Raw genomic sequence first — 57,671 nt, forward strand, 5'->3', positions numbered from 1 at the left:
CAGAGTTGAAACTTAACTTATACATGAGTCCTACACTGGTTCCCTTAAGGGTTTATGAGGATGAATAAGTTAAAAGTCCATCATGGAACCCTATAATAGTAAAATATAAAAATGATATTTCATAATAAATAAAAGACCATAATAACACATAGGCCATTAATACTAAAGTTAAATCCTTTAGCATTAATGGCTTTATTATTAGAAGATTGATATTCAGTTGTTTTAGCATGGCCGTCATTATCCAATGAAAAATAAACAATCTGCATAGCTATTATATAGAATTTATAAATATATAAGGTTATATCTATAATAAGATAATGCGATATATTTATAACAAGATAAGAAGATATAGTATTTATACAGGTTTGAGAGCTCTTTATGAAAATTTAAGGCTATTAAAATACTGTGTTTTTTATAGGAATATTAATTATTAAGACTATTGATAGTGCTTTTATAACTAAGTAAGTCTTGTGCCATTCCAGAGTCCTCCGTTGGAAGGACTTTCACCATAGCCCCAAGTTCCTTTAAAGGAATTGCCATCCTTTGAGAATTTCATTATAAGGGTACCTTTAGTTTCATAAGTTCCATCCTTATTTATATCTTGATACCAATTTCCAGTCATAGTATCGGTGTAAATAACAGCAACTATTCTTCCATTATTAAAATCAAATTCGCCGCTCACATTAAAACCAGTCTGTCTCAAAGTCATTAGATTAAAGTTTGTGTTCCAAGTACCAGTAGTGTCGATGGTTTCTATTTGATTTGCAAATTCACTAAGAGTGCCTACTTTCTTACCAGTCCAAACTCCTTCATTGGTAAAACTCTCGTTAAGACCTCGACTTCCTGTAAAAGTATTATTAGGACTAAAGGTGAGTCTAAAATTTCCATTTGTATCAAAAGAACCTAACTTGAATCTACTTTCATACCAATCACCAATTAAAATATTTCCTTCTAGAACTCCTTCGAGAATACCATTATTCTTATCGTATCGACCGACAACAGTAGAACTCTTTTGTTCAAGATAAAGCCTAGCATAATTAGTGTCCCAAGTTCCAGTTACATTCACTTTTTCCTCTAAAAGCTTTCTACCATACCAAATTCCCCCACCACTGATATCCTTACCAAAGCCCCAAGTTCCGTCAAAACTATTACCGTCATTAAAAAAATTAAACCGAAATAGTCCTGAATTATCTACTTCTGTCCAACTTCCTTCCATTATATTTCCGTTTAAAGTTCCAATTACCTTTCCATTATTAAACTCATAGGTACCTGTTACTACGTTGCCGTCTTGAGATAAAACCATTTTGACTGGTGCACCTTTCCAGCCAGTTGTCCATGTTCCACTTACATCAATCCGTGGTAAGGGAAAATTACAAGTATTTTCAAAATTAACCCATACCTCCTGATTATCTGGTAGAGAGCAACTCTTACATGAAAATAATCTATTTTTATTGTCCGCTGACAAAGGGTAAAACCTCCAAAACTCATTGCACTAATATGATATGCTAGTAAATCCATTAAAGAAACTAATTTGTAGGTGATATTTTCAGAAATAATAATTTATATGTAATTTTATAAAACTATTGCTAATATAATTTTTAAAAAAGTTTAAATATTAAACTAAGGGGTAATATTTAAATAAGGCAATTAAAATGTTAGTATGAAAGGACAGTTGTTAGGTGTTATGAATAAAAGGCATATTGCAATTAGTTTTATTATAGGATTTTTTGCGGTATTTTATGGGTATAAAGCTAGCGCATCTCAAGATAATCTTTATTATAAAAGTAAGATTAAAACTCCCCAGGCTGCAAAACTATTAAAAAAAACAAACATTCAAAGTTCTTATATAGTAATATTAGACTCGGGCATTGACTATAAATATGAAAAGCAAAATAAGGGAAAATATATCTATGGAACGAGGTGTGTGACAGCTTGGGGAGAATACCACAAAGATCCTTGGACTAGTTATGGGGTAGGAATTAATCACGGTTCAGAGGTTCAGTTTGTTTGTGATGAAATAATCTCTGATTTAAGAGTTAATAATGAAAAGCAGTATAGTTTAAATCAGCCAATAATGACAATACAGTATAAAATTTCTGAGCCAGATGGAACATCGAATGTGGAAAGACTAATATATGCTATTAATGATGTAATTGACCAATATGTAATAAAGGAAAAGTTAAATATAGCAGCCATAAATTTTAGTAGTATTATATCCTTTAAAGGTGAAGGTAATGAGAAAATTGAAAAGCTTAAAAAAGAATTAGAAGAGGCAATTGAAAGAGCTTCTTCCTATGGAATAACCTTTGTTACAGCGGCAGGAAATGATAACATGGAAATATATAATTACAGTGCTAATTTTGACAATGTCATAGCTGTAGGATCAACAGATGCCAATAACAATAGAGCACTTTGGGGTGAAAGTGGGGGATCCTGCTTCGGAAAGCAATTAGATATAGTTGCTCCAGGAGATAAGCTTTTGGTGTTTAATAAAGATAAGAAGCCAGTAGTAGATAGCGGAACTTCCTATTCAGCTCCTATGGTTTCTGCAGCAATAGGGTTGATGAAGGGAATTAATCCTGAATTGAAGCCTAGTGATATTGAAGAAATACTTAAAAATACTTCAGCTGACTTAGGCAAAAAAGGGAGAGACGATTATTTTGGCTATGGGCTATTGAACATAGAAAAAGTAGTTGAAACATTAATAAAAAGAGAAGGAAGTTTTTAAATAAATTACTTTTAAAGATGTTTTAGAAGGTTAAGGCTGATTTTTTAAGGGGATGTTGACAAGCATTGCAGTACTCACCCTAGGTAAGTAGCCATGCTGCAAGAAAGTACCTATGCTTAGTGCAAATCCACTTCTAATGTTGTTAAATAAAATCAACTTGTTCATTACTTAATACATTAGAGATAAGATGCACAGGAAAAACATACTCCTGTGCATTTACCATATCATATATAATTTAATTTAAATATGATTAAGATAATTTGGTTAACGTGTTAATAGACGGTGGAAGAGTTAAAAACTAAATCTTTTACTTAAGAGTGTTAACTGCAGCTTCTATTCTAGTTAAAGCTTTTTCTAAAACCTCTCTAGGACAAGCTACATTCATTCTTTGAAAGCCTTCACCACCGTAGCCAAATTCAATTCCATTGTTTAAACCAACTCCAGCTTTATGAATCATAAAGTTCTTAAGTTCTTCAGCATTAAAGTCCAAATCCCTACAATCCAGCCATGCAAGATAGGTTCCTTCAGGGGGAATCAATTTAATCTTAGGAATACGAGTTTTAAGAAAGTGGTCTAAAAACTTCATATTGCCTTCAAGGTAAATGATCAACTGTACAAGCCAATCTTCACCATGAGTATAGGCAGCTTCAAGGGCAGTTACCCCAAAGGTATTACACATAGATATTCCAAGGTTATTAAGCACTGCATTATACTTATTTAAAAGTTCCTCATTTGGAATTATTAAAGTAGCAGTAGCAAGACCGGCTATATTAAAGGTTTTACTAGGAGCTATACAAGTAACTGTTCTTAGTGCTAATTCCTCTGAAATTGACGCAATAGAAATGTGCTTGTAAGAAGGATAAATTAAGTCTGAATGTATTTCATCAGAAATAATAGTAACGTTATATTTTATGCATAAATCCCCTAAAAGCTTAAGTTCTTCTAGAGACCATACTCTACCTACTGGGTTATGAGGATTACATAAAATCATAAGTTTAACTCCAGCTTTAAATTTACTTTCAAGATCTTTAAAATCCATGTAATACTTCTCATGAACTAACTTTAGCGGACTATTTACCAATATCCTTTCATGATTTTCAATAGCAGAAAAGAAAGGAAAATAAACTGGGGATTGAACTAAAATTTTATCACCAGGATTTGAGTATGCAAGAACACACATATTTATTCCAGGAACGATACCAGGGCTATGAGCAATCCAAGACTTTTTTATCTCCCAGCCATGTCTTTTTTTCATCCAGTTAATTATTGAATTATAATAGGATTCAGGGTTTCCAGTGTATCCATAAATACCATGCTTTGCCCTTTCTTCAATGGCTTTTATTATAGGTTCAGCACACTTAAAATCCATGTCTGCCACCCAAAGGGGAAGGACATCTTCCTTATTAAATATAGTGTTAACATAATCCCATTTTAAAGAATTAGTACCCATTCGGTTTATAAGAGAATCGAAATTATACTCCATTGTAGACTCCTTTCTAAATATAAATTATTAAACTACTAATGTAACAATTTAGTGCATAAGTTATAAAACTCTCAAAGTTAACTCGTAATTAAGAAAAACTAGATTCTTCTTAATTAGAAACTAGCTTATTGATTTATCACTAAATCTTTTAGAAATTTAAGTTAGACTCATACACAAGCTGGGCTTTAACTTTAACTACATATATAATTATTATACCAAAATCTTACTTATGGTTCCTAATAAAAAGTAATTCAAAAAGATTGATTTACCTGGAATAAATTCCAAATGTTTCCTATGAAACATTTTTATATTTGATTTTTACTTACAAAGTAGATACACTTTAACTTTCCAATTTTATTAATCTTAGAGTAACAAAAGTTAAGAGTAACAAAAGTGTACAAGCTGCATAATATATTATTAGGCACCATTGCCCTTACTTAAGTAAAAGTTAAATACTTTGAGAAATATTATATAGATAGGTAGATTGAGGAGTAACTTATTCATTTACCTATACTATGGCATATCTAACTTTTGAAATGAAAATATATATTTTTATTTTTAAAGTCTATATTTCTTAAAGATACTTTTACTTAAAATTTAATAGGAGTGATTTAGATGACAGATACAGAAAATTTAAGAGCTATTTTAAACTCTCCAGAAGGAAGAGAATTAGTAAGAAGATTAAACAATAATGGAAACTACAACGCAGCAGCTCTAAATAATTACAATTATAGTTGTGGGTATCCAGGTGGGAATTGTCATTGCAATACAGGAAATGACGACTTTGGATTATTACTTTTAGGTCTATTATTATTCTGTGGTTGCGGTTGGTGCTGTTGGTAATAATAACTTCATTTCAAGACCTTTAAATGGTTTTGGAGGTTGACGCAATAGAATATTCTCCTTTATTCTTATAAATAATAAGTTGCATGAAAAGTAATACTTTATTTTGGCCAGGGAGTGGACAACCATCCCTGGTCTTTGTTATAATTTTAGAACCTTTTACAATGAAGAGAGTATTTATAATTGTAGAAGGCTAATAGATTAATAAGTATATTAATTAGCAACTGATTATAAGATAAGATGCTATAAGTTCTCAAAAGATTTTTATAGAAAACCAGAATTAAAGCTTAACTTATACATGAGTACTAGATAGGGTCCTTTAAGTGACTATGGAGATGAAGAAGTTAAAATTCCATCATAGAACCCTATAGAGATTGGATTTTATTATATAGAAAAATTAAGTGTAAGAGGAATTTACTTGTTTAGTAGGATCAACTTTGTAACATAAACCATACTGGGTTACAAAAATTTCCTAAAGGATAAGGAGTAAAAATGTAGAATTTATAATGGTAGGGAGGCGGTTATATGAGAATAATAAACAAAAGATTAAGAAGTGTAGGGGTAATTGCTACCTTACTTACAGCCTTAATTAGCTTTACTGGATGTGCCAGTGGGAATACAGCTGTTGATAAAAACACTACGCAGCAGGTTCAGGGGGAAAGTAAAGGTGATGGTTCAACAAGTCCAGCATCAGTTAATGAAAATTCAGGAGTAAAAGGTGAGTTAAAGGTTCATTTTCTAGACGTTGGGCAAGCGGACTCAATTTTAATTCAGCAAGGTGAACAATCTATGCTAGTGGATGCAGGAAATAATGATGATGGAAACCTAGTTAAGGATTATTTACAAAAGCAAGGAATTAAAAACCTAGAGTTTTTAGTGGGAACCCATCCTCATGAGGATCATATAGGTGGCCTTGATTATGTTATTAACGCTTTTAAAGTTGGAAAGCTATATATGCCAAAAGCATCTTCAAATACTAAGACTTTTACAGATGTTGTTAATGCAGCAAAAAACAAGGGCTTAAGTTTTACAGCACCTAATCCAGGAGAAAGCTTTAAATTAGGGGAAGCAACTGTGACAATTTTATCCCCAAATGGCTCTGGGTATGAGGATTTAAATAATTATTCTATAGTAGTTAAAGTAGCCTTTGGAAATACTTCTTTTCTTTTAACAGGAGATGCAGAAGATGTGTCAGAAAAGGAAATAATGGCTAAAGGGTTTGATGTGTCCTCTACAGTTTTAAAGGTTGGGCATCATGGAAGCAATAGCTCTACTACGTTAGAATTTTTAAGCAAAGTTAATCCTAAATATGCAGTGATTTCTGTAGGAAAAGATAATACTTATGGACATCCAAAGCAAAATATTTTGGACAGACTAAAAGGAAAAGGTATACCAGTATATAGAACAGATGAAAGTGGTACTATTATTGCAACTAGTAATGGAACTTCAGTAACTTTTAGTGCTAAGCCAGGAACTTATAATGGTTTTGGAAATTCTACGGGTTCAAGTGATAAAAGCTCCTATGAAGAAAAAGAAGATAGTGCTGTGGCTAGCACTGCTGCACCAGCACCAAGTGTAAAGGAGGAGAGTAGTGTAACTACTCCAGCTTCAGAGTCTTCAAGTTCTAATAGAATAGTATATTGGACACCAAATGGTAAATCCTATCACTATGATAAGAACTGCTCAACTTTATCAAGAAGCAAAACAATTAACGAAGGGGCGCTCTCATCAACTCCAAAATCGGACCCTTGTGATAAATGTGTGAAATAATAAAGTATCAAGTTAATAAAGTTTTCAAGACTTTGAGGTTTATATATAAATTTAGATGAATTTTGAAGGTATGGGGAGGATATTATGAAGTTTATAATAGACAGATTTGAAGGTAGCTTTGCTGTTTGTGAAGATGAAGAAGGAAGCATGCACAATATTGAGAAAAACCTTATTATTGGAAATCCAAAAGAAGGGGATATTATTGAAAAACAGGGAGACATTTATAACATAAATCCTGAAGAAACGGAAAAAAGAAAAAAAGAAGTTGAGGAATTAATGAAGGACATGTGGAGTTAATTTTTAAAAGTTATCAAATTTAATATAGCATAATAAAATACAAAATAATAATCATATAAAAGGCCCTATAAGTGGATTTAAACTTATAGGGCTTTGAGTTTCAAATTAAAGTAGAAGTAAACTTCATAGAGCTAACAGCTTTGGATGAATCCTAGACTACTATTTATAAAGCTGACAGCTTGAACTTTTCAAAGCTACATTAAATTATAAAGTCTTTTTTTCTATAAATAAAATAAGTTGCAGTAGTAGTTACTGTTATAATAACTATAGATATTATTATATTTGAAGTTTCAATACCAGTTTTAAGTAGCTCTGATGGTACTGCAAAATGAAAAGGAGAAAAGTATTTCAAAAATTCAAGACTATCTATCATACCAGAGAAGGTTCCAAGTAAATAAGTGGTAAAGAATATTCCTGTAGATATAGGCATTGCAAGTCTTAGGTTTTTTATTACAACTGAAATTAAAAAGCCTATGGACATAAATACTAAACCTACTAAAAAAAAGCCACCAAAGAGAAGTTTCATATCCATTACTAAATCTATTACTTTTAAGTCTGCTGGTTTAACAATTAGTGAAATTCCTATAGAAGCTAAAGCCATAAACATTACAAATAAATAGAAAATAACCACAGAAGATAGGATTTTCATAGTAACAATTTTAGTTCTGCTCACAGGTTGAGCATAAAGAAATTCAATTGTACCTTCACTTTCTTCTTTAATTAAAGACTTAGCACCTAAAATTCCACCATAAATAGAGCCAGCAATTACTATATATTGAAATACATAAGCAAAGTACTCATTAAGTTTTGAAAAATCAGGCATATTTTCTAAGTTAAAAGCTTCAAGAAGAGCTTTAGGCATGGCATCCATTTTAGTGTTAACAAGTTCTTGCATTCCACTATCTTTCATGGAAGGAAACATGGACATAAACAAGATAATTAGTAAAATACAAACAATGCTCCATATAGCTAAAGGCTTTAATCCTCTTTTTAGTTCCATTTTAAACATATTCATTTATTTCCCCTCCATTTCGTAATAAGCCATAAACACTTCTGAAAGTTTCTTTTCCTCAATTATTAAATCCTCTACAGGATATTTTACTAAAAGGGAAAGAAGCTTATTAATATCACCATTATAATTAAACAATAATATATTATCTTTAAATTCAAGAATTTCTCCCCCTAGAGCTTTAACTTCTTCTGAAAGGTTTTGAGAAAGCTTTAAGGTGATTCTTTTAACCTTTTTGTTGGCAAATTCCTCTATATTTTTAACTTCAATGATTTTACCTTCTTTAATTATGGCTACTCTATCACAAAACTCTTCTACTTCCGTTAAGTTGTGACTAGATAAGAAGATAGTAGAGCCAGAATTTTTAAGAGCTACTAGCTCAGTGAATAGCTTTTGCTGAACCAGTGGATCTAGTCCATTAGTAGGCTCGTCTAAAATTAAAAGCTTTGGCTTATGAATAAAAGCTTGAATTAGAGCTACCTTCTTTTTATTTCCTAGGGATAATTCAAAAATCTTTTTATTTAAATCCACATCGAAAGTCTTAATTAAGTGCTCAACATATTCTTCATCAATGTTTTTCTTAAAGGTTTTGGCATAGTTAATTATTTCTCCAACCTTTACATCATCATAATATCTAACCTCACTTGGTACGTAGCCTAAATCCTCTTTTATTTTAGTTGTATCCGTAACACAATCTAAGCGAAAGATTTTAGCCTCCCCACTAGTAGGAAAGATTAGGTTTAGTAGCACCTTTATAGTAGTTGACTTACCAGCTCCGTTAGGACCAATAAATCCGTAAATTTCACCTTTCTTTACTGATAGGGTAACCCCATCGATTCCACGGCTTTTACCATAGGTTTTAGTTAAATTTTTGATATCTATAACATTCATAATAACCCCTCCATACTGTAATGAAATATATATAGGTTGCAATAGAATTTCTATATTATAAGGTGATTTTGAGCAACTTACATCAAATAGAATATAATATAGAATGCAATATTTTTATTGCATTCTATATACATAAAAGAAATAAACTAAATTTATCCTCAAAATGCCATTAATTAAAAATATCTTAATTTTTCAGATTTTTACTTTGTTTATATATTGCAAGCTTACTGTTTAGTTCCTCTCCAGTTAATTTATAATATATGTGAAGTGAATTAAGTATTCCAAGGTAAAAAAGTGTATATCCTCCAGTGTAAAGTCCTAAGGAAGAGAGCTTTTGTACATTTATCCATCCAAACATATTGAGAAACAGTAGTATAGTTACGTAGCAGAGTATAAAATGAATTAGGAATTTTCCTTTCATAGAAATGCTATTTAAAGTAAATTCACCAAAAATTAGATATTGAATCAACACTAACACAATAGTTAAAATCATCAGCTGCCATACCACTATAAATTCCATGGAGGTGTTTCCCAGGAGCATATTTACAATAGTATAAATTATTATGGCTGCTGCATAGAAGAGTCCCCATACAAACTTAAATTGCATTAGTAATTCCATGTTTTTTTTCATACAATCACTCCTTTACATCCCTAAGATTTCCTTGATTACTGGCACATATTGCCTTGAAATGATCAGCTTTTCATCACTTTCTAGTAGAGCCTCTAATCTTCCATTAAATCTAGGTGAAAGTTTTTTTATTTTAGAAATATTTATTATAGTAGATTTGCTTGCTCTAAAGAAATCTAGCTTAGAAAGTTTTTCTTCTATTTCATAAAGCCGTAAATGAGTTTCTAAAACCTGAGCATCTGTATAAATAAAGGTCTTTTTATCCACTGTTTCAAAGTAATATATATCCTTTGGGTCAATGATGTAGGAAGTACCATTTGAAATACCAATGATTTTCTCATCATTTTGCTTAAGTAGTGAAATAATTCTTTGTATTTCGTCGTTAATTTCTGTGCATTTGATTATTACTTCTATTTCTTTATTTTCTGGAGAACTATCAATGGTTATCTTCAAAGTCATCACCTCCTAAAATTTTTTTCTTATTAAATATAAATTTTTAAAAACCAATTATTTTACAAATCCAATATCCAAAGCTAAATTAGTACCTTGGGTAAGTCATACTTATTGTAAGCATCCATGATAAAACTTAACCAGGAGCATTTTTATTTATTCATCATAATAATAAATATAAACTTACATATAAATAGCTGTCTAAGGGCTTTAGAAAAATACAAGTTTGGAAAATAATAAATATCTTATTTATATTCCATTATTTTCAACTTCATAGCTTAGTATTAATATAAACCTATAAATAAGCTATGTAAATAATCTAAGGAGTAAGTTGCAGTTTGAACCTACTGAGATGCATATTTAAGGCTAAGATAGTATTTTAATTTTACTTATATATCTAAAGTTTAAATAACCATTTGGCACTGGAGATGGATAAGTTTTAAAGGTGGCTATGAAAAAAATGTTCCATTATGTAAAAACAATTTAGAATTTTATAAAAACTGTATTTACAAATGTTTCTAAATATACTATAATTAACTTACTATGAGAGTGCATCTAGGGTTCCGATGGAAACATGTCTGGTCCGAGCGATGCAGGATTTTATCTACACTTTTAGGAAAAAAGCCTAAAGGACGAGTCTCAACCTATGAGATTTGTACTTTAGGCTTTATTTTTTTACAAATTTTTAAGACTAAATAGTAATCATGAAAGTTGCAATAAATCAGTGCACAATTTATTTCAATAGAATATGAACTACAAAAGGTCTTAATTATTAATACACAAATAAAAAAGGGGGGCGCTTTTATGAGCATCATCAAGGTAAATAATCTATGCAAGACTTTTAAAGTAAAAACTAAAGAACCAGGGCTAAGTGGAAGCATAAAATCAATGTTTGCACCTTCCTATAAGGAAGTGAAGGCTGTAAAGGATATTTCCTTTCAAGTAGAAAAGGGGGAAATATTAGCCTTTATTGGGCCAAATGGAGCAGGAAAGTCAACAACAATTAAAATGATGACTGGGATTTTACATCCTTCCTCAGGTGATATTGAGGTTCTAGGATTAAACCCAGCTAAAGATAGAAGGGAATTGTCCTATAAAATAGGTACAGTATTTGGACAGAAATCACAACTTTGGTTTCACTTACCTCCACTAGACAGTTTTAATTTACTGGGAAATATTTATGAAATGGATAAGGATAAACTTAAAAAGAGAATTGAAATGCTAAAGGAAGTTTTTGAAATAGGAGATTTAATGGATGTACCTGTTAGAAAACTATCCTTAGGACAAAGAATTCGCTGTGAAATTGCAGCTTCAATTTTACATGAACCAGAAATAATTTTCTTGGATGAGCCAACTATTGGATTAGATGTAGTAGTTAAGCAAAAAATCAGAGAGCTTATTTTACAGCTAAATAAGGAAGAGAAGACTACAATTTTCTTAACTTCCCATGATGCTGGAGACATTGAGCAGCTATGTAAAAGAGCCATCATAATAAACCATGGAGAAGTAGTACTAAATGAAACTATTAAAAGTCTTAAATATGATTATCTAAATAAAAAGGAAATCCACATTAAATATAGTGACTCTGTAAATTTACAAGATTCAAAGTTGAATATCATAAAGCACAAAGGGAATGCAGTAAAGGTACAAGTTGATACCACAAAACAGGATATAGATGAGGTATTAACAACACTTATAAAATGTGGAAAGGTTAATGATATCACCATATCAGAAGCACCTTTAGAGGAGGTAATCTCACTAATTTATACACAAAAAAAGGGTGGTGAGAACTATGCAATTAATTCGTAAATATGGCCAAATTTCAAAAATCACCATGGCAAACAGCCTAGTATACTTTTGGAACTTCCTAGGTAAGAATATATTTTTCATCTTTATTATGTTTATATATCTAATGCTTTGGAAAGCCATTTACAGTGAAAAGGGAGCTTTAGTTGGAGGACTTACCTTAAATCAAATGATTTGGTATTTAGTTGTTACAGAGCTTATAACTCTTTCAAGAACAGAGGTACACCTTCAAGTAAATGAAGATGTTAAAAGTGGAAATATAGCTTATCTTTTAAATAAACCTTATAACTATGTATTATATTGTTTTTCTTATTTTCTTGGAGAAGTAGGGGTAAAGCTTTTGACAAATGGAATTATAGGAATTTTAGTAGGATTAATTTATGTAGGAACTTTGCAAGGTTTTAATTTTGCACACTTACCTTTTATATTTTTATCCTTAATGGTGGGATGTTTTATAAATTTCTTTATTTATATATCCCTAGCACTAACCTCCTTTTGGTTTGAAGAAAATAGTGCGTTCTTTTGGATTTATTCAAAGCTTATTTTTACCTTAGGTGGAATGTTGATGCCAATAGAGCTTTTTCCTAATTGGCTTAAGAATATATCACAATATTTACCCTTTGCCTATGTAACTTATGTGCCAGGAAAACTTGCAGTAGACTTTTCCTTTAGCGCATTTTACAAAGGTTTTGGAATACAAATAATTTATTTAATAGGATTTTTCTTGCTAGCTATGATTTTATACAGAAAGGGGGCAAAGAACTTAAATGTTAATGGAGGTTAAAAAGAGCTTAAAGCTCATGGGTTTTTATTTTAAATTTAATTTATCTGCAGTGATGGAGTATAGAGTGAGTTTTTTAATGCAGTGTTTTGGAATGGCACTAAACAATTCTGCTTTCATATTTTTCTGGTGGATACTATTTAACAACGTAAATATTATAGGGGGCTATGGCTTTACAGATGTAATGATGCTGTGGGCAATATCTTCAGCAAGTTTTGGACTTTGCTTCATAACTTTTGGCAATGTAAATCAAATCACTAGGATGATTTTAAATGGGGAGTTAGACACCTATTTATTACAACCTAAGGATCCTTTAATAAATATTCTTTGTTCAAAGACCATAATTTCAGCGTGGGGTGATACCTTATATGGAATAATTTTATTTTTCTTCATTAAGGGCTTTAATATTAAAGCTTTTGGGTTATTTTTACTCTTTATAATTACAGGGGCATTAATCTTTGCTTCAGTTTTAGTAACCATACATGCCTTAAGTTTTTATAGTGGTAACACCGAAGGCATTGCACAGCTTACCACTGAATTTCTAATAAGCTTTACTATATATCCAGAAGGCATATTTAAAGGTGGACTTAGGTATGTTTTGTATACTCTAATACCAGCTGCTTTCATGGTATATATGCCCGCTAGAATTATAAGCAATTTTAGTTTGCCAATGCTATTTTCAGTGCTAGCCGTAGCAGTTATGTGGATAATCATTGCTTATACCGCCTTTTATAAAGGTCTTAAAAAATACGAATCAGGAAACTTAATTATAAACAAACTTTAAAAAGTGTAAGAGTTAGCTCCAAGAGCACTATATAAGAAATTTGGATTTGTGGAGGATGAGTTACTTATAGATAGAAACTATCCACAGCAAAAGTTTATATTGCATAGGAGTTAATACATGGGGGAGAAAAAATGAGAATAGGAATAATTGGACCTACAGAAAAAGAAATACAGCCTTTTATAGATAAAATTAAAGATAAAAAGCTCTGTGAAAAAGCTATGTTAAAGTTTTATACAGGAACTTATGAAGGTAGTGAAGTAGTAGCAGTATTATGTGGAGTTTGCAAAGTAAATGCTGCTATTGCAACACAAATTCTAATTGATAACTTTGGAGTTACTCAGGTTATCTTAACTGGAGTTGCTGGTGCCTTAAATAAAAAGCTTAAAATTGGAGATACAGTTATTTCAAATGAAGTAGCTTACCATGATGTGAAAGGTGGAATTTTAACAGAATACCATCCTTGGATGGAGGATATATATTTTAGACCAGATGCAAATTTACTAAGCTTATGCGAAGAAGTTGGCAAAGAATTAGAACCTCAGAATAAATGCTATATTGGAAGGATAATTACTGGAGAAGCCTTTATTACACACAATGAAAGAGAAGATTTAATAGAAAGATTTAACCCTTTATGTGTGGATATGGAAAGTGCTAGTGTAGCTCATAGCTGCTATGTTAATAAAATCCCCTTTATAGTTATCCGATCTATGTCAGATAATGCTGATGAGAATGGTTCGGAATCTTTTAAAAGTAATGTAGAATTAGCAGCACTAAACTCAATTAAAGTAGCAGAAGGGCTTATTAGAAAGCTAAGTAGCTAATTTAATTATTAAGATTTATAGCACGTTAGGGGGGATAAGAAGTGAGAGTATCCATATTAACAAGTGGATTTCCTAATGGATTTACTGAGGATTTTATTAATTGTATAAAAGAATATTATCATAATAATGGATCTATGTTATTTATTGCATCAGACTTTGCTGAACACTCAAAAACTGATAAATATCTGCAAGTATTTCTCACCATGTTCAGAGAAAACGGTGTTGTTTTCAATGAAGTTAACACCATAGATTATAGAACTTCTAAAGAAAAAGCCCTTGAATATATAGAAAATGCTGAGGTAATTTGGCTTTCAGGTGGAGACACATTAAAGCAAATTCAGCATATGAAAGAATACAATATAATTCCTGCTCTGCAGAAGAGGGAAGGGATTACCATTGGAATGAGTGCTGGTTCAATAAATATGGCTAAAAGAGTAGTGCTGGCAAGAGATATAAATGATAACATTCTAGAACTAGCTATTTATGAGGGCATTGGACTTGTAGACATTAATGTTGAACCTCACTTAGATTCTGCAAGTGAAGACCATATGAGAGAAGTTTATGAAGCATCACAGTATGGAACTATTTATGGGTTATATGATAATTCATTTATTAAAATTGTGGATAATAACATGGACATTTATGGGACTTATTTTAAGTATAAAAATGGTGAGAATGTGGTGTAGGTCTTTTAAATAGTAGCTTACTTAGAATTAAGAGTTTTACCTTGAATTGGGAGGGGATAGTGTATGGAAGCAATAACTCAATATGCTAACGAGGAATTATGGGAGCATGAATGGGAAAGGGAATATAAATATGGAGTTATTTTATTTATTCCACCAGAGCCCCTCCTATCTATGGTAAATCAATTAAGGCAAAAGTATGATAACTTTTCAGCAGAGGGATGTTGTGCTCACATAAGCTTAACAATGCCGCTTAAATGTCCACTAACAATTGAAGGAATAAATGAAATTCAAAAGAAATTATCAAACTTTAATAGGTTTAATGTCCAGTATGGACCCTTTATAAACTTTCTTCCAGTTGCAAATGGCGTGGTTTTAGAGATTAAGGAACAAGAAAAGTTTGAAAAATTATATAAAATTATTGAAAGTGTAGAGAGTATTGAGTTTTACAGTAGAAAGTGGTCTTTTAAAGCACATATGACAATTGCTGAGTTTATAAGTAAAGATGATACGTTAGCTTTAACTGAAGAACTAAATAAAAATCTGATACAGGGTTCATTTATTTGCCATAGAGTTTCTTATATGGTTCCAAACCAAGATATGGTATTTGAAAAGATTATGGACTTCAATTTGAAATAGTATAGCTTACCTTGTAGTACGATTAAGTTGTTAGGGTAACAATTTTAAAGCTAATTGAAAATAGAAATAGGAAGATAAAAATGAAGGATATTAAAATAAAACCTCAAGAATTTGTAAAAGGGAAAGCATTAGAATATTTAAATGAACTTCCTAAGTTTAAAGCTTTTATTTATAAATTATCATTCATTTTAGTTTGATTTGTTTCTACAGAATTATGAGGTTCTAATTCAGGGGGATATGTGACTATTTTATTTGTGATAAAGAAATAGACCACATAATTTCTCAAGGAATAACATGGGGAGAGGGAAGAACTTAAGATGAAAATAAAAGGTTAAGAGAGTAATTAGCTAAATTAAAGAGTATAAAGCAAGTCACAATCGTAAATTATTGCGAATTAAATGGAGGATGTTATATGGCACAATTTTATTTAGTTAGACATGGACAACCAGATTATAGCCCATGTGATGAAAGAGGATATATAGGACATGGCAAAGATTTGGCGCCTTTATCAAAAGAAGGTATAGCACAAGCATTGGCAACAGCATTAGACCCGAGATTAAAAAGTGCAGATATTATTTTATCTTCCCCATATACAAGGGCTTTACAGACTGCTGCAATTATTTCTCAAAAGACAAATATTGATATAACAGTAGAGATGGACTTACATGAATGGATGCCTGATTTAACTTTTCAATATCGTGTATTTGAAGAATGTTTAGACTTAACAAAAGATTTTAATAATCATAAAGGTATCTATCCTAACGGAGAGACAAGACGATGGGAAGACTTAAATTCATTAAGAAGTAGAGTTAAAAAGGTTGCTGATAAGTACGCTAATTGTAATAAAGTGATAATGGTATGCCATGAAATGGTTATAAGAACATTGACATATGCAGAAAGAATTGCCCCTGGTGAAATAATTGAGTGTCATTATGAAATAGGAAAAAGTGATGAACTTTATTCTTTCGCATAATAAACAAGAATTAATTCACAACTTTCCTACAACACGAATTGCCACAAGAGCTACTATATTAACTTAGATCTAATAGTAATTTCTAAGGATAACTGTAGGTTACTGTACAGTAGGAAATACTACATTATGGGAGAGGGGATTTTCATGAGCACATTAATCCGATATGCAAACTTAGATGATTCAGCTGCTTTGGGCAGAATTCTTTCTGAATCATCACAAGCAGGATTTAAAGATATTATTCCAGACCATATTTTAAATGACATTTTTTCAGTTGAAAGAAGAACAGAAAGATTTATTAGTGAATTATCAGAGGGGTCTCCGAAGACTATTATTGCTTTCAATGAAAATGAACCAGCAGGGCTAATCTCCTTTGGGAAACCTAGAGATGATAATAGCGAAAAATCATGTATAGAGATTTGGCGAGTTTATTTGCTTTCAAAGTTTTGGGGAAGCGGCATTTCTAAAGAACTAATAGAGTGGGGAATCAACGAAATACTGAAAGAAGGATTAACTACTATAGAACTTTGGGTATTAGAAGAAAATATAAGAGCCAGAAATTTCTATGACAAAATAGGCTTCCAATATGATAACACTTTCAGAATAACAAATATGGGAGGCAAAGAAGTTAAGGAACTAAGATATATCATAGCACATGAATAATAGTATATTCTTAAAAATCATGAAATTTTGCATCTAAAATAATAATGATGTGTTTTGATAAGGTAATAGTATTATAATCTTTCTTCCTAGTTACAACATTTTAGTACTTAACTAAAAGTTAAGTTATATGGGAGGATAATTGTGGAAGGTATAGTTATTGGAATTCAATTAGTAATAATATTAATTATATTTTTAGAGCTATGTAGATTTCTTAGAAGGATACTCAACCTAACAAAAGAAATTGAAGATTTAAAGGAAAGAGTAAATACTCTTGAGGAAATTATAAAGAATCAAAATAAATAATATAAGTTTAGTAGGGGAAGATATTATGTTTAGAATTCGCTACGCTAATATAAAGGATGCTAGAACCTTGGGAGAAATTCATTCAAAGTCATGGAAAGTAGCATACAAAGGTATAGTACCAGATGAAATATTAAAGAATATTACCGTCGAAAAGAGATAAGCATACTTTGAAAAGGCACTAACAGAGAACTGGGAAGAAGATGCGATTATATTTAAGGATAATGATGCAGTTGGACTTATATGTATAGGAAAATGCAGAGATGCAGATAAAACTGATACTTGTGGGGAAATATGGGGTATATATTTACTTCCAGAATATTGGAATATGGGAATTGGTTCTGAATTAATTAACTGGGGAATAAATGAATTAAGCAAAAGGAATTTTAGCAAAGTTATTTTATGGGTTCTTGAAGAAAACATAAATGCAAGAAAATTCTATGAAAAAGTTGGTTTTAAACATGATGGAACAGTTAAGGAAATAACTATAGGTAAAAAATTAGTTGAATACAGATATGAAAAAGCCATTATATAAATTTCTTGTTAAACAACTAATGCCAATTCAATAGATATATAGAAAAGAGGGATAAGACAATGAGAGACAAGTTCTTATGTGTAATGGCACAATTTGATAAAGAAACTGAAGAAAAATTAGGCAGGATATATAAGCAGCTTTTGGAAGCAGGTTTTGTAGGGAATCAAACTCCTAACCTACCTTATCATATCACTCTAGGAACTTTTGAGTTAGAAAAAGAAAATGAATTAAAGGAGCTATTAAAGAAAGTTGCCAGCAATACATCAAAGATACAGGTAACTTTTAACCATATTGGTCTATTTGGAATGGAAGTGCTATTTGCTGCGCCGTCAGTTTCCCATGAGCTATTGAATATACAAGAAAACTTTAATAGTAGTTATGCAAATGACTTAACCTGGGCACCACACGCTACCATAATTATTGATAAACCAGAGGTTATACAAAAGGCGATACCCATAGTAGCACAAAACTTTTCTTCTTTCTCAGGATATATTGAAAGCATTAGTTTATATGAGTTTTGGCCAACTAGGTTTATTGTGGAAGAAAAATTAATCCATTAATCCATAATTTTTCAAAATAATTATTTATAGATTTGGGGAGATAAAAATGATTGAAAAGATTTTTAAATGTGGAATAGGTGAAATGAGTTATATTAAAGATGCCATTAGCAATGTAAAAGGTGAAGAAGACTTATGTTTTTTTAGTGAAGCTGCCATAGAAAAGTTTTTAAGTAGCGGTGATAATTGGTTTTATGTTGCAACAGTAGATAATAAGCCAGTAGCTTATGCTATAGCTTATGTTCAAAGACGACTTGATACTACAAAAAACATGATTTGTTTATATGAAATAGGAACCTTGAAGTGTTATAGAAAAATGGGAATTGCTAAAAGAATAATTGAAAAAATTATTGAAGATGGAAAGCTACAGGAAGTAATGAAAATATGGATTCCAACAAATATAAGTAACGAAGCAGCCTGTGCTCTATACAGGAGCATAGGAGCTGAGGAGCCAGAAGTTAAGGATGAAATAATCTATAGTTATAGGTATTAATACAACTATGAGAATTTAAGTAGTTACTTTAGGATATTTTCAATAGGTGTGAATTTAAAACAATGAAGATTGAATTAAACTTAACAGATGGGGAGAGGTTTATTATTGAATTACGATATCCAATAATTGAAGATGCAGAATCCTATTTTAGGATCTTAACAGAAGGCAAATTTGAATACTATCATGCTACGATTCCTGAAAGCGTTGATTTGGAAAGAGAATGGATTAAAAGGCGGGAGTATAAGAGGGAAAATAACTTAGAATATAATTACTCAATTATATATAACAATGATGTTGTTGGAGGCTGTAATATAAGAATATTTCAAGAAAGTCCTCATATTGGGGAGATAGGTTATTTTATAGATAGAAAGCTTTTTAATAAAGGAGTTGCTTCTAAAGCAGTAAAAGAGCTAGAAAGAATAGCTTTCGAGGAGCTTGGCTTAATTAGGCTTGAAATTCGTATGGATCCGAGAAATAAAGCAAGTGAAAAGGTTGCTATAAAATGTGGATTTGAATTAGAAGGCTTGTTAAGAAAAGTTATGGAGTTTAATGGGATGTATTTTGATAATATACTATATTCAAAGGTTAAATGAATTTTTAACCTTTGAATGAGTTCATAAAGATATATTAATAGGAGAAAGATGGGGATAAACATGAGTAAAGAAAATATTTATTCAAATACTGCAAGATTTTATGATAAGGGAAATGAAATAAAAAAATATGATATAGATTTGAACTTCTATGAAAAATACGTTAATAAGCATACTAAGGTTTTAGAAATTGGGTGTGGAACAGGAAGAGTAACAATACCTTTAGCATCAAAATGTGAAAGTATAGTTGGACTAGATTTATCTGAATCAATGCTAGATATTCTACAAGAAAAATTAAAAGCTACAGATTTAAACTATAAAAACAATATACAGCTTATAAAGGGAGATATGACAGATTTTAATTTAAATCAGAAATTTGATCTAATCATTTTTCTAGGATTAGCAATTCTTTCTTTAATATCTGAAGAACAGAGAACTGCATGTTTAGAATGTGTTAAAAAGCATATGAGTGATGACTGTATAGTAGTTATAGATCAGTTTAATCCTAACCCAGATAAGTTAAATGTAAGTAGTGAAAGGCTTGATTTTGAATACTTTGATGAAGAATTAGGGTATAAAATAAAGAAATACTCTATTCAAAAGGATCATGATTCTAATGAGCAAGTTATATCAATGAAGTATATTTATAAGATTTTTCATAATGAAGACTTGATTAATAAAATTGAAGATGATTTTAAGCTTGGGTATTTATTTAATGATCAAGCAAGGAAATTATTTACATCAGTTGGATTGGAAATAAAAAATGTATACGGAGCATATGATTTCAGCGTAATTGCTGATGAAAATTCTAAGATGTTAATATACGAATTAAAGAAACGCTAATATTATTGAGCTTTTAAAATTACTAGATATGGAGTTCAAGATTCAAGACATTTCAACAGTTTGTTTAGGAAAAAGGACATAACACTGAATTTAGTTAGAATGGAGAGCTAAAATGGAAACCAAAATAAGACAAGCAGTGGCAAGTGATTTCCAAAGCATAAATGAGCTTGTTTCAGAAGTTCATAAGCTACATGTGAATAATAGACCAGACGTGTATGTAGATGTTGATACACCAATGATAAAAGAGCAATTTGATGAGTTAATAACTTCAAATGATACAAAACTATTTGTAGTTGAAGATGTCAGTAATAAAGAGTTGGTAGCATACAGTATTGTGAGTATTATAGCTTCTAAAAACATTCAAATACTAATTCCAGTAAAAATTGCATTTATAGATGACTTTTGTGTTAAGTCAAGCTGTCATAAACAAGGAATTGGAAGATTGTTGTTTGAGCATGTTGTAAATTATGCAAAGGCAGAAAGGGCTTCATCGTTACAGTTAGTTGTATGGGAATTTAACTCTGCTGCTATTAAGTTTTATGAAGCATTAGGTATGACAACACGAAATAGAAGATTGGAGCTGAACTTGTAGAAGGAAACCAAGGCAAGTTAAGAGGTTAAGTAATTTTATTTTGGCAGAAAATTTTCTTTATATAATGGGGTGATAAGTGTGTGTGATTTAGTTAAACCAGATATTTGGTTAAGAGAAAAATTCGCTAACATGGTTAAAGATTATAATCATAGCAATGAACATATCTTTAGCAGTGATTATTATAATATTAATTTTAATTTTGAAAATTATATTCAAGACCTTAAAGATTTATCTAATGGCATTGGATTGCCACAAGGATATGTACCTTCAACTGAATGGTGGCTTATAAACAGTAATAGCGATATTCTAGGTACTGTTAGGTTAAGACATGAACTTGGTAAAAGAAATTTTGAAGAAGGTGGACATATTGGGTATGATATATCACCGAGATTCAGAAGAAAAGGATATGGGAAAGTTATATTAAAATTAGTATTAGAAAAAGTTAAAGAACTAGGACTTGAAAAAGTATTGGTAACATGTGATTTTGATAATATTGGATCAAAGAGAATTATTGAGTCCAATGGCGGTAAACTTGAAAATAAAATAGTTTCAAAAGAAACTGGTAAAGAGGTTCTAAGGTATTGGATAGAGTTATAGGATCTATTTTTTTACTATAAATTATATAGGGTCTAGTAGTAATGTTTAAGACAGCATTCCAAGGGGTGAATTAAGTAATGATTAAGAGTTGTAAGTTTGAAAAAGCTACAAAGCTTACATTGAATTATATTGTATATCTACCTAAAAACTATACAACAAATAGTAAGTGGCCTTTGATTCTCTCTTTACATGGTCCAGGGGAGCGTGGCAATAACATAGATGATATTAAAAAATGGGGTATACATAAGATATTAAGGGAAGATAATAATTTTCCATTCATTGTGGTATGTCCCCAGTGCCCAGCAGGTGAAGTATGGGAAATGCAGTTTAATATGTTAAAGGAATTACTAGATGAAATAGAAGATAATTATAGTATAGATAAGGAAAGAGAGTATCTAACTGGATATAGTTTAGGGGCATATGGCACATGGAATTTTGCCATACTTAACCCAGAAAGATTTGCTGCAATAGCACCCATAAGCGGAGGTGCAATATCACCTAAAAAAGCTATGAATTTAAAGCAATTACCTATTTGGGTTGCACATGGAGATAATGACACTGTAGTTGAATTTGAGGAATCTAAAAGAATAGTTGATTGCTTAAAAAAGTATAATCCTAATATTATATTTAAAGTTTACAAAGGTGCAGGACATGAAGTTTGCACATTAGCATATGAAGAACGAGAGCTTTATCAGTGGCTTTTGAAACAGAAAAGAAAGATATAGGTCTAATTTTTATTACAGTTTGGAGGACAGAAAGATGAAGTTTACAATACTAGGAAGTGGTGGTTGTGTTGCACTACCAAAACCACTTTGTCAATGTGATATATGTAAGGAAGCAAGGGAAAAAGGAAAACCTTATTCAAGATTTGGATGCAGTTTATACCTAGAGGATTTAAACCTAGTGGTGGATACCCCAGAGGATATTGTTCATGCTATTAATTATAGCAATGTGAAGCAAATAGATACAGTATTATTTAGCCATATAGACCCCGACCACACTCTAGGAATGAGAGTTTTTGAACATTTACGTTTAGATTGGTTAGAGATTTCGGAGGGAAGAGAATGTACAAAGCCAATAAAGGTACTAGCTATGGAACATGTAATGGAGGATATAAACACCATTGGTTTTAAGTATGGCTCTTTCTTAGATTACTATGAAAAGAATAGAAACTTAATAAAAAGGCAGGTAGTGGAAGAAAGCATTACTTTGAAAGATATAAAAATTACTTTTATTAAAGCAACCTCTGCTACTGTTTTTGTCTTTGAACAAAATGGAAACAAGGTTATTTATGCTCCTTGTGATGTAAAACCTTTCCCAGAGCACAAGATTTTTGAGAATGCAGATGTGATGATAATTGGAAACACAGTTATTGGAGAGGAGCTTAAGGGTGGATTCCTACTTAAAAAGGATAATTTACTTAGAGAAGAATTATTTACAATGGAGGAAATCGAAGAACTAAAGCACAAGTACAGCATTAAAAAAGTTATTATGACTCATATAGAAGAAGATTGGGGCAAATCCTATGAGGACTATTTGAAGCTGGAAAAACTGTATGAGAATATAAAATTTGCTTATGATGGGATGAAGATTGAGATTTAATAGTCCTTACGAAAATCACAGGAATAGGGTTTTCATATTTAAGATATCAGAAGTAAAGTGTTTAGAAAAATGTTTGTTTTACGTAGTAATAAGGAAATAAGAGCTAATTAACTTGATTAATGAAGTAACAAAGGAAGAGACTTAGAGTGGAAAAGTATTTATAAAGGGGATGAATTATATGAAAATAGAGTTATTAAGACCTACTTTAGAAATGGAAGAAATGCATCATGATTTTATTAGAGAGTGGGAGGAAGCAAAGGAGAATATTGTACCCTATGCTGCTAGGCTACTTGATAAGGATTATAAAACTTGGCTAGAAAACACCTATAAATTTGAAGAAATCTGTCCTGATGGTTTTGTTCCAGCTCACACTTTATTCTTGGTTGAAGATAATAAGAGAATTTTAGGAGCTATTAATATTAGACATTATTTAAATGATTATTTACTTAATTATGGAGGGCATATTGGTTATGGCATAAGACCTAGTGAAAGAAAAAAGGGCTATGCATCATTGATGTTGTCACTTGCACTATCTGTGGCAAAAGAACTAGGAATTAATAAGGCTTTAATTACCTGCGATAAGGATAATTTAGGTTCAGCGAGAACCATAATGAAAAATGGTGGAGTGCTAGAAAATGAGGTTGCTGAAGGTGAGAGAATAACTCAAAGGTATTGGATAGAGCTTTAAGAGTGAAAAAGGAGTTGTTGTTTATGAGTTTTGAAGCTCTTTCAGAAAAAATTATACACCTTGAAAAAAGACTTTTAGATCCTAAGATAAGAAAATCTGCAGAGGAACTAGATAAACTCCTCGCAGATGAATTTATTGAGTACTGTACATCAGGGCATGTTTGTAATAAGCAGGAAGTCTTGGACAGTTTACCTGACAACGAGGAAGTTGAGATAATTCCAAGTAACTTTATTGTAAGGAGTTTAGCCCAAGATGTAGTTTTACTTAACTTTGAAACCTTTAATACGAGTAGTGGGGTAACTTTAAGGAGAAGTTCTATATGGAAGATTATTAATGGAACGTGGCAATTGTTTTTCCATCAGGGAACTAAGGCTAAAAGCTAAACTTTAAGTTAATCTACTATTGTTGTAAGAAACTTGTTATAAAGTGAAGACTTATACTTTAAAAGGGGAATTAACATTTTGATAAAACTAAGAAATACTGCAAAAGCAATAATTATTGAAGATAATAAACTGCTTTTTACAAAATATATTTCAAAAAGAACAGGAATTACTTATTATGTACTACCAGGTGGAGGACAAGAGGGAGGAGAGACCCTTGAAGAAACCTTAAAGAGAGAATGTATAGAGGAACTGGGAGCTCTCATAGAGGTAGGAGAACTCGTATTAGTTTCAGAATATATAGGAAAGAATCATAAATTTTCAGAATTACATGCAGAAAAACATCAAATTGATTTCATGTTCTTTTGTAAAATTAAATCTGACTTTGATTTTGAAAAGGCAACTAATATTGATTCAGACCAAGTAGGTTTTGAGTGGATAGATTTTAGGGAGTTTAAGGATAAAACTATATATCCAGAGGAGTTAAAAAGAGTCTTTGATCAGGAAGGAAATATTACCACGTCAATATATTTAGGAGATTCATATTAAGAATTTCAGTTAAATAAGTTATATAAATAAAAAAGTGATATTTATAAATACGGGGATAAGTAAGCTTCAATTATAATAATTTGAGTTTAGATTAAGGGGGCAATACTGTGAATATTTTACTAGACAAGCTAGATTTTCATCAGCCTTGGGCTTATGAAACTTTTAAAAATATAATTAAACCTGACCATAAAGTTTGCATAATACCCTTTGCTTTTCATGAGGATTGGATAAAAGATGCGGAACAGTGGGAATCACTTTACAATAAACATAGTGGGGGAGAGTATTTAAGAATGATTACTCCCTTCTATGCTTATAGAATCAGTGATGATAATGTCACATTGATTAACTATTTTACTGATAACAGTCATAGTGCAAAGGAAAAAATCAATGAAAGCAATATAATCTTTTTTACTGGTGGCTTTCCAGAAAAAACAATGAGAAGGTTAAAAGAATTTGATTTAATTGAAACCCTTGAAAATCATCCTGGAATAAAGATGGGGTGGAGTGCAGGTACTATGATGCAGTGTGAGGATTACTATATTTCACCAGATGATGATTATCCAGAATTTGTTTATGAAAAAGGTTTAAGTTATGTTAAGGATTTTGCTGTGGAAGTTCATTATAAAAATACAGAATCTCAAAATAAAAGCATCGAAAGATATATGGCTGAAAAAGGAAAAAGAGTATACACCACAGAACCTGAAAGTGCCATAATTGTAAATGGTAATGAGGTAGCGTTACTAGGGAATGCAAAGCTTTATAAAGGATTAAGTTAAAAAGTATGCTGCAAGGTAAAAAATAACACTGGGGGGGATTCTCTATGAAGGGTACGAGAGATTTTTATAATAAAACCGCTTCAGAGTGGGCTAATAAATGGTATGAAGATGAATCCATGGTTCCATATCTAATGGAATTTATTAATTATTTGCCACAAAACCCAAGGATTTTAGATTTATGTTGTGGAGCGGGATATGAAAGTATGAGATTAGAAAAGCTTGGGGCTGAAGTTACTGGGCTTGATTTTAGTGAAGAAAGTATTAAAATTGCAAAAAAGCTAAATCTACATATTAAATTTGTTGTTGAAGATATGCTAAATGATTATTCTTATCTTGGTAAATTTCATGGTTGCATTATAATAGCTGGTTTAATACACCTTCCAAATCATAAGCTCTCAAAGGCATTCGAGGAAGTTTATAAGGTTATAAATGATAATGGATTTTTGCATATAGCAGTTAAAGATGGCACAGGGAAAAGTGAAAAATCAAGCTATATAACAATTGAGGGTGAGGAATACGATAGAGATTTTTATTTCCATACTCTAGAGGAGTTAAAGTTATATTCCTCTAAAAAATTTGACTTTGAAAAAGAGATTCTATTAGATAAAGATTCACCGTGGAAATATTATATATTTAGAAAATGTAGAACTAGTACAAGTTAATGTTGCTAGAAATCTCTAAAAAGATATGATTAAAATAAGAATATGATAAATATAAAAATTCATATTGAAGAACATAGAATGAATTTTAGGTAGGGGGCACAATGTTACATCATATAGGAACTAAAACCATTGAAACTGAAAGACTTATACTAAGAAGGTTTAAAGAAGAAGATGCTAAGGATATGTATAATAATTGGGCATCAGATGACGAGGTTACAAAATACTTATCTTGGCCAACTCACAGTAATGTTGAAGTAAGTAGAAAGCTTCTAGAAATGTGGATTGATAAATATATTAGTGAAGAAATTTATAACTGGGCAATTGAAGTAAAGGAAAATAACAGTGTAGTTGGTTCTATTGCACTTATGAATGTAGATAATAATATTGAAAGCTGTGAAATAGGTTACTGCATCGGTAGAGCCTATTGGAATAAAGGGCTAATCACTGAAGCTTTTTCAGCTCTCATTAAATTTGCCTTTAAAGAAGTAGGGTTTAATCGCATAACAGGGCGTCATCATGTGGATAATACAGCTTCTGGCAGGGTTATTGAAAAGTGTGGGTTAAAATATGAAGGCACTTTAAGACAAGTTCACAAGATAAAAGATGGCTCCATAGTGGATTGCAAATACTATTCAATATTAAAAGAAGAGTATAGAGGGTAGCATAGACATTTTAGGTTGTTTTTTCTTGAGAAACAAAGAAGTTTTTAAGGGAAGTCATGGGGACACGCTTCCCTTATCAGCATTTTTTGAATGTAGTAAACTACCATAACTTTATATTATGCCTACATTAAAGATTTAAGGCTTTTTTGCTAGGTACGAAACATAGGTGGTCACTGAAGAAGACTACAATTTAATCTATAAGCTTCAATACTGCCTTAATAGTTTCATCCTTTGTGAGATCTGCACCAACTTTTGCAGATACTTTAACGTCGGGTTCAGTCTTATGTTCAAAATTGCTAGTTCCATCTGAGGTTAGCCCCATTTCTAAGGGGAAACGGAAAATATATCCACTATTAGGAAGAGTGCAAATTGCTGGGTCAAAACCAATTCCATCGCCTCCTGTTTTTTCTCCTATCAAAGTTGCAAACCCTGTATCTTTAGCAAATACAGCAAAAGCCTCAGCAGAGGAGAAGACTCCATTATCTATCAAGAGGAATACCCTTCCATTAAATCCTATAGAATTCATAGGTTTATAACTCGTATTATTAGTAGAATAATATTTAAAATCCGTCTTAAGTTCAGGAGGGGAGTTTTTTAATACATCGCTATCCATATCAGAAATTTTACTAAGACTGAAGTAACTGTAGCCAAGTCTGCTTTTAATAAATTGTTCAACATAATTTCCACCTCTGAAAGCTAGGTATTGGGTATCAGTAACAGTGCTATTTAGCAGCATTGGCACTATATTATCAGACCAGTACCTCGTGTCCCCTCCACCATTACCTCTTATATCAATTATAAGTGCCTTATAATCCTTAATACTTTGTAAAAAAGGGTTTATTATTTTCATATCACCTTCAATATTAAAGGAATTGAATGAATGTATAGCCATATAGGCAACCTTATCCTTTTCTAATAGATTTGTTTTCACATTATTGGGGACAATGTATTTTGAATTTTTAGGTACATCTTTTGAGTTGGGCATAGATGAATATCTTTCTTTTGCTACTTCACTATTCAGTTGTGATAACCATGCTTCACTAGAATTAGCATCTTTCTCATAAAGGTTTTGCATTAATGAATAAAAATCCTTATTAATCATTGAAACATGTCCATTATTGAATTCAGATAAAATGTTCTCTAATACCTTATAAAAATCAACATCATTATTGGTGGCCTTTATTTTAGATATATACTTATCTTTCATAGATAGCCAATCAACTCCGTTTTGCCTTTTATTAACTTCAAAATATGGATAATCATCTTTAAGTATTGTATACATGTATTCAAAATCATTTAACTTTTGGGTTTCAGTTAATTGTTTATTTTTGGAAGAAGTTGTTGCTAATGGATTTTGCATTAATGAATAGTATCCAGTGACAATAAGTATGAATAGGATAATGACAATTAGAAACTTTTTTTTCATTTTATCATCTTCTTTCTTAAATACTTAACTTCATGTATAAAACTTATGTTTAGTAGGAATTGTGAACGCTCATTTTAAAATAAACTACACCACTTTTTTTCCTATTAACAACATCTATTTCAAATTTACCATCGCTAGTGTTACTAATTTTTTCAAAAACCCACTACAAGTTATTAAAATAAATTCATAAAAAGCTCTGCTAATACTTTAATAGGATGTTTTGATTTGTATAATAAACCTGCACCAATAAGTAGTACTCCGGTTATTGTCAATGCTAAACCTATTGCTCCATTAAGTTTTAGAAAATTAAATTCTAATATAAGCGTTAATATTCCTAAAAGCATAAGAACTATATTTGGAATTATATCTTTCATTTCGATCGCCCCTCTCCTTTTATGGATAATAAATACTTATTTTAAAGTATATACCAAAATTATATCATAACCTTAATTGAAGTCCAATTATTTGGAAAGAAAATTAAACTTTAATTTTTACTTTAATATTAAATTTTAAAGTTATTTTACTATAAAAAGGAGAGTTTTTTTCATCTTCATTATTAAGTGTATTTAAGTTAAATATTACAAATATTTTATAAATTAAAAAGGAAATTAACCAATAGTATGGAAAGTATATATAAGTTTTTATGATTAATTACCATAAACTTATGGATTTAACTTTAAGAAAGTGGGGATATGTATGGATAAAAATATGATAGCTATGTGCGGTGCTTACTGTGGAGATTGTGAGTGGAGAGAAAAGACAAACTGCCCAGGATGTCAAAAAAGTCAGAGCAATATGTTTTGGGGACAATGTCAAATAGCAAAATGTTCAATTGAAAAGGGTTTTAATCATTGTGGACATTGCAATAAACTCCCTTGTGAAAACCTTCAAGATGCTTTCAATAATCCTGAGCACGGAGATAATGGGGAACGATTAGCTAATTTAAACACATGGAAAAATGGTGAAGAAACCTATACAAAATTAACAAAAAGAAAATAGACTTTATAGGTAGACCTAAAAATAAAAGTTGCCAAAATAAAATTAAAAATGAAGGTGAGTATTAATGAAAAACACTAAGCTCGTTTGTTTTGATTTGGATGACACCCTAATTCGAGAGATTCATTCAGTTATGCTACCATGTATTTTAAATGGAAAAGAAAAAGAACATTCCTTAATTCAAGATAGGGAAGAAAAAGGGCTAATTAACTACAAAGAAGCCGATTACCTAAGAGCTGAATTACTTTTAGGTCTTAAGGAAAGTAAGATTGGTCAGTGCTTTTTAGATTTTGCAAAACCTTTAAAAAATATAAAATGCGTAGTAGATAGATTACACCAAGAGAATATGAAATGCATTGTAATTACTGTGGGGCCAAAGCAAGTGGCTAAAGCTGTATGTGATATTTGGGGATTTGATGATTATTATGGTAGTGATTATGAAGTAGTTCATGGGGAATTTACTGGAGCCATAGTGAATTATATAGGAGCTGAAGAAAAAATCCAGTGTTTAAAGGATTATTGTGAGAAGAATGGCATAAATCCAGAGGAATGTGTTGCTGTTGGAGATGGCTCAACAGATATTCCTATGTTTCACTACTGTGGAAAATCTATTGCTATAAATAGCTCTTCAAAGGTTCGAGAGAATGCAATGTATGCTGTGGATACTGAAGATTTACGAGACATACTTAAATATATTACATAAAACAAGTTATAAACACTTTAAAATAAATATAAAAAACTGAGCTATTAAGATAAATAGATAATAAAAAAATTATAAAAAATACAAGGTAGGGGGAAATCTAATGAAAAGAATTTTAATTGCAGGAATGCATCATGAGTCTAATTCTTTTAATCCTATAATAGCAGGGGAAAAGGATTTTAAAGTTATACATGGAGAGGATATTTTCAATAATCTTCGAGAAAATGATTCTACAACTGGAATTATAAAGACTTTACAAGGAGCAGGTTATGAAGTAATTCCTACAGTGTTTGCTAGAGCAGTGCCTAATGGGGAAGTTGATTATGATTTTTATATGAAAATTAAGGAAGAAATAATTGAAAGAGCTAAAGCTGCTGAGAAAGAAGCACCAATAGATGCAATAACCTTAGCATTGCATGGGTCTATGAGAGTTGATAAACAAGGTGAGGCTGAAGGATATCTTCTAGAAGATTTAAGAGGTATATTTCCAAGGATTCCCATAATTTCCTCACTGGATATGCACACTACTATGACTGAAAGAATGCATAACAATTGTGATGGTTTTGTTGGTTATAAATGTGCTCCACATACAGATTGCTTTGAAACTGGTGAGCACGCTGCAAGAATGACTATAGATGTTCTTGAGAATAAGGCAAAGCCTAAATCCGCTTGGGTTAAGGTTCCAATTCTAATTGCTGGAGAACAATCACAAACGTCTGTGGAACCTATGGTAGAGCTAATTAATGAACTTAGACAATGTGAAGAAAAGGAAGGCATAATGGCTGCTTCCTACTTGATGGGGTTCCCTTGGGCGGATAATGAGGATAGCTCTATTGCTGTTTATGTGGTGGCAAATGATGACCTTAAGCTAGCAGAAAAAGAGGCTGTGAGATTAGCAGAGCTTATTTGGTCAAAAAAACATGACTTTCATTTTCACACTGAAACCTATAATGATAAGGAAGCTTTAGATGTTGCTTTTGAAGCAGTTAAGGAAGGAAAGTTACCTATTTATCTTTCAGATTCCGGAGATAATCCAACGGCTGGTTCCTCTTCAGACTGTACGGACTTTCTAAATTTAATAATGAGAGATGAGAGAACAAATAACTTAAGAAAACCAGTGATATACGGGGGAATATATGACCCCATAGCTACAAAAGAATGTGAAGGAAAAGTTGGAAAAGAAGTAACACTTACCTTCGGTGCTAAGTTTGATACTATTACTACATCACCTATTACTGCAAGGGGTACAGTGAAAGCCTATATTAAAGATTGGTCTAGAGAAGGAATGGTAAAGGGAGACTTAGCATTATTTAATAGTCAGGGAGTGGATATAGTTCTCGCAGAAGCTCATGTAGGTTATATAGTACCTGAGATGTTTACAGATTTAGGAGTAGACCCTAGAGATGCTGAAATCGTAGTATGTAAGCTTGGTTATCTTACTCACCAACATGAAGAAGTTGCAAAACGCAGCATAATGGCTCTTACAAAAGGAAGCACAAATGAGGATTTAAAAACCTTAGATTATAAGTTGGTAAAAAGGCCAATATTCCCATTAGATGATGATTTTAAGTATAATGCGTTAGAGAATCTGATAGCAAAGGAAGGATAAGCTCATGATTTTAGAAGTATGTGTAGATTCTTACACATCAATGATAACTGCAAAGAAGGCAGGAGCAGACAGGATAGAATTATGCTCTGCATTAAACATTGGAGGACTTACTCCAAGCTATGGATTAATGAAAAAGGCAAAAGACCTAAAGGATATAGAAGTTTTTGTAATGATACGTCCTCGTTCTGGAGACTTTCTATATGATGACAATGAATTTGAAACCATGAAAGATGATATTATCATTGCAAAGGAAATGGGGTTTCAGGGAGTAGTAACAGGTATTTTATTAAACAGTGGAAAGATAGACATTGACAGAATGAAGGAACTTGTAAAAATTGCTCACCCTCTTAAAGTAGTACTTCATAGAGCTTTTGATGATTCTAAAGACCCAATGGATGATATTCCAAAACTTATTGAAATGGGAATATGCAGAATTTTAACTTCAGGACAAAGGCAAAATGCCCTTGAAGGAGCAAGTTATATTGGGCAGCTTCAAAAGACCTTTGGAGAGTATATAACTATAATGCCTGGCTGTGGAGTAAATGCTAACAACCTAGAAGAAATATATAAATTGACAGGTTGCACTGATTTTCATTTATCAGGAAAAGTAAATGTGGGAAGTGAAATGAAATACAGAGAGTGTACCGAAAGAATGAATACTCCTAGTAGTGAATTTATTGTGGAAAGGGCAGATTATAACCTTATTAAAAGAGCTAGGGAAGCTTTAGATAGAATTGAGTTAAGTGAAGAAAATAGGGATATTTAAAAGTAAATATAACCTTTAGTTGCAGGAAAGAAGGGCCATTTTATTCCATGATTTAAAAGCACCTTTTGTAAACATTAATCATATTATGGTGGTAGAACATTATATAAGGAGTAACAATATGCCTAATTCTAACAAAAAATATCCTTGCTCATATTGTGAGGAAGATTCAAAGTATGATTTAGACTTAATGGATGATATGTACGACATGAAGCCTTACCAACACCATAATAAAAAGCATATGAATAACTTAGATTGCATGGAAATGAAATCAAAAGATTATGGGCCAAAGCCTTTTGTAATTAATATTGAAGAGGCTACAAAAGATAATAAAAATTTCCGTACTGCTTTATGGACAGGAAAGCATTTACAACTTACTTTAATGAGTATCCCTGTTGGAGGGGAAATTGGTTTAGAAAATCACCCTCACCTTGATCAATTCATACGTATTGAAGAAGGTGAAGGTCTTGTTATGATGGGGGACAGAAAAAATTGCCTAGATTTTAGAGCAAAGGTTTGTGATGACTTTATCTTCATAATACCAGCTGGTACATGGCACAATTTGATTAATACAGGTAAAAAACCAATAAAACTATACTCTATTTATGCACCACCACAACATCCACGTGGTACAGTTCATAAAACAAAAGCTGATGCTGATGCTGCAGAACATGACCATCGCTATTATGGGGAATATGAGCAAAGCTATTCTACACAACCTAGAAAGTTTACTCTTAGAGAGTTAGCTCAGTTTGACGGCACAATGGGAAGGCCTGCTTATGTAGCTATTAAGGGCATTGTATATGATATAAGTAGTAATTCAACATGGAGAAAAGCAATGGATCTAGGTCTAGCTGCTGGGGAAGATTTAACACCACAGCTCTATGGCTACCGTGAAGTGGAAGAGAAATTAGTTGACCTTCCTAAAGTAGGCATACTTATAGAGTAGGTAAGCAATTTATAGAATAAGTAGAAATTTAAATTAAAATAAAATGTGCTAACTTAGTTTTTTGTTAGCACATTTTATTTATTAGATTTTGTAGTAATCAAACTAGTGAAAATCATAAAAGTTGGCTTTAACAATATGAATTCAAAGTCAAAACTGATTTATATACTAACATTGTCTTTGCTCACTTAAGACCTTTTGAACACAGAAAACAAAATTATCTGCTACAAGGCTATACCGAAACCCAAAAATTCAGCTTTAATATATATTTATCATAGGATTTGCTTTGAATTTTAGTCCTACTTTTCAGCAATAAAAACTATATGATTACTATAGCCTAATAGTTCTTTCTTTTCACAGGTGTAAAGATGGAATCTAAACCATTCCTCAAATTGTTCCTCATTAAAGGTATTTATTTTTTCATTTAGTAGCTCAGATAATCCGTCCGCTGCAAAATGTTTCACCTTTTTTAGCTTTGATAATTCCATTAAGTGAACCATGTGATCAACTGTCATAAAACAAAAAGGCATGTCAGTTAGCTTGAAAGTATTATGGTCATAATGAGGTCCACCTAAATACTCTTTGTTGTATAACATTGATTCTGTTATGAATACCATGTCATTTGATAAATAAGCATAAAATATCTTTCCATTTTTCTTACAAACTCTTTTAGTTTCTTCAATGCACTTTAGTTTTTTCTCATCAGTATCCACATGATAAAGTGGGCCAAAACATAAAACAACATCAAAACTTTCAGCTGGCAAACTAGATAAGTCTAATGCATTACCTTGCTGAATATTGATTTTAAGACTTTTGTCTAGTGCCTTAGTTTTAATAACTTCTAAATTTTTTTCCACTGGTTCAACTGCAGTTACATCATAGCCTTTGCTTGCATAGTAAATGCTATAAGCTCCTGTACCAGCGCCTATATCAAGAATCTTCATACCTTTCTTCAAAAATTTCTCAATGTATGATATGGAAGTTAAAAACTCTATACTATTAGCCTTATTTGTATTTAATCTTTTATCCTCTTCAAAACGTTCATATAGTTCATTTAAATTCATATGTATCCCCCTATCCCCTAGATGATATATTCCCCTGGAAATATCCCAGAAATTTCTTTTATTCAACATTATACAGCAAATATTCCCTTATTCCAAGTGTTAACAAGTTTGCATACAATTGTAACCTTGGGCTTTACACACCGTACTTAGTAGGAGGAGAAAGTACCATGAAAACAACAAGAATTTATATAGAAAAATAAATCTAGAACTGTACAACTATAAGAAATTAAAAGTTCTACCTTAATAAATAGCTTTGATATTTAATGCTTAGGATCTTGAAAATATAAATTTATAGTAATGTTCATTCTCATGATAAACAGTCCTCTTGCACCAAAAACATTTTTTAAATTTGGTACAGATTTATAGAACATGTAGATGGAGTATATAGAAAATATTTGGTAGATTTTTGATTTAGTGTAAAATTAGTGTATACATATTTGCTGGTGCAACGTCTTAATAATAGAAGTACTTCAGAAGCAATTAATTGATTAACTTTATGGAAGGGGGATATGATGAGCAATGAATTAATTAATGAGATGTTTGAGAAAAAGATGAATCTCATATATAAATATTTGATTAAGCTTGGATGCAGTGAAGCTAATGCTGAGGACATTGTTCAAGATACCTTCTATAAAGCATTAAAATATATAGATGGAATACAAACTGAAAAGTTATCCTCCTGGCTCTTCAAGGTAGCAATTAACAAGTACTATGATTTATGCAGAAAAAACAATAGGTATACTCAGCTTAGTCTTCATGAAGACATTTTTAAAGAAAGTCTAAGAGAGGATAGATTAGTAGAAGATTATATACTAGATTCAGAGAAAAAACAAGAAATTCTAAAATGTTTAAATTCAATTAGTGAAGTACAAAAGAACTTACTGTTATTTAAGTATGACATAGGATTGTCTTACAAAGAAATAGCTGAAATTTTAGATATTAATGAGAATACAGTAAAAACCTATCTCTTTAGAGCTAGGGAACAATTTAGAAAGGTTTGGAGGGATAATTTTGAAAAGTGATGAGGAAAGATTAAAAGAATTGTTTGAGATGAAAGATAAACCAACACCTACTTTAAATGACACTATTAAAAGAGCTAAAACTTTTTCTATAATAAGAAACATAATCATAAGCTTAATGATATTTATAATTTTAAGCACCACATTTTTAATAGCAAATAGTTTCGCCTTAAATTCCATAAGCCATAAAGAAATGATGAAACTAGAGAACTGGTTTAATGTAGCACTGCCTAATGCTTATATAACAGGTATTCAATCAGATGATAGAATCATGGTGGGACAGTTAGATTATGTAAGATATAGATTTTTAGGAAATAAAGCAATAGTAGATGGAAACTATAAAACAAGTTACACTTATATGCCACTAATTAATACTACTTATGGTGACGCAAGTGAATTCTTATTTAAATCAGGGGGCACTTATAAAGAGTTTCAAGAATCAAGAAATTACAGTAGATCTGGAAAGTTAGTTATGAAATTTTACCATCCCTTGATAAGTTACAATAATTATATTAATGATTTACAGGAACTTAATAACATAGAAAAAGATAAGCTTATGGAAATATCCTTGTCCTTTGATAAGGCTTACACAATTGAAGAAGTAAAAGCCATGATGCCTGATAATATCACATTAAACTGGTGTTGGGTAGATACTTTTTCAGAAGCAGAAGTTAATAATAGAGGAAATAAAGGGCCAGAAGGGGCATTACAAGTATATGAGGAATATGAGGTTTATGGTATAAAGGCCATAGATGATCAAGGAAAACCAATAAAAAATCCAGAAGATAGATTTATTAATTCAATAATCAGGGGTAAAGAATCTAAGGGTATGTATGGTAGATATGAAAGTTTATTCAACGTATTAAGCAAGGGGAAAACCGAAATTAATAAAGAAGATTTATGGATTATTGGGGTAGTAGTAAGCGGAGATGTGGAAACTTTAAAAACCTTAAAAAATTTAAATTATATAAAAGCAGCTACTATTGGGGCTGTAGCTGATAAATACTAGGGGGAGTTTATATGAAGACTTATTTTAAGTTAGAACTGAAAAGGGCTTTGTTATCATGGAGAACTATAATTTCTATGATAGCAGTTATAATAGTTTTATCTATACCTTATTTAATGAAAATAAAACAGCCATCCATGTATATGGATGGTACTTCATACTTTATAGAAATTTATCAGAGATCTTATATAGGGATAATATCTCCAGTAATAATTGGCTTAATATACTCAACATCAATAGTTAAGGATATAGAATCTGGATTTTTTAGTAAATTGCTTAAAGTAATAGATGTAAAAACTTATTATAAAGTCAAATTAATAGTAAATAGCATAATTACATTTGCCATTTTTGCGGTGAGTCATGGTATTTTAATTTTACATCTCATTGTTAGATTTGGAATAAAATATTCCGATGATAAGGGTATGTCTATAGGTACTTTTTCTAATATATATCATAATTCTAAAATTGCTTATGTTATGTTAGTAATATTATTTGTATCAATTTCAGCAGCAGCCTTTTCAACATTTGTTTTAGGGATAACAACTGCATTTGGGAAAAAAATTATAGCATATTTATTCCCTGCATTTTATATTGTGATTACAAGTATTATTTTCGGTAGTTTTTCTCTTAATAGAGTATTTAATTTTGATATTACAAGATTATTTAACCTGAACTATGGTGCAAAGCCACTGAATATAATAATATACGATTTAATTTTAACTACAATTGGATTATTTTTAATATATAAGTATGGATATAAAAAAGAAATAAGTCCATGTCCACAAAGTTAAAAAAACTTTTATAGCTTGATTTATAAAAAGAGGAGAAAACATTAATTTTCATGAAATGTTTTCTTCTCTTATTAATTTCAAACTATAATCAAAAACTGCATAAGTATTGATAAGTTATGGTATACATTACAAATAATGACATGGTAAAATAAGTTAGGAGTAATTTATTATTCCATTGTTTAAGCCTATGGCGATAATAAATATTATTTTGAAAGGGTGAATTGATATGAAGTGTAATGATAGATTTTTTATTATAAATAATGGGAGGGTGAATATGCTGTAGCCCTCAATAAATGGAGGAATGGTGTATGAATTATAACTGGATAAAGCCAGAGGAATTTTCTTTCAACTCGTTTTTACTTATGGATAGATGGATTATTAGAATGATGTGTGAAAATCATTTAAGTGATAAGGATTTTTCTAAAAATTTAGCAATAGCACTTGAGTACAATCCTGCAGTAAAGTGGTACTTTTTTCATAAGTGCCCTGAGAGTAGAGATTTCCTTGAAAGGTTAACCGCAGACGTGCCTAAAGATCTTTCTTTACAAGCGATACGTAAAGCAGAAGTTTTTGTTATAGGAGAAATGGAAACATCAATAGTTTACGTTTACCCTGAACTCATGAATAAAAACTGTGATTACATCTATGATTGGAATAAGAACCTTCTATTTGAGCTAGCTGATTTTAATGATAAGGTAGTTTTAGACATTGGAAGTGGTACGGGAAGACTTGCCTTTGCTGCTGCTGAAAAGGCTAAGCGAGTTTATGCTAGTGAGCCAACAGATGCACTACGAGAATATTTACGTGATAAAATAAAGGTTGAGAATATTCTTAATGTCGTAGTTTTAGATGGCACAGTAGAGAAAATTCCATATGAGGATAATACTTTTGATATTGTAATGTCTGGGCATGTAGTAGGAGATAATTACGATGCTGAAATTGCTGAGCTAACAAGGGTTGTTAAAAACGGTGGTTATATCATTGATTGTATTGGTGAAGATAACAGGAAGAGAAAGCCTAATGAGGAATTGTTAAAGCGAGGATTTGAAGCCTTTTATCATGTTAGTAAATCAGGCGGAGATATTTATAGATATAGAAAAAAAGTAATTAAGTAAGTAATTTAAACTGTAGTATTTAAATTGCCGTGAAATAAGTTAAGAAAATAATTTTAAAGGATGTGATAAGAAGATTTTTATTATTGCATCCTTTATAATTTCTAACTGAGCAGGAGCATATTAGTTGCATGTAATTATTATCAAAATGGGGGAGTTTTAGAAATGCAGCAGTCAATTGAAATAATGAAAAATCGCATAGTTGAGATTTTACTAGAAAATAAGCCCTCAATATATCTCTATGGTTCAGTTGTCCTTGAAGATTTTAAATTAGGATGGAGCGATATTGATATATTATGTTTAACTGAAACAGAAATTTCAGATACTCAAGGAAAGGAATTACTTAATTTAAGACAAGAACTTTCCATGGAATATAGAAATAATTTGTATTTTCCTTCCTTTGAAGGTGGATTTTTAACGCTGGAAGGATTTGTTAATAATAATCCAGATACAGTGGTATATTGGGGGACTAGTGGTCAGAAAATAACAAATAAATACTGCTTTGATCCTTTTTCCATGATAGAATTAATTGAACAGGGGCATTTATTATATGGTAAGGAAGTAAGACACAATTTTACCTATCCAAGAAAAGTAGAAATTCTGGAAGCTGTCACAAAACACTATGACACAATAAGAAGAGTTGGAGCCAAAACAGATAAAAGTCTGTATTCTGCTGGGTGGCTTTTAGATATTGCAAGATGTATTTATACCCTTAGGACAGGTAAAATCATTTCTAAAACTAAAGCAGGGAAGTGGGCTTTGGATAACAACCTAATTGAAGACATTGAGGTCATGGAAAAGGCTATAAGAATTAGAAAAGAGCCAAATAAATATAAAGACCATAGGGAAGTTATAAAATGGCTAGAAGGGCTTGGACCTTATATTCAAAGATTTGCTGACGTGTTAGAAAAGGAAATTTCAATGGTAAAATAACATAGTTTTTAGTAATTAATTAACATAAATTTTTTCAAAAAAGGGGACAAGGGGATGTATAAAGAAATTTTAAGTTTATTAAAGTGTCCAAAATGCAATGGGGAATTAAGTTTGGCAATTGAGAAGGAAGAAAATAGTGAGATTGTTGAAGGAAAACTAAGTTGTAAGGACGGTCATCAGTGGGCTATTAAAGAAGGGGTAATAAACTTTGGTTCAGTGGAACAGGAAATTACAAACAATTGGTCAGAGGCTTTTGAGAAATATGATGAAGAAGAGCTGAGGAAAAGAATGTCAGAGGCAAATCCTAAAAATCTAACACTGCTAGTGGATAAGACAGGAAAGTTTATTATTGATAATATAAATAATAATGAGAATAAGTTTATATTAGACATAGCAACTGGTACGGGGGGCTTATTTCTAAAAACGGTGAAACAACTAAAGGGTGAAGCGCAAATAATATGTACAGATTTAAGTTTTGCAGTATTAAGATATGATAGACTAAAAGCTAAAAGGATTAACCCAGAAATAAAAGTAAACTACATAGCTTGTGATGCTACCAATTTGCCTTTTAAAGATAATACAATTGATGTAGCTACATCTTTCTTTGGAATTGCTAATATGCTAAATTTAGCAGAGGGTGGATTAAAAGAAGCAAAAAGAGTACTTAAAACAGGAAAGTCATTTTTAGACAGTTATATTATAATCAAGGAAGAATCCAATGGATTTAAAATGCTAAAGGAATTTTGTAAAGAGAATCAGGTTGTTGGGGCAGAAGATTTTACTGTAAAAGCAGGAATAGAAAAAGCCTATAATGATATGAGTTTTCATAGCACAGAAATGGTAGCTATAGGAGAATCAATTGGAGAAAAAAGTGATAGTGATTTAATTCCTTTTGAGGGAGAATGGTTTGGTGTAGTTGTAGCTAAATCTATAAAATAACAATTTAGAAGGAAAAGTTTATAAAATTATGAAAGTCTGTAGAGCCAACAAAAGTCTACAGGCTTTTTAATATATAAAAATAATTTTATAAACAAATTATAATTTGAAAGACATTTAGTAGGTGTTAATTTAAGAAATAAGTGGTATAAAATACAAGTAATAATATGGTAAAATAGAGATACATTGGTGTACAATAGAATTTTAAGTATAGTTTAGAAGTATAGTAAATTTAAAGGGGTTTGTGGTGAAGTTTATGGACTGGTGTAAAAAAGAGTCAAGTAACTATATATTTCATTACCAAAAGGGATCATTAGCAGAAAAACATATAGATAAAATAATAGAGTTACAAGAAATTTGCAATAAATTTATAAGTAATTCCTTAAAGGTTAAAATGAAAGAAAAAATTAAATATTACTTGTGCAGCACTCCAGAAGAAGTTGGAGAGGTCTATGGGGATAATGAACCTTGCAATGGGTTTAATGATGGCTTAGATAAAATTTATGCTGTATATAATAAAGAAGTTAAGTGTGTAGGATTTCATGAAGATGCACATATAATTTCATACAATACCATATCAAGACCAAAGCAAGCATTTCTCCGTGAAGGCTTAGCAATGTTTTATGATAAGGTTTGGTGGGGAATACCTAACTATGCATGGGCTAAATATTTCTTAAGTAATGGGATATACCTTCATATTAAAGAGCTACTAGTCAATGATAACTTCTATAAACATAATGATGTTATAACATATCCAGTTGCAGGGGCATTCGTTGAATATCTTATTCTAAGCTTCGGTATTGAAAGTTTTAAGACATTTTATAGTAGCGTAGGAGAGGACTTTGATTCAGCTTTCAAAACTGTATTTGATTATTCTATAAAACATATTGAAGATAAGTTTATTAGGTATATTGATGCTATAGGCATTGATGAGGCAATATATGATTTAATAAAAGTTAAGCTAAGAGAAAAACATTTTAGTTATGAGTAACTTCACAATGAATAGTGAGATTTAAAGGTTAATTTATTCATAATTTCGTGACTTAAGTAGTGATAGAACAATAATATTCTTCAAGTTTGGGAAGAGGTGAGTGAATGAAGAGTGTTAAATTTGCAGTGTTTGCTGACTTACATTATGACCATATTCATGATGGGGCTGAGAGGCTCCAAAATTTTATAACTAAGGTAAAAGATAAGCAGCTGGATTTTGTTATTCAACTTGGAGATTTTTGTGTACCAAAAGAGGAAAATGAATTTTTACTCCATATGCTTTTAGATATTGGAAAGCCTATTTATCATGTCATAGGGAATCATGATTCTGATGTAGTTCAAAGAGACGAAGTGATGAAGTTTTTAAACCTGGACAATAGTTACTACTCCTTTAAAAAGTGCAATATTAAATTTATTGTACTAGATACCTGTTTTATAAAAACTAATGAAGGATATGAGCCATATTATAAGAGAAATTATAACAAAACAAAAGATGCTTATCCAGTTCTTCCTGAGGAACAATTAAAATGGTTAGAAAATGAATTGACTGATAGTAGTGATTATTATGTGATTTTCTCCCATCATAGTTTTGAAAATGAGTTTGCTAAAAGAGGGGTACATAACAAGGCTGAAGCAACAGCTTTAATTAATAGGATAAATAATACAGGAAGAAAGGTACTTTTGTGCATTAATGGACATGACCACGGAGATTCACTTGAGAAAATTGGACAAACTCATTATTTTGGGCTTAACTCTATGTCTTATATTTGGGTTGGACCAGAACATGAGCATTTTTCTTATTCAGAAGAAATTCACCAGCAGTATCCCTTTATAAAAGACTTAGTTCTATATAAAGATGGACTATATGCTATTGTTACAATTACTGAAAAGGGTGGTATTAATATTGAAGGGATTAATGGCCAAGGGAACTGGGACTTGGTGATAGGTGGAATGGTCGCTCTGTGCTACCAATAGTAACATCATTAAAGATAGACTAGAGATAAATAGGGGAATTTATAAACTTCTTATGTGGGCAAAACCAGAAATTATTGTGAAGGAGAGGATTATATGGAGTTAAAATATACCTTTGATGAGGAAGTCTTAAATTATGAAAAGAGACGTCCAAATTATGGAACTGAAATATATAAGGATATAATGGAATATGGAAAAATCACTAAGGGCAAGTCGCTTTTAGAAATTGGTTGTGGAACAGGTCAAGCAACAGAACCCTTTTTAAAGGCAAATTGCAAAGTAACAGCTGTTGAACTAGGAGAAAACCTTGCTTCTTATACAAGAGAAAAGTTTAAAGCTTATGACAACTTTAATGTTATTCAAGGTGCTTTTGAAGATTATGACTGTGAGGAAAATAAGTTTGATATGTTATATTCTGCTACTGCTTTTCATTGGATACCAGAGGAGTATGGGTATAAAAAGGCATACAACATAATAAAAAGTGGTGGCACCATTGCTTTGTTTTGGAATAAACCATCTCCAAATCATAAAGATAATCCAGTACATAAAAAAATTCAAGCTATTTATAAGGAGCTTTTACCACAGTGGAGTATTGAGGCATCTAATAACCAAGACAAACCAAGATATTCAAGTATAAGTAAAATTGAGGAATATGGGTTTATTAATGCTGAGTTTAAGCTATACCATAATATGAGGAAAATGACTGGGGTTGAATACATAGAATTACTGAATACTTATTCAAATCATATAGATTTAGAAGAACCAATAAAATCTCAGCTTTTTCAAAGGATAAAATCAGCAATTGAGGAATCAGGAAATGAAATTATTATTAAAGATACAGTAGAATTATTTCTTGCTCAAAAACCTGAGAAAAGCTAGAGTCTTTAAGCTTTCAAAGTATTATTAAAGTACAATGAAAAGTGAAGTAAGGCATTTTCAAAAAATAAATAAGTCAGTATGTTTGTCTATTTTGAGTTATACTGCGTCAGCAGAACCCTTAGATAGCACCACTATCTGCGGAACCAGCTTCCTTGTCTGCACAAGCTTGCTTGTGAACTCAAAATATCCTTCACATCTTTGACTTGTTATTTATTTTCAAATGCCTAAATGAAAGGAACAATCTGGATTATGGCTAAGAAATTATTAAGTGACACGGAGTTTTTGGTGATAGATTTTGAAACCGTAACTCCAAAGGGACGTTCTCCAGAGCCAATAGAATTAGGAATACAAAGAATAAGGGGCTTAAGCATAGATGAAACGGCTTCTATAAGTTGGCTTATACAGCCTCCAGAAGGATGTCATCTTACAGAACGTGGTAGAATTCAAACTGGAATTAATGACAGGGATTTAATAGGAAAGCCCTGCATAGATGAGGTTATGAGAAAGGTTAATAATTCATGTGCAAAAAAGAATTATGTATTTATAGCTCAAAATGCAAAGTATGAAGCAAATATCTTATCTCATCACACAGAAAAGTATGAAGCTATTGCTAAAACTCCTATAATGGATACTATTTTGCTTGGGAAATATGTATTACCTGATTTACCAAATTATAAACTAGATACCTTAGCTCAGGCTTTAAACTTGGAAATACCTGAGAATAGGCATAGAGCCTTGGCAGATTGCATACTAACTGCCCAGGTATTCTTAGGATTATTAGAGGTGCAGAGGAAGAGAAAAGAAATACTTTACTTAGAGGAGTTACTAAAGATTGCTGAGATAAAGACAAAGTATAATCAATCAGTACAGGTTAGTTTGTTCGATTGCACTTATTAAAAATACAGTTAAAGCAATGTATATGTTAAATTGAAGCAAGTTAAGTTTATTAAATGATATGGGGGAACTATGATTAAATCAAAAGCATGGGATTGGGATAAAAATGAAATAGATTATTGGTTAGTGCCAACCACTGAAGCAAGTTTTTTAGCTGAAAGTTGGCAATCAAAGGGATATAGTAAATTTCTAGATTTGGGATGTGGGTTAGGAAGACATTCTATGTATTTTGCGAAGCAAGGATACGAGGTAAGTGCAATTGATTTGTCGGAAAGTGGAATTAATCATTTGAGAAGTTGGGCTAAGGAAGAACAGATGGAAATTCAAATAGAACAGGGTGATATGCTTAAGTTACCATTTCCGGATGAAACCTTTCACTGCATTATGGCTTATAATGTAATTTACCACACTGACACAAAAGGGTTTATAAAATCACTAAAAGAAATTACTCGTATACTGAAAAGAAATGGAGAGTTATTTATAACTTTAAACTCAAAGAACTCAACAGCATATGATAATGCTGATAAATATGTAAGAGTTGATAAAAATACAATTTTGAGAGATGAACATGATACAGAAAGAAATATTCCACACTTCTATGTTGATATAGAAGATATAAAGAAGTATTTCTCAGACTATGAATTTGTAAAAATACCCGTTGAAGAAATAGAATACTATGATATTCACAATACAAATAAGTTTTCAAGACATTTTAAGTTGTTATTAAGAAAAAAATAAGCTTTGTTTATTACACAACGCAGTATTTTATGATAAAAAAGAATAAAAGAGGTGTTATTTTGAAATTAGTTTTTATTGTTGGAGATAGTGCTGTGGGTAAGATGACTGTTGGACAAGAACTTACCAAAATTACAGATTTACGGTTATTTCACAATCATATGATTATTGAACCAGTACTAGATATATTTGGCTATTTCAATGGAAAGGCTATTGGTAAAATAAGACAAGTTATTTTTGAGGAATTTGCAAGTTCAGAGCAATATGGAATGATCTTTACATATATGTGGGCCTTTGACCAACAAGCAGACTGGGATTATGTTGAGGGTGTTTGCAATATTTTCAAAAAATACAATGCAGATATATATTTTGCAGAGCTTGTAGCACCTCAAGAAATTAGGCTACAAAGGAATGCTACTGAAAATCGTCTAAAAAATAAAGCTTCAAAGAGAGATATTGAAGCATCAAATCAAAGATTAATAAACGATAGTATAAAATACCGTTGTGTAAGCAATGAAGGTGAAATTCCTTATGACAATTATATAAAAATAGACAATTCTAATCTTTCACCAGAAATGGTCGCCAAGATGATAAAAGATCACTTTGGGCTTTAGAAATTTAATTCAAAACATCTGTAGAGTAAAGAGTGGCCCTACAGATATTTTTTTACCATAGGATAAGTTATGAAAATTTAAATGGTATATATTCCAAGTAATAATATGGTAAAATATATTAAGTGTTAAATTAGAAATTAAATTATATTAATAGGGTTTTTATATTGAAATATTTAAGGAGTTGGGGAAATCATGGTTAATAAAATAGAACCTTACAAGGGCATTGCAGAGATATATGACGAAATAAGACCATCATATCCAGAGAAATTAATTGAGGATATTATCTTTAAAACTGATTTGAATTTGAATAATAGGATATTAGAAATTGGTGCAGGCACAGGAAAAGCAACTGTACAATTTGCAAAGAAAGGATTTGCTATAAATGCCATAGAACTTGGCGAAGAGATGGCTGCAATACTCAAGAAAAAATGTACAAGCTACCTAAAGGTTTCACTAGATATAGCTCCTTTTGAGCAGTGGGAAAGTGACAACAATGAAAAATTTCACATGATATATTCAGCTCAAGCCTTTCACTGGCTAGATAAAAATATTAAGTACAAAAAATGTCATGAACTTTTGAAGGACAATGGATTTCTTGTTTTATTTTGGTATACCTCAAGTAATGATGAACTATTTGAAACTAAGGGAATAAGAGAAAATATTGATAGCATAGTTAATAAATATGTTTCAAGTTATGATATAGAAAGTGAAAAACCGCAAAGAAGAGAACATGATGGACACAGTGAGGATGATGAAAGAAAATCAGAGATTGAAGCATCTGGCTTGTTTGAACTAGTGGAAAAAATAGAATATACAGAGGAAACAAAGAACAATGCTAAACAATATTTAAAAGTTCTCAATTCAGTTCCAGCCTTTGCATCAAAAGTTGATGGGTTAAATCAAGTTGCTGTTGAAAATATGAATAGAGAAATTGAGGAATTAATAGACAGTAACGGTGGTTATGTAGGAGCATTATTTAATTTTACTTTATATATAGCTAGAAAAATATCATAAGTATCATACAGGTATTTTAGGAAGGGGGAAATAAATTGGGGAATAAAAGGATAGTTGTGATATTTCCAGGAGCAAATTACAGTGCTGACTGCCCATTATTGTACTATGCTGGTTTTAAGTTTGAACTTAGAGGATATGAAAAAATATCTATTAGTTATGATAATTTTCTTAAGCAAGATAAATCATTTGAAGAGTGTTTATGTGATATAAAGAATTCTGTGTTATCACAATTGCATAACTCTAATTTACCGAAATATGATGATATAGTATTCGTTTCTAAAAGTATAGGGACTGTAGTTGCTGGGTGGGTTGAGGAAGAATTATGTATTAAAGTAAGGCACATATTTTTAACACCTATAGAAGAAACTTTACCTTACATAAAATATGGGAAAGGTATTGCTGCTGTAATTGCAGGTACAGAGGATAAGCAGTTAGATGCTGATGTTCTAAAAGAACATTGTAAAAAAGAAAATATTTATTTAAAACAAATTCAAGGAGTTGGACATAGGTTAGAGGTTTGGGGAGATATGGATAGAAATATTGAGATATTAAGAGAAGTAGTAGCTATATATTAAAATAACTCAAGTTTTTAAATTCCATATGCCAATATATACTATAGTTAATTTTCATATAAGATTAGGGTGGGTTGTAATCTTGCTCAAACAGATAAATAATTTAACATAGGAAATTTATATGTCATTAATGGGGGAGGGATATAATGAGATTTCATATAAGAGTTAGTGCGCGAGGTATAGTCATTAACAATGACAAGATTTTATTAAATGAATTTGGAAATGGTGAATACTACAATATACCTGGTGGTGCTGTTGAGATAGGGGAGACTGTTAAACAAGCTGTTGTGAGAGAAATACGAGAAGAATCAGGTTTAGATGTTACTGTAGGTGACTTGATATATGTACATGAGTATGAGCCTAATAACTCTAACTTTATTTATGGACAAACACCACATATAAGTATTGTATTTCGATGTTTTCTAAATGGAAGCCATGAGATTAAGCCACCATCTGTACCAGATATAGACCCTGACAATTCAGCTGTTACAAGTAATGCAAAATGGGTAGAAATAGCGGAGTTGAAAAATATTAATTATGTACCTTATATTCATGAGAAGTTAATAGAATATATAAAAACAAATAGATTTTATCCAACATTTATTGAAGAACCATTATACAATGAGTAAATCATCAACAAGTAATTGTAATAAAAATTAATATTCTGGTATGCAAACTAGTTAATACGTTAGCTAAAACTTACAACACATGAGGGGGAGAGAAAATGATAAAAGATTTAATAAGCAATAAAAATATAATAATTAGAGATGCAGAACCTAAGGATGCTGAGGAAATGATATTGATGGTTAAGCAAGTTATGAGTGAATCTCCATTTTTTCCATCAACAGCTGATGAATTTAATATTACTGTGGAGCAAGAAGAACAATACATATTAAGTACAGCACTTTTTTTAGTTGCGGAAATTGAGGGGAAAATAGTGGGTTCTGCTTCTTTAGATAGAAGTAGTAAGAGTAAGTTAAATCATACTGTAACCTTTGGTATAACTATTTTAAAAGAGTATTCGGGCATTGGCTTAGGTAGTTCTATGATGAACAATATTATTCAGTGGTGTGAATTTAATGATGTTGAAAAAATTGAATTAGAAGTTTTTGAAAACAATATACGAGCTATTGGCCTTTATAAAAAATTGGGTTTTACAGAAGAAGGAAGAAGAAAGAAAGCAGTAAAAACTGATGATGGATATATAGATATGATTATAATGGGGAAATTTCTAAAGGATTAGTGATTATTGTTTAAATAGTTAGCAGTAAAGAGTGTAAAGCCTTAGAAAATACATGCTAGCAGAGTTTTGCATAAAAGGAGATGACCAAGTTTAATAGGAAAAAGTCACCCTTAAGATCAAAAACTTATTCTATTTGTTTTCAAAAGGTTTTATGGAGTTAGGGTAGGGTCCATGTATATATAACTTATACCTTGACTTTGGGTTGCAATATTCAAGAAATAATAAATAAAAATGAAGTAAGGTTATGGATAGTTTGATTATTACTAATCTTATGGGGATTGGGGAAGTTAAAATGATTAATAAAAAATTGAATTTTTACTTTTTCGGAGATGTTGGGGAATATGATGATTATAATCCAGCTTATGTATGCAATAAAGAATATGCTTCTGAAATTTTATATTTAATTGCAAAAAACAAACCCTTTTCTATAAATAGTGGGGAAATATCAAAGGTTTTAAATTTAGAAGAGCCAATAGTAGCTCAGCTAATTAATAGTCTTCAGTTAATCAATGCAATAGAGGCTAGAAATAATGGATACAGAGTTACATTTCCAATTTTCTTAGAGAAAGATGTTATAGATATGGAAATTTATCTTAATGACATCGGTGAGGTAATTGGTAAAAAAGTAATGGAGCTAAAGGATGTATCTTATAAAGAAGTTTCAAAGCTAAAGTGTTCAAAATATCATAGTTATCAGCGCATACTTTATCATGTGATTTGTGACAAAATTTTTGATGGCACAGCATTTGAATTTTTCACAGAAAAAGATACTTTTTGTTCATCAAAATTACAACCAGGAAATAGAGATTATATTATTGTTGCCTATGAAGATAGCGAGTTAGTAGAAAGTCATAGCAATAAGATTTTATGCAGTAGCAATAACTATAGAAGCGGTGGGTTTACCTTTAATAGCTTTGGAGATTTAAGTGGTTTAAGAAAAGATATGTTTAGATTTCTTAGGCTTGCACAAAATGGAGTTAATAGCTCAAGTACTTTTGGTGATTTGAATGTAGCTTATAACAAGATTTTGGATAGTAAAAATAAAGAAATGGCATATGAATGTGGTAAATTAATATGCCATTCAATTAGTAAAAATATAAAATATAGTGAACTATCGTCAAAGGAGAGGAACTTAGCTGACTTCTTAAAAGAATTAGAGTACATTGATATAAATGAAAGTGATGATATTTTAGTGAAGGTTCCAGTATTTTATGACTTTGAGATGGATACTGCTATCAAAGAAATTTCAGATATTATACTTGTAAATGTTTTTCCAGAGGTTAAAAATATATTTGAAAGTTTTGAAATCAATGCTGTAAATTTAACAAGTGTAATACACTTAGTGGATATGAAGGAAGTAGCCAATGAGTTATGGCACCAGATTTTTGGGGCTACTAATGAGTATTTAGTAAGAGAAGGTTTTGTGGAAGTGCCAGAAAATATTAAGGGACAAGGTAGATATTTAAGAAGTATTACAGTGACTGAAAACTAAGGAGATAAATATGAGCAAGTGTGAGAAAGCCATAGTAACAGTTTTGTGTATGGTTTATGATGGAGATGAGATTTTACTTCAAAATAGAGTAAAAAAGGATTGGCGTGGACTTACCTTTCCAGGTGGACATGTTGAAAAGGAAGAATCCTTTGTTGAAGCAGTAATCCGTGAGATTTATGAAGAAACTGGATTGACCATAAGGGAACCCAAATTATGTGGAGTAAAGCAATTTCAAACAGATGAAGATGAAAGATATATTGTGCTGCTCTTTAAAACAGATAAATTTGAGGGTACATTAGTTTCTTCAGATGAAGGAGAAATGAAGTGGATTCGCAGAGATTTATTAAAGGATTACTCATTGGTAGAGGATTTTATGGATTTACTCAAGGTTTTTGATTCGGATAATTACAATGAGTTTATGTATCAGCGTAATAAATCAGGTGAGGATTGGATAATAAAATTGTATTAATAGGCAGTTTTTAAAGGCATAAAAGCTGAAAAGTAATTAAATATACAGCAATGTTGTTTATCTTAAGGATTCTAGTGATTTTTAAAATACGTTATTGCCTTGGAAATGTAAAGCTTATTAAAGCATAAGAAAAAGATTTATATGAGGTGTAGCATGTCAGATTTAAAAATATCAGAAATTATGTCAATGCAGGAAGAATTACAGGAAAAATATAAAGGCAAATGGATGCCACTAACCCCTGACAATGGACGTAGTAGTTTATTATGGCTAATTGAAGAAATGGGGGAGGTTATAGCTATTATAAAAAAGCGTGGGGAAAAAGCTATAATGGATGACTCTGAGGTAAGGCAGGCTTTTGTTGAAGAGATGGTAGATGTAATCATGTATTATACTGATGCTTTAGCTTGTTACGGAATTACATCAGCGGAGTTTTCAGAGGCCTTTATGAAAAAGCATATTAAAAATATGGGACGTGATTTTGTTACAGAGCATAAAGAGTTTTTACAAAATGAGTAAGTTGACAGAATAAGGTAATTTAGTTTTGGGAATAGAGTAAGATAAACTATATTACAGGTTTATTTTTAAAATATTTATGATATAATATTAATAATAAATTTAAAGTCTTAGTGTTGAGCTTATATAAGAGTTCAACTTTGGACTATTAAGTTATTATTGGGTTGGAGAGAAGCACTAATCTTAGAAGGATGGAGTGCCTTTTTTCTTTGGAAAAATTTCAATGGGAAAAGCATAGATTTTATCAATGTGAATTATAGTAAATTTCTCATTAATGTTTTATTTGAAATGAAGGCATTTACTAAACTAATATGTGAATTCGCCATTTTAGGGTTATATAAATTTATAGTTTTTAAATAGGACAGTTATAAGTATAAGAATTTTATATAAAGAAATTTTATTAGTAAATGGGGGAATTAGGTGAAAGAGAAAAAGAGTTTTTTTATCGTGTTACTCATAACATTATTTGCTCAAGTGTATTTTTATCCCTTTCAAAGTGATCTAAGACTTTCCATAGGAGTTATTATCTTTAACTTTATTATTTTAACAAGAGAAGATATTGAAGAAATTACTTTAGGGTTATTTTGTGGCATAGGTGTGTTATTACTAAGAACTATTATAAATGTATTAATCTTCAATTCCCCAATTCATGAGTCATTGATTTTTAATTTCCCATCATTCCTATACTATTTAGTTTTAGGTGTTTTAATTAAGGTAACTAAAGTTAGGAAATATAAAGATAATATTTCGTATGGTTTTTTATTATTAGCAATTTTAGATTGCTTAAGCAATATCTCTGAGGCTTTAATAAGAAATAATATTAGCCTTAAGGTATTTAAGGTTATTGTTTTTGCTGCAATTATAAGAAGCCTAATAGTATATTTGTTAAGCTTAGCTCATAAGCGAGAGAAACTATACATTTTAAAAAAAGAGCATCAAGAAAGATATACCCAATTAAACTTGTTAATGTCTAATATTCAAAGTGAAATGTTTTACTTAAAAAAATCTATGAAAGACATTGAGAAGGTTATGAGTGAAAGCTATAGTTTATATGAAGAATATAAGCATAACGAGGGGTTAAAGGAAAGAACCTTAAATATTGCTAGGGAAGTTCATGAAATAAAAAAGGACTACTATAGAGTTATAAGTGGGCTAGATACCTTAGTAAATAGTGTAGAAAACCATGATGTTATGACTTTATCTACAATGCTTACAATTATAAAGGATAACACAACTAGATATATTGACTCTAATAAATTATCAGCAAAGCTGAATTTTTCTTTCGAAAAAGATTTTGAAATAGTACCTTACTACAGCTTATTTGCAATATTAAATAATTTGATTATAAATAGCATAGAAGCCTGTGATAACAATTGTATAATTAATGTTATAGAACAGGAAAGTGAAGACAATATATACATAAAAGTAGTAGATAATGGATGTGGTATAGAAGAGGATATACAAAGTTATATATTTAATCCAGGGTTTACTACAAAGTTTCATGAAGATACAGGAAGTCCTTCCACAGGAATTGGATTAGTTCATGTTAAAAATATTATTGAAGATTTAAATGGAAATATTTCTGTAAAATCAAAATTACATGAAGGAACTACATTTTTAGTAAGGATTCCTAAAAATTCATTGAGTAGGTGATGAGAATGGAAAAGACTTTTTTAATAATTGATGATGATATTAATATCAGAAAAATGCTTGGAATAATTATTAAAAAAAATAATCTAGGACGAGTGATTTGCGAACTAGATAGTGGCGAACATGGAGTTCAGGAGATATTATTTTACAATCCTAGTATAGTACTTATAGATTTGTTAATGCCTGTCAAGGATGGGATTGAGGTTATAAACTCAGCTACAAAAATGGGTTATAAGGGTAAATTTATTATGATATCTCAAGTAGAGGATGAGGCCTTGGTATCAAGAGCTTATGAAAGTGGAATAAAGTTTTTTATAGGAAAACCTATTAATAACATAGAAGTTATAAAGGTTATAAAAGGTGTATGTGAGAACATTGACTTGGAAAATTCACTGAATTTAATTAAGGATGCAGTTTTTAATCTAAAGGACAGTGGCACTAATACTATTGAACAGCTGGATATAGATAAGAAAATAACTAGTATTTTTACAGACATAGGAATTTCAGCGGTGATTGGAAGTAATGATTTGAGAAAGATTATCTACAAAATATTAGAGATAAGAAGAAAAGATCCTTCTTCAAATTACGCACTGCAAAGCATCTATGAGGAAATTGTTGAAGAAGAAAGTAAAGAAAGTACCCTTGCTAACAAGAAGGCTCTAGAACAAAGAGTGAGAAGAACGATTCAAAAGGCCTTTACTACAATAGCTGAATTAGGCTGTGAAGATTATAGTAATAGTATTTTCACAGAATATAGTACCTTACTTTTTGATTTTAAGCAAATAAGGCAAGAAATTAGACATATAAATAACTCTAGCGAAGATCCAGGGAAAATTAGTGTGAAAAAATTTATTGAGGGTATTATTACAAAAGTAAGTTAATAGATTTAATAGGGCTTTTTATAGGAATAAATCAAGTTTCAAATCATGAAGTCTAAAGGCAAAAGTAGGGGATGTAATATAAAATATAAAATATAAAATATAAGGGTATCTATTGAGATAATAGGTATCCTTGTATTTTATAAGAAAGCTTTCAAAAAGCTAAAAAACCATTATCTATAAGGTTAACGTTAATAGAAATACATGGTTATGGAAAACCTGTTAAGTAATTTGACATACTTTATTTACAGATTGTTATTAATAATTAGAAAATTTTAAAATATTTTTCAGAAGTTTTCTGTAGTATTTCGTTGTTTAAGGTAGTAAGCCTCTATAATTAATTTTAGATTAACAAATTATAGAGGAGGGAAATAAATGGTTTTAAAACTGGACATGGTTCAAACCGCGGCAATTGGAGTTATAGTTTTATTTATAGGACAGTTCATAAAAAGCAAAGCAACTTTTCTTGAGAAGTATTGTATACCTTCACCAGTTATAGGTGGATTGTTATTTGCAATAATGACTTTAATTTTGAGACAAACGGGTATGCTAACCCTTGAAATGGATGCAACCCTTCAAAAGTTGTTCATGACTGTATTTTTCACAACTATTGGATTTACAGCTAGCTTTAAGCTGTTAAAAAAGGGTGGAGTACAAGTTTTTATATTTCTTGCAATTTCAGTTTCTCTTGTAATTCTTCAAGATTTTACTGGGGTATTTTTAGCAAAGCTATTTAAGTTAAATCCACTTATAGGACTTTCTACAGCATCTGTTCCTATGGTAGGGGGACATGGAACTGCAGGAGCTTTCGGGCCAGTTTTTGAAAAAGCAGGAGCAGTGGGAGCTACAACAGTAGCAATAGCATCAGCTACCTTTGGACTTATCATGGGAAGTATGATTGGAGGACCTATTGCTAAGAAATTGATAGATAAAAATAAACTTTTAGAAAAAAAGAAAAGCTTTTCAGAAATAGCTCATGAAGAAAGTGCAGCCACTGAAGCTATAAATACTAAGGAATTAATCCCTAATAACTTTATGAATGCTACAGCACAAATATTTTTAGCAATGGGAATTGGGACAATCATTTCAGCCCTGCTTCAAAAAACAGGCATGACATTTCCACCATATATAGGAGCTATGTTTGCAGCTGCTATATTAAGAAACTTATCAGATTCAACTAGTAAATTTAAGATTTATGGAGATGAAATCGATATCTTAGGAAATATTGCATTATCATTATTTTTAGCCATGGCATTAATGGCATTACAGCTATGGCAGTTAGCTGACCTTGCCTTACCTTTAGTTATAATGCTAGTTTCCCAAACAGTTCTAATGGCTTTATTTGCTTACTTTGTAACCTTTAACTTAATGGGCAGGGATTATGAAGCAGCAGTAATTGCTTCTGCAAACTGTGGTTTTGGAATGGGAGCTACACCAAATGCAATGGCGAACATGGAAGCTATTGTAACCAAGTTTGGTCCAGCACCAAAAGCATTTTTCATTGTACCTTTAGTTGGAAGTTTATTTATAGACTTCTTCAATGCTGGGATAATAACTATATTTATGAACTTCTTTGTTAAATAACAAGGATGTAAATAATAAATAACTTAATAATTTACTTGCTTTAATTTACAGATACTCCCTTAAAAAATAAATTGAAAAGCTAGAGTTTGGTCTAATTAAGACTGAGGCTCTAGCTTTTCTTATTTTTATTTTGAACTAAGCTTTACATATGAGGTCGTAAGAAGAATTTTCATATTATGGTGTTTTAGGTTATATCAAAAAGTTACAATTTAGGTAGTCACACTTGATTGAGTATAAATGATATTTTTATTTTTAGACAACCATATTTCAATTTTTACTTTCCAATATATGTGATAAAATATAGATAGTGGTAGAAGAAAGGGGGATATTATATGGAATTAATGGATTACTTTGATTTTCAGGAGTTATTGAAGGGTTCACATGGTAGTTATTATGAGGGAAGATGGGCATATTTTAGCGAAGTTATAGGTATTATTAAGGAAAATAATCATATACAAAGGGTTTTAGAACTGGGACCATCAGTTCAAACTATGGTGAAAAACTGTGATATTATGGTTAAGCCAGAAAACGATGTATGGGGAAGGCCGGAAAAGTATGTGGCAAAACAATATAAGCATGATGCAACGGTAACACCATGGCCAATAGAGGATAAGGAATATGATTTATTCATTGCATTACAGGTATGGGAGCATTTAGGTGGAAAGCAAAGAGAAGCCTTTAAAGAAGTTATGAGAACTTCTAAAGCGGCAATCTTAAGTTTTCCTTATATGTGGGATTGCCCAAAAGATAATGCAAACTACCCAGAACACCACATGATTGATGAGAAGATAATTGCTGATTGGACTTTAAATATAGAGCCAGTGAAGGTAATAAAAATACCTAGGACAGGTGATAGAGTATCTAAGGGACCAAGAATAATTTATTTTTGGAAATTTTAACTTTAAAATCTTTTCTAATATGAGCTTCTTAAAAAATGTTTTGAGATTAATATAAAAATAGATTTTAAGTAAGGAGTATAGGAATGCAAGATAAAACTATGGTTAATATAGCTAAAAAACAGTTTGACTTATCATTTTCTATGATAGATAACTTTGAAGATGAGTATATGTGGAAATATTGGGAATTGCAAAGAGCACAATGGAGTAACTACTTTGAAGGGGGGAATTTAGATTTATCTAAGTTTGATTTAGAAATCTATAAAATAGCAAAAAAGTTTAATGGTAAGGTATCTCAAGAGGATAGAAGAGACCGAGTGGCTTCATTAATAATTATAAAGGACTTAGTTGAAAAGAATCCATTAGTCTCTAACCTAAGAAATAAGCTAGATAGTATAGATAACTATACTAAAAATATGTCAAAAGATATTAAAGAAAATAATATGATTTATAACCTCGCTTTAGCAAATGAAATGAAAGAAGATGTGTTAGAGTTAATAAATATAAGAAATCATTTATCTACTGAGTTGGGATTTAGCTCGTATCCTGATTTAATACTTTCAGCAGAAGAAATAGATAGGAGTAACTTAATTAATTTATTGAATGATTTTGTAGAAAAAAATCTAAATAAAGCTAGAAAGATTATTGAAAAATACAATATCTCATGGGATAACTGGTTCAATGATCTTTATAAAATAGGTAGCACTATTAATATAAACTATAACCCCTTAGAGTTAATTAAATTACTTATTTCAGCCTTTGGATTTGAGAAAGTAGAAGAAAGAATACAAATAAATTTTTCGGAAGAAGGTTATAGTGGCTATGCAGCACAGTTTTCATCTAATGATATAAGAATAGTGGTTGAACCTCTTAAATCATTAAACAATATTAACACTTTATTCCATGAGTTAGGACATGCTATATCATATGCTTTAAATGAAGAACAAGGTGTTTTTAAGATACTACCTTGTAGCTATGATGAAGCTATGGCTGTAGTTATGGAATATTTAGCACCAATGATACTTTTAAGTAGGGAAGAGCAAGAAAAAGTATATGAAGTAGCAACACTAGAATATGTAAGGTGTGCAATTAGCTCTTTATATGAATTTGATTTATGGAAGAATCCTGAAAAGGCAGAAGAACTATATGTCAAGCATTACAGCAAATTAGGAATTAAAATTGATACCCCTTCAATATGGACGTTGGACACTTTTAGAAGCATTGATCCAGTATACATACATAATTATGTTATTGGAGCTACTTTGGCTGAAAAGATTATAAGTTTATTTGAAAGGGAAATGCCAAGTAAGTATAAACATTGGGGAGAATGGTTGTTTAATAGCGTTTATATAAATGGAAGATGTGAGCCTTTAAGGAAAAAGATCAAAATACTTGGTGATTTGATATAGAAATTTTTATATTGAACAAGTATAGAAACTATAGATATAGAAATCTAATTATATTACATAAAAACAATTGGATTCAAGGATTTAGTTTGGGAGGGGATTAACTTTTGGCAATGGTTTACGAATTATGCAAAATTACAAACTATGATTTGCGTTTTGAAGTTGAGCCAGAAAAGGGGTTCTTTAATTCACAAGGAACCATCACTATATTCAATGATACAAAAGAAGCTTTTAAGAAATTAAGTATAATGTTATATCATGATTTAAGTGTAAAGAATATTAGGAATACAGAAAACGAAAGTTTAGTTTTTTTTCAAGAAAAGGTTTCATTAGAAGACGAAGAAAATTACCTAGTAAATTACATAACTATAAGTTTAAATGAAGCTTTGGAAGCTAATGAGCAAATAAATATATCAATTGAGTATGAAGGAAGTCTTAATGGGTATTCAAAAGTAATGGCATACGTAAAAGATAAAATTCATAAAGAGTTTTCTATT

General features: G+C 30.9%; 66 protein-coding genes and 2 pseudogenes (1 of these 68 running past the window's edge). 59 read left to right on the top strand and 9 right to left on the bottom strand.

Annotated features, from left to right (window positions below):
- Positions 1 to 457 precede the first annotated feature (457 nt).
- Entirely contained in the window at positions 458 to 1,465 is a 1,008-nt protein-coding gene (locus tag J2Z44_RS11825; protein WP_209649594.1) for a hypothetical protein, read from the bottom strand.
- 219 nt (positions 1,466 to 1,684) lie between these two features.
- Between J2Z44_RS11825 and J2Z44_RS11830 the strand changes: the two genes are divergently transcribed.
- On the top strand, positions 1,685 to 2,728 hold the full coding sequence (locus tag J2Z44_RS11830; protein WP_209649595.1) for a S8 family peptidase: 1,044 nt from the start codon (positions 1,685 to 1,687) through the stop codon (positions 2,726 to 2,728).
- A gap of 307 nt (positions 2,729 to 3,035) precedes the next feature.
- Here the strand turns inward: J2Z44_RS11830 and J2Z44_RS11835 are convergent, their stop codons facing one another.
- Positions 3,036 to 4,211, bottom strand: coding sequence for a MalY/PatB family protein (locus tag J2Z44_RS11835; protein ID WP_021285191.1), 1,176 nt, complete (start codon positions 4,209 to 4,211; stop codon positions 3,036 to 3,038).
- A 615-nt stretch (positions 4,212 to 4,826) separates the two neighbouring features.
- On the opposite strand from J2Z44_RS11835, the gene J2Z44_RS11840 reads away from it, so the two are divergent.
- From J2Z44_RS11840 to J2Z44_RS11850, 3 genes are all read left to right on the top strand, one after another.
- Complete coding sequence (locus tag J2Z44_RS11840) at positions 4,827 to 5,054, top strand: hypothetical protein (protein WP_021285192.1); 228 nt, start codon at positions 4,827 to 4,829, stop codon at positions 5,052 to 5,054.
- A gap of 525 nt (positions 5,055 to 5,579) precedes the next feature.
- The gene (locus J2Z44_RS11845) at positions 5,580 to 6,824 is read left to right on the top strand and encodes a ComEC/Rec2 family competence protein (RefSeq protein WP_021285193.1); all 1,245 of its coding nucleotides are present in this window, start codon (positions 5,580 to 5,582) and stop codon (positions 6,822 to 6,824) included.
- 84 nt (positions 6,825 to 6,908) lie between these two features.
- Complete coding sequence (locus tag J2Z44_RS11850) at positions 6,909 to 7,121, top strand: DUF3006 domain-containing protein (protein ID WP_021285194.1); 213 nt, start codon at positions 6,909 to 6,911, stop codon at positions 7,119 to 7,121.
- 199 nt (positions 7,122 to 7,320) lie between these two features.
- Here J2Z44_RS11850 and J2Z44_RS11855 read toward each other — a convergent pair whose 3' ends face one another.
- The 4 genes from J2Z44_RS11855 to J2Z44_RS11870 form a co-directional block, all read right to left on the bottom strand.
- Positions 7,321 to 8,136 (bottom strand): ABC transporter permease subunit, encoded by an 816-nt coding sequence (locus tag J2Z44_RS11855; protein ID WP_021285195.1) that lies wholly within the window; start codon positions 8,134 to 8,136, stop codon positions 7,321 to 7,323.
- Positions 8,137 to 9,021 (bottom strand): ABC transporter ATP-binding protein, encoded by an 885-nt coding sequence (locus J2Z44_RS11860; protein WP_021285196.1) that lies wholly within the window; start codon positions 9,019 to 9,021, stop codon positions 8,137 to 8,139.
- Between the two features lie 184 nt (positions 9,022 to 9,205).
- The gene (locus J2Z44_RS11865; RefSeq protein WP_021285197.1) at positions 9,206 to 9,652 is read right to left on the bottom strand and encodes a DUF3021 family protein; all 447 of its coding nucleotides are present in this window, start codon (positions 9,650 to 9,652) and stop codon (positions 9,206 to 9,208) included.
- Positions 9,653 to 9,664: 12 nt separating this feature from the next.
- Positions 9,665 to 10,102 (bottom strand): LytTR family DNA-binding domain-containing protein, encoded by a 438-nt coding sequence (locus J2Z44_RS11870; protein ID WP_021285198.1) that lies wholly within the window; start codon positions 10,100 to 10,102, stop codon positions 9,665 to 9,667.
- An 801-nt stretch (positions 10,103 to 10,903) separates the two neighbouring features.
- Here J2Z44_RS11870 and J2Z44_RS11875 point away from each other — a divergent pair.
- The 25 genes and pseudogenes from J2Z44_RS11875 (at position 10,904) to J2Z44_RS11990 (ending at position 27,072) form a co-directional block, all read left to right on the top strand.
- On the top strand, positions 10,904 to 11,908 hold the full coding sequence (locus J2Z44_RS11875) for an ABC transporter ATP-binding protein (protein WP_021285199.1): 1,005 nt from the start codon (positions 10,904 to 10,906) through the stop codon (positions 11,906 to 11,908).
- A complete protein-coding gene (locus J2Z44_RS11880; RefSeq protein ID WP_021285200.1) occupies positions 11,892 to 12,689 on the top strand; it encodes an ABC transporter permease in 798 nt (265 codons plus the stop codon). The genes J2Z44_RS11875 and J2Z44_RS11880 overlap by 17 nt, the downstream gene beginning before the upstream one ends.
- Positions 12,673 to 13,470, top strand: coding sequence for an ABC transporter permease (locus J2Z44_RS11885; protein WP_021285201.1), 798 nt, complete (start codon positions 12,673 to 12,675; stop codon positions 13,468 to 13,470). Before J2Z44_RS11880 ends, J2Z44_RS11885 begins: the two co-directional genes overlap by 17 nt.
- 131 nt (positions 13,471 to 13,601) lie before the next feature.
- A complete protein-coding gene (locus J2Z44_RS11890) occupies positions 13,602 to 14,291 on the top strand; it encodes a 5'-methylthioadenosine/adenosylhomocysteine nucleosidase (RefSeq protein WP_021285202.1) in 690 nt (229 codons plus the stop codon).
- Positions 14,292 to 14,332: 41 nt separating this feature from the next.
- Positions 14,333 to 14,977 (top strand): Type 1 glutamine amidotransferase-like domain-containing protein, encoded by a 645-nt coding sequence (locus J2Z44_RS11895; RefSeq protein WP_021285203.1) that lies wholly within the window; start codon positions 14,333 to 14,335, stop codon positions 14,975 to 14,977.
- A 63-nt stretch (positions 14,978 to 15,040) separates the two neighbouring features.
- On the top strand, positions 15,041 to 15,613 hold the full coding sequence (locus tag J2Z44_RS11900) for a 2'-5' RNA ligase family protein (protein ID WP_021285204.1): 573 nt from the start codon (positions 15,041 to 15,043) through the stop codon (positions 15,611 to 15,613).
- 412 nt (positions 15,614 to 16,025) lie between these two features.
- Positions 16,026 to 16,586, top strand: a complete 561-nt coding sequence (locus J2Z44_RS11905) for a histidine phosphatase family protein (protein ID WP_021285206.1) — start codon at positions 16,026 to 16,028, stop codon at positions 16,584 to 16,586.
- Positions 16,587 to 16,730: 144 nt separating this feature from the next.
- Positions 16,731 to 17,246, top strand: coding sequence for a GNAT family N-acetyltransferase (locus J2Z44_RS11910; RefSeq protein WP_021285207.1), 516 nt, complete (start codon positions 16,731 to 16,733; stop codon positions 17,244 to 17,246).
- A gap of 141 nt (positions 17,247 to 17,387) precedes the next feature.
- Complete coding sequence (locus tag J2Z44_RS11915) at positions 17,388 to 17,549, top strand: hypothetical protein (protein WP_021285208.1); 162 nt, start codon at positions 17,388 to 17,390, stop codon at positions 17,547 to 17,549.
- A 25-nt stretch (positions 17,550 to 17,574) separates the two neighbouring features.
- Entirely contained in the window at positions 17,575 to 17,709 is a 135-nt protein-coding gene (locus tag J2Z44_RS21835) for a hypothetical protein (RefSeq protein ID WP_021285209.1), read from the top strand.
- 15 nt (positions 17,710 to 17,724) lie between these two features.
- Positions 17,725 to 18,081, top strand: a pseudogene (locus tag J2Z44_RS21560) (GNAT family N-acetyltransferase); the annotation flags it as partial.
- Between the two features lie 59 nt (positions 18,082 to 18,140).
- The gene (locus J2Z44_RS11925; RefSeq protein WP_021285211.1) at positions 18,141 to 18,641 is read left to right on the top strand and encodes a 2'-5' RNA ligase family protein; all 501 of its coding nucleotides are present in this window, start codon (positions 18,141 to 18,143) and stop codon (positions 18,639 to 18,641) included.
- A 46-nt stretch (positions 18,642 to 18,687) separates the two neighbouring features.
- Positions 18,688 to 19,131, top strand: a complete 444-nt coding sequence (locus J2Z44_RS11930) for a GNAT family N-acetyltransferase (RefSeq protein ID WP_021285212.1) — start codon at positions 18,688 to 18,690, stop codon at positions 19,129 to 19,131.
- Positions 19,132 to 19,193: 62 nt separating this feature from the next.
- Positions 19,194 to 19,724, top strand: coding sequence for a GNAT family N-acetyltransferase (locus tag J2Z44_RS11935; protein WP_021285213.1), 531 nt, complete (start codon positions 19,194 to 19,196; stop codon positions 19,722 to 19,724).
- Between the two features lie 60 nt (positions 19,725 to 19,784).
- Entirely contained in the window at positions 19,785 to 20,564 is a 780-nt protein-coding gene (locus tag J2Z44_RS11940; protein ID WP_021285214.1) for a class I SAM-dependent methyltransferase, read from the top strand.
- A 112-nt stretch (positions 20,565 to 20,676) separates the two neighbouring features.
- Entirely contained in the window at positions 20,677 to 21,156 is a 480-nt protein-coding gene (locus tag J2Z44_RS11945; RefSeq protein WP_021285215.1) for a GNAT family N-acetyltransferase, read from the top strand.
- 78 nt (positions 21,157 to 21,234) lie between these two features.
- Positions 21,235 to 21,753, top strand: coding sequence for a GNAT family N-acetyltransferase (locus tag J2Z44_RS11950; RefSeq protein WP_021285216.1), 519 nt, complete (start codon positions 21,235 to 21,237; stop codon positions 21,751 to 21,753).
- Between the two features lie 77 nt (positions 21,754 to 21,830).
- Entirely contained in the window at positions 21,831 to 22,478 is a 648-nt protein-coding gene (locus tag J2Z44_RS11955) for a carboxylesterase family protein (protein WP_021285217.1), read from the top strand.
- A 34-nt stretch (positions 22,479 to 22,512) separates the two neighbouring features.
- Positions 22,513 to 23,355 (top strand): MBL fold metallo-hydrolase, encoded by an 843-nt coding sequence (locus J2Z44_RS11960; protein WP_021285218.1) that lies wholly within the window; start codon positions 22,513 to 22,515, stop codon positions 23,353 to 23,355.
- 178 nt (positions 23,356 to 23,533) lie between these two features.
- Entirely contained in the window at positions 23,534 to 24,043 is a 510-nt protein-coding gene (locus J2Z44_RS11965; protein ID WP_021285219.1) for a GNAT family N-acetyltransferase, read from the top strand.
- Between the two features lie 23 nt (positions 24,044 to 24,066).
- Positions 24,067 to 24,426 (top strand): nuclear transport factor 2 family protein, encoded by a 360-nt coding sequence (locus J2Z44_RS11970; protein WP_021285220.1) that lies wholly within the window; start codon positions 24,067 to 24,069, stop codon positions 24,424 to 24,426.
- A 78-nt stretch (positions 24,427 to 24,504) separates the two neighbouring features.
- Entirely contained in the window at positions 24,505 to 24,972 is a 468-nt protein-coding gene (locus J2Z44_RS11975; RefSeq protein WP_021285221.1) for an NUDIX domain-containing protein, read from the top strand.
- A gap of 107 nt (positions 24,973 to 25,079) precedes the next feature.
- Positions 25,080 to 25,748 (top strand): Type 1 glutamine amidotransferase-like domain-containing protein, encoded by a 669-nt coding sequence (locus tag J2Z44_RS11980; protein ID WP_209649596.1) that lies wholly within the window; start codon positions 25,080 to 25,082, stop codon positions 25,746 to 25,748.
- A 44-nt stretch (positions 25,749 to 25,792) separates the two neighbouring features.
- Positions 25,793 to 26,410, top strand: coding sequence for a class I SAM-dependent methyltransferase (locus J2Z44_RS11985; protein WP_021285224.1), 618 nt, complete (start codon positions 25,793 to 25,795; stop codon positions 26,408 to 26,410).
- A gap of 101 nt (positions 26,411 to 26,511) precedes the next feature.
- Positions 26,512 to 27,072, top strand: coding sequence for a GNAT family N-acetyltransferase (locus tag J2Z44_RS11990; protein WP_021285225.1), 561 nt, complete (start codon positions 26,512 to 26,514; stop codon positions 27,070 to 27,072).
- A 190-nt stretch (positions 27,073 to 27,262) separates the two neighbouring features.
- On the opposite strand, the gene J2Z44_RS11995 is transcribed toward J2Z44_RS11990, so the two are convergent.
- Together J2Z44_RS11995 and J2Z44_RS12000 are read right to left on the bottom strand one after the other, a co-directional pair.
- Positions 27,263 to 28,498 (bottom strand): S41 family peptidase, encoded by a 1,236-nt coding sequence (locus tag J2Z44_RS11995; RefSeq protein ID WP_209649597.1) that lies wholly within the window; start codon positions 28,496 to 28,498, stop codon positions 27,263 to 27,265.
- A 173-nt stretch (positions 28,499 to 28,671) separates the two neighbouring features.
- Positions 28,672 to 28,872, bottom strand: coding sequence for a hypothetical protein (locus J2Z44_RS12000; protein WP_021285227.1), 201 nt, complete (start codon positions 28,870 to 28,872; stop codon positions 28,672 to 28,674).
- 322 nt (positions 28,873 to 29,194) lie between these two features.
- On the opposite strand from J2Z44_RS12000, the gene J2Z44_RS12005 reads away from it, so the two are divergent.
- The 5 genes and pseudogenes from J2Z44_RS12005 to J2Z44_RS12025 form a co-directional block, all read left to right on the top strand.
- Positions 29,195 to 29,497, top strand: coding sequence for a DUF3795 domain-containing protein (locus J2Z44_RS12005; protein ID WP_021285228.1), 303 nt, complete (start codon positions 29,195 to 29,197; stop codon positions 29,495 to 29,497).
- Positions 29,498 to 29,561: 64 nt separating this feature from the next.
- A complete protein-coding gene (locus J2Z44_RS12010) occupies positions 29,562 to 30,197 on the top strand; it encodes an HAD family hydrolase (protein WP_209649598.1) in 636 nt (211 codons plus the stop codon).
- 100 nt (positions 30,198 to 30,297) lie between these two features.
- Positions 30,298 to 31,803 (top strand): M81 family metallopeptidase, encoded by a 1,506-nt coding sequence (locus tag J2Z44_RS12015; RefSeq protein ID WP_021285231.1) that lies wholly within the window; start codon positions 30,298 to 30,300, stop codon positions 31,801 to 31,803.
- A gap of 4 nt (positions 31,804 to 31,807) precedes the next feature.
- Positions 31,808 to 32,569, top strand: coding sequence for a copper homeostasis protein CutC (locus tag J2Z44_RS12020; RefSeq protein ID WP_021285232.1), 762 nt, complete (start codon positions 31,808 to 31,810; stop codon positions 32,567 to 32,569).
- Between the two features lie 271 nt (positions 32,570 to 32,840).
- Positions 32,841 to 33,245, top strand: a pseudogene (locus J2Z44_RS12025) (cupin domain-containing protein); the annotation flags it as partial.
- A gap of 566 nt (positions 33,246 to 33,811) precedes the next feature.
- Here the strand turns inward: J2Z44_RS12025 and J2Z44_RS12030 are convergent.
- On the bottom strand, positions 33,812 to 34,576 hold the full coding sequence (locus J2Z44_RS12030; RefSeq protein ID WP_021285234.1) for a class I SAM-dependent methyltransferase: 765 nt from the start codon (positions 34,574 to 34,576) through the stop codon (positions 33,812 to 33,814).
- Between the two features lie 512 nt (positions 34,577 to 35,088).
- On the opposite strand from J2Z44_RS12030, the gene J2Z44_RS12035 reads away from it, so the two are divergent.
- From J2Z44_RS12035 to J2Z44_RS12155, 25 genes are all read left to right on the top strand, one after another.
- Positions 35,089 to 35,598 carry an RNA polymerase sigma factor gene (locus tag J2Z44_RS12035; protein WP_021285235.1) on the top strand — a complete coding sequence of 170 codons (510 nt, stop codon included), beginning with the start codon at positions 35,089 to 35,091 and terminating at the stop codon, positions 35,596 to 35,598.
- Entirely contained in the window at positions 35,588 to 36,604 is a 1,017-nt protein-coding gene (locus tag J2Z44_RS12040) for an anti sigma factor C-terminal domain-containing protein (RefSeq protein ID WP_021285236.1), read from the top strand. Before J2Z44_RS12035 ends, J2Z44_RS12040 begins: the two co-directional genes overlap by 11 nt.
- Before the next feature lie 11 nt (positions 36,605 to 36,615).
- Positions 36,616 to 37,392 (top strand): hypothetical protein, encoded by a 777-nt coding sequence (locus tag J2Z44_RS12045; RefSeq protein ID WP_021285237.1) that lies wholly within the window; start codon positions 36,616 to 36,618, stop codon positions 37,390 to 37,392.
- Positions 37,393 to 37,700: 308 nt separating this feature from the next.
- The gene (locus J2Z44_RS12050) at positions 37,701 to 38,507 is read left to right on the top strand and encodes a class I SAM-dependent methyltransferase (RefSeq protein ID WP_021285238.1); all 807 of its coding nucleotides are present in this window, start codon (positions 37,701 to 37,703) and stop codon (positions 38,505 to 38,507) included.
- Between the two features lie 162 nt (positions 38,508 to 38,669).
- Complete coding sequence (locus J2Z44_RS12055) at positions 38,670 to 39,437, top strand: nucleotidyltransferase domain-containing protein (protein WP_021285239.1); 768 nt, start codon at positions 38,670 to 38,672, stop codon at positions 39,435 to 39,437.
- A 54-nt stretch (positions 39,438 to 39,491) separates the two neighbouring features.
- Complete coding sequence (locus J2Z44_RS12060; protein ID WP_021285240.1) at positions 39,492 to 40,376, top strand: class I SAM-dependent methyltransferase; 885 nt, start codon at positions 39,492 to 39,494, stop codon at positions 40,374 to 40,376.
- Between the two features lie 253 nt (positions 40,377 to 40,629).
- A complete protein-coding gene (locus J2Z44_RS12065) occupies positions 40,630 to 41,364 on the top strand; it encodes a hypothetical protein (protein WP_152513299.1) in 735 nt (244 codons plus the stop codon).
- 104 nt (positions 41,365 to 41,468) lie between these two features.
- A complete protein-coding gene (locus J2Z44_RS12070) occupies positions 41,469 to 42,338 on the top strand; it encodes a metallophosphoesterase family protein (protein ID WP_021285242.1) in 870 nt (289 codons plus the stop codon).
- 93 nt (positions 42,339 to 42,431) lie between these two features.
- Positions 42,432 to 43,214: a class I SAM-dependent methyltransferase gene (locus J2Z44_RS12075; RefSeq protein ID WP_021285243.1), complete on the top strand. Its 783-nt coding sequence runs from the start codon at positions 42,432 to 42,434 to the stop codon at positions 43,212 to 43,214.
- Between the two features lie 249 nt (positions 43,215 to 43,463).
- Positions 43,464 to 44,111 carry a 3'-5' exonuclease gene (locus J2Z44_RS12080; RefSeq protein WP_021285244.1) on the top strand — a complete coding sequence of 216 codons (648 nt, stop codon included), beginning with the start codon at positions 43,464 to 43,466 and terminating at the stop codon, positions 44,109 to 44,111.
- Between the two features lie 69 nt (positions 44,112 to 44,180).
- Positions 44,181 to 44,846, top strand: a complete 666-nt coding sequence (locus J2Z44_RS12085; RefSeq protein ID WP_021285245.1) for a class I SAM-dependent methyltransferase — start codon at positions 44,181 to 44,183, stop codon at positions 44,844 to 44,846.
- A 59-nt stretch (positions 44,847 to 44,905) separates the two neighbouring features.
- Positions 44,906 to 45,457 (top strand): DEAD/DEAH box helicase family protein, encoded by a 552-nt coding sequence (locus J2Z44_RS12090; RefSeq protein ID WP_021285246.1) that lies wholly within the window; start codon positions 44,906 to 44,908, stop codon positions 45,455 to 45,457.
- Between the two features lie 192 nt (positions 45,458 to 45,649).
- Entirely contained in the window at positions 45,650 to 46,471 is an 822-nt protein-coding gene (locus J2Z44_RS12095; RefSeq protein WP_021285247.1) for a class I SAM-dependent methyltransferase, read from the top strand.
- A 35-nt stretch (positions 46,472 to 46,506) separates the two neighbouring features.
- Positions 46,507 to 47,046, top strand: a complete 540-nt coding sequence (locus J2Z44_RS12100) for a hypothetical protein (protein ID WP_021285248.1) — start codon at positions 46,507 to 46,509, stop codon at positions 47,044 to 47,046.
- 143 nt (positions 47,047 to 47,189) lie between these two features.
- Complete coding sequence (locus J2Z44_RS12105) at positions 47,190 to 47,672, top strand: NUDIX domain-containing protein (RefSeq protein ID WP_021285249.1); 483 nt, start codon at positions 47,190 to 47,192, stop codon at positions 47,670 to 47,672.
- Positions 47,673 to 47,767: 95 nt separating this feature from the next.
- Complete coding sequence (locus tag J2Z44_RS12110) at positions 47,768 to 48,286, top strand: GNAT family N-acetyltransferase (RefSeq protein ID WP_021285250.1); 519 nt, start codon at positions 47,768 to 47,770, stop codon at positions 48,284 to 48,286.
- Between the two features lie 292 nt (positions 48,287 to 48,578).
- Positions 48,579 to 49,778: a hypothetical protein gene (locus J2Z44_RS12115; protein WP_021285251.1), complete on the top strand. Its 1,200-nt coding sequence runs from the start codon at positions 48,579 to 48,581 to the stop codon at positions 49,776 to 49,778.
- A gap of 10 nt (positions 49,779 to 49,788) precedes the next feature.
- Positions 49,789 to 50,247 (top strand): 8-oxo-dGTP diphosphatase, encoded by a 459-nt coding sequence (locus J2Z44_RS12120; protein ID WP_021285252.1) that lies wholly within the window; start codon positions 49,789 to 49,791, stop codon positions 50,245 to 50,247.
- 153 nt (positions 50,248 to 50,400) lie between these two features.
- Positions 50,401 to 50,763, top strand: a complete 363-nt coding sequence (locus J2Z44_RS12125; RefSeq protein ID WP_021285253.1) for a MazG nucleotide pyrophosphohydrolase domain-containing protein — start codon at positions 50,401 to 50,403, stop codon at positions 50,761 to 50,763.
- A 417-nt stretch (positions 50,764 to 51,180) separates the two neighbouring features.
- Positions 51,181 to 52,413 carry a sensor histidine kinase gene (locus tag J2Z44_RS21965; protein ID WP_209649599.1) on the top strand — a complete coding sequence of 411 codons (1,233 nt, stop codon included), beginning with the start codon at positions 51,181 to 51,183 and terminating at the stop codon, positions 52,411 to 52,413.
- A 5-nt stretch (positions 52,414 to 52,418) separates the two neighbouring features.
- Positions 52,419 to 53,291 carry a DNA-binding domain-containing protein gene (locus J2Z44_RS12135; RefSeq protein WP_021285256.1) on the top strand — a complete coding sequence of 291 codons (873 nt, stop codon included), beginning with the start codon at positions 52,419 to 52,421 and terminating at the stop codon, positions 53,289 to 53,291.
- A 372-nt stretch (positions 53,292 to 53,663) separates the two neighbouring features.
- Entirely contained in the window at positions 53,664 to 54,872 is a 1,209-nt protein-coding gene (gltS, locus tag J2Z44_RS12140) for a sodium/glutamate symporter (RefSeq protein WP_021285257.1), read from the top strand.
- A gap of 332 nt (positions 54,873 to 55,204) precedes the next feature.
- Positions 55,205 to 55,771, top strand: a complete 567-nt coding sequence (locus tag J2Z44_RS12145) for a hypothetical protein (protein WP_021285258.1) — start codon at positions 55,205 to 55,207, stop codon at positions 55,769 to 55,771.
- 83 nt (positions 55,772 to 55,854) lie between these two features.
- On the top strand, positions 55,855 to 57,177 hold the full coding sequence (locus J2Z44_RS12150) for a hypothetical protein (RefSeq protein ID WP_209649600.1): 1,323 nt from the start codon (positions 55,855 to 55,857) through the stop codon (positions 57,175 to 57,177).
- A 110-nt stretch (positions 57,178 to 57,287) separates the two neighbouring features.
- Positions 57,288 to 57,671: the 5' end (the start) of a M1 family aminopeptidase gene (locus J2Z44_RS12155; RefSeq protein WP_245353272.1), read on the top strand. 996 nt of this gene lie beyond the right edge of the window; 384 of the gene's 1,380 nt are visible here — the first part of the coding sequence; the start codon lies at positions 57,288 to 57,290; the stop codon falls past the right edge of the window.

Origin of the sequence: Clostridium punense, from assembly GCF_017874425.1 — a bacterium.
GTDB classification, from domain to species: Bacteria; Bacillota; Clostridia; order Clostridiales; family Clostridiaceae; genus Clostridium_J; species Clostridium_J punense.

Bases quoted from the DNA above. Each gene is read 5' to 3' on its own strand.
- J2Z44_RS11830 (WP_209649595.1), top strand. From the start codon at position 1,685: ATGAATAAAAGGCATATTGCAATTAGTTTTATTATAGGATTTTTTGCG.
- J2Z44_RS11835 (WP_021285191.1), bottom strand. From the start codon at position 4,211: ATGGAGTATAATTTCGATTCTCTTATAAACCGAATGGGTACTAATTCT.
- J2Z44_RS11840 (WP_021285192.1), top strand. From the start codon at position 4,827: ATGACAGATACAGAAAATTTAAGAGCTATTTTAAACTCTCCAGAAGGA.
- J2Z44_RS11845 (WP_021285193.1), top strand. From the start codon at position 5,580: ATGAGAATAATAAACAAAAGATTAAGAAGTGTAGGGGTAATTGCTACC.
- J2Z44_RS11850 (WP_021285194.1), top strand. From the start codon at position 6,909: ATGAAGTTTATAATAGACAGATTTGAAGGTAGCTTTGCTGTTTGTGAA.
- J2Z44_RS11855 (WP_021285195.1), bottom strand. From the start codon at position 8,136: ATGAATATGTTTAAAATGGAACTAAAAAGAGGATTAAAGCCTTTAGCT.
- J2Z44_RS11860 (WP_021285196.1), bottom strand. From the start codon at position 9,021: ATGAATGTTATAGATATCAAAAATTTAACTAAAACCTATGGTAAAAGC.
- J2Z44_RS11865 (WP_021285197.1), bottom strand. From the start codon at position 9,652: ATGAAAAAAAACATGGAATTACTAATGCAATTTAAGTTTGTATGGGGA.
- J2Z44_RS11875 (WP_021285199.1), top strand. From the start codon at position 10,904: ATGAGCATCATCAAGGTAAATAATCTATGCAAGACTTTTAAAGTAAAA.
- J2Z44_RS11880 (WP_021285200.1), top strand. From the start codon at position 11,892: ATGCAATTAATTCGTAAATATGGCCAAATTTCAAAAATCACCATGGCA.
- J2Z44_RS11885 (WP_021285201.1), top strand. From the start codon at position 12,673: ATGTTAATGGAGGTTAAAAAGAGCTTAAAGCTCATGGGTTTTTATTTT.
- J2Z44_RS11890 (WP_021285202.1), top strand. From the start codon at position 13,602: ATGAGAATAGGAATAATTGGACCTACAGAAAAAGAAATACAGCCTTTT.
- J2Z44_RS11900 (WP_021285204.1), top strand. From the start codon at position 15,041: ATGGAAGCAATAACTCAATATGCTAACGAGGAATTATGGGAGCATGAA.
- J2Z44_RS11905 (WP_021285206.1), top strand. From the start codon at position 16,026: ATGGCACAATTTTATTTAGTTAGACATGGACAACCAGATTATAGCCCA.
- J2Z44_RS11910 (WP_021285207.1), top strand. From the start codon at position 16,731: ATGAGCACATTAATCCGATATGCAAACTTAGATGATTCAGCTGCTTTG.
- J2Z44_RS21835 (WP_021285209.1), top strand. From the start codon at position 17,575: ATGTTTAGAATTCGCTACGCTAATATAAAGGATGCTAGAACCTTGGGA.
- J2Z44_RS11925 (WP_021285211.1), top strand. From the start codon at position 18,141: ATGAGAGACAAGTTCTTATGTGTAATGGCACAATTTGATAAAGAAACT.
- J2Z44_RS11930 (WP_021285212.1), top strand. From the start codon at position 18,688: ATGATTGAAAAGATTTTTAAATGTGGAATAGGTGAAATGAGTTATATT.
- J2Z44_RS11935 (WP_021285213.1), top strand. From the start codon at position 19,194: ATGAAGATTGAATTAAACTTAACAGATGGGGAGAGGTTTATTATTGAA.
- J2Z44_RS11940 (WP_021285214.1), top strand. From the start codon at position 19,785: ATGAGTAAAGAAAATATTTATTCAAATACTGCAAGATTTTATGATAAG.
- J2Z44_RS11945 (WP_021285215.1), top strand. From the start codon at position 20,677: ATGGAAACCAAAATAAGACAAGCAGTGGCAAGTGATTTCCAAAGCATA.
- J2Z44_RS11955 (WP_021285217.1), top strand. From the start codon at position 21,831: ATGATTAAGAGTTGTAAGTTTGAAAAAGCTACAAAGCTTACATTGAAT.
- J2Z44_RS11960 (WP_021285218.1), top strand. From the start codon at position 22,513: ATGAAGTTTACAATACTAGGAAGTGGTGGTTGTGTTGCACTACCAAAA.
- J2Z44_RS11965 (WP_021285219.1), top strand. From the start codon at position 23,534: ATGAAAATAGAGTTATTAAGACCTACTTTAGAAATGGAAGAAATGCAT.
- J2Z44_RS11970 (WP_021285220.1), top strand. From the start codon at position 24,067: ATGAGTTTTGAAGCTCTTTCAGAAAAAATTATACACCTTGAAAAAAGA.
- J2Z44_RS11985 (WP_021285224.1), top strand. From the start codon at position 25,793: ATGAAGGGTACGAGAGATTTTTATAATAAAACCGCTTCAGAGTGGGCT.
- J2Z44_RS11990 (WP_021285225.1), top strand. From the start codon at position 26,512: ATGTTACATCATATAGGAACTAAAACCATTGAAACTGAAAGACTTATA.
- J2Z44_RS11995 (WP_209649597.1), bottom strand. From the start codon at position 28,498: ATGAAAAAAAAGTTTCTAATTGTCATTATCCTATTCATACTTATTGTC.
- J2Z44_RS12000 (WP_021285227.1), bottom strand. From the start codon at position 28,872: ATGAAAGATATAATTCCAAATATAGTTCTTATGCTTTTAGGAATATTA.
- J2Z44_RS12005 (WP_021285228.1), top strand. From the start codon at position 29,195: ATGGATAAAAATATGATAGCTATGTGCGGTGCTTACTGTGGAGATTGT.
- J2Z44_RS12010 (WP_209649598.1), top strand. From the start codon at position 29,562: ATGAAAAACACTAAGCTCGTTTGTTTTGATTTGGATGACACCCTAATT.
- J2Z44_RS12015 (WP_021285231.1), top strand. From the start codon at position 30,298: ATGAAAAGAATTTTAATTGCAGGAATGCATCATGAGTCTAATTCTTTT.
- J2Z44_RS12020 (WP_021285232.1), top strand. From the start codon at position 31,808: ATGATTTTAGAAGTATGTGTAGATTCTTACACATCAATGATAACTGCA.
- J2Z44_RS12030 (WP_021285234.1), bottom strand. From the start codon at position 34,576: ATGAATTTAAATGAACTATATGAACGTTTTGAAGAGGATAAAAGATTA.
- J2Z44_RS12035 (WP_021285235.1), top strand. From the start codon at position 35,089: ATGAGCAATGAATTAATTAATGAGATGTTTGAGAAAAAGATGAATCTC.
- J2Z44_RS12045 (WP_021285237.1), top strand. From the start codon at position 36,616: ATGAAGACTTATTTTAAGTTAGAACTGAAAAGGGCTTTGTTATCATGG.
- J2Z44_RS12050 (WP_021285238.1), top strand. From the start codon at position 37,701: ATGAATTATAACTGGATAAAGCCAGAGGAATTTTCTTTCAACTCGTTT.
- J2Z44_RS12055 (WP_021285239.1), top strand. From the start codon at position 38,670: ATGCAGCAGTCAATTGAAATAATGAAAAATCGCATAGTTGAGATTTTA.
- J2Z44_RS12060 (WP_021285240.1), top strand. From the start codon at position 39,492: ATGTATAAAGAAATTTTAAGTTTATTAAAGTGTCCAAAATGCAATGGG.
- J2Z44_RS12065 (WP_152513299.1), top strand. From the start codon at position 40,630: ATGGACTGGTGTAAAAAAGAGTCAAGTAACTATATATTTCATTACCAA.
- J2Z44_RS12070 (WP_021285242.1), top strand. From the start codon at position 41,469: ATGAAGAGTGTTAAATTTGCAGTGTTTGCTGACTTACATTATGACCAT.
- J2Z44_RS12075 (WP_021285243.1), top strand. From the start codon at position 42,432: ATGGAGTTAAAATATACCTTTGATGAGGAAGTCTTAAATTATGAAAAG.
- J2Z44_RS12080 (WP_021285244.1), top strand. From the start codon at position 43,464: ATGGCTAAGAAATTATTAAGTGACACGGAGTTTTTGGTGATAGATTTT.
- J2Z44_RS12085 (WP_021285245.1), top strand. From the start codon at position 44,181: ATGATTAAATCAAAAGCATGGGATTGGGATAAAAATGAAATAGATTAT.
- J2Z44_RS12095 (WP_021285247.1), top strand. From the start codon at position 45,650: ATGGTTAATAAAATAGAACCTTACAAGGGCATTGCAGAGATATATGAC.
- J2Z44_RS12105 (WP_021285249.1), top strand. From the start codon at position 47,190: ATGAGATTTCATATAAGAGTTAGTGCGCGAGGTATAGTCATTAACAAT.
- J2Z44_RS12110 (WP_021285250.1), top strand. From the start codon at position 47,768: ATGATAAAAGATTTAATAAGCAATAAAAATATAATAATTAGAGATGCA.
- J2Z44_RS12115 (WP_021285251.1), top strand. From the start codon at position 48,579: ATGATTAATAAAAAATTGAATTTTTACTTTTTCGGAGATGTTGGGGAA.
- J2Z44_RS12120 (WP_021285252.1), top strand. From the start codon at position 49,789: ATGAGCAAGTGTGAGAAAGCCATAGTAACAGTTTTGTGTATGGTTTAT.
- J2Z44_RS12125 (WP_021285253.1), top strand. From the start codon at position 50,401: ATGTCAGATTTAAAAATATCAGAAATTATGTCAATGCAGGAAGAATTA.
- J2Z44_RS12135 (WP_021285256.1), top strand. From the start codon at position 52,419: ATGGAAAAGACTTTTTTAATAATTGATGATGATATTAATATCAGAAAA.
- gltS (WP_021285257.1), top strand. From the start codon at position 53,664: ATGGTTTTAAAACTGGACATGGTTCAAACCGCGGCAATTGGAGTTATA.
- J2Z44_RS12145 (WP_021285258.1), top strand. From the start codon at position 55,205: ATGGAATTAATGGATTACTTTGATTTTCAGGAGTTATTGAAGGGTTCA.
- J2Z44_RS12150 (WP_209649600.1), top strand. From the start codon at position 55,855: ATGCAAGATAAAACTATGGTTAATATAGCTAAAAAACAGTTTGACTTA.